The organism is Pararhizobium sp. O133 (genome assembly GCF_051669845.1).
Taxonomy (GTDB): Bacteria; Pseudomonadota; Alphaproteobacteria; order Rhizobiales; family Rhizobiaceae; genus Pararhizobium.
Window position 1 is genome coordinate 1 of record NZ_CP196426.1, and the last position, 55935, is coordinate 55935.

Sequence of the window (55935 nt, forward strand, 5' to 3'; positions counted from 1 at the left end):
ATGAAGCAGAACGCGCTTTTCGAACGGGTCAGTGCGCGTCTGAAAGCCCAAGTCGGTCCCGATGTCTTCGCCAGCTGGTTCGGCCGGCTGAAGCTTCATTCGGTTTCCAAGAGCGTCGTGCGGCTCTCCGTGCCGACGACTTTTCTGAAGTCCTGGATCAACAACCGTTATCTCGACCTGATCACCAGCATCGTCCAGCAGGAAGATCCAGAGGTTTTGAAGGTCGAGATCCTGGTTCGCACCGCCACGCGCAATGCCCGTCCCGGCCTTCAGGACGACGCGCCGCAGATCAGTCATGCCGGCGACACGGCATCGCCCGCCTCGGCGCGCAAGTCGGCGCCGCAGACGCTCGCCCATCATGCCGCCGCGACTGTTGGTCACCTCCAGAAGACACAGCCGGTGGCTGGTCCTCTGTTCGGCTCGCCGCTCGACCAGCGCTACACATTCGAAAGCTTCGTCGAAGGATCATCGAACCGGGTGGCACTTGCTGCTGCCAAGACGATCGCCGAAGCCGGCGCCGGCGCCGTGCGCTTCAATCCGCTGTTCATTCATTCGACCGTCGGTCTCGGCAAGACGCATCTGCTGCAGGCGATCGCCACGGCGGCAATCCAGAGCCCGCGCGCGCCGCGCGTTGTTTATCTGACGGCCGAATATTTCATGTGGCGCTTTGCCACCGCCATTCGCGACAATGACGCGCTGTCGCTGAAGGAAACGCTGCGCAATATCGACCTGCTGGTGATCGACGACATGCAGTTCCTGCAGGGCAAGTCGATCCAGCATGAATTCTGTCATCTTCTCAACATGCTGCTCGATAGCGCCAAGCAGGTCGTCGTAGCCGCCGACCGGGCGCCGTGGGAACTGGAATCGCTCGATCCGCGGGTGCGTTCGCGCCTGCAGGGCGGCGTCGCCATCGAGATGGAAGGCCCAGATTACGAGATGCGCCTCGAAATCCTCAAGCGCCGGCTCGACGTCGCCCGCCAGGACGATCCCTCGCTCGATATTCCCGCCAATATCCTCAGCCATGTCGCCCGCAACATCACCGCCAGCGGCCGCGAACTCGAAGGCGCCTTCAACCAGCTCTTGTTCCGGCTTTCCTTCGAACCGCAACTGTCGATCGAACGCGTCGATGAACTGCTCGGCCATCTGGTCAATGCCGGCGAGCCGCGCCGCGTGCGCATCGAGGACATCCAGCGGGTCGTTGCCAAGCATTACAACGTCTCGCGCCAGGAACTGGTGTCCAACCGCCGCACCCGCGTCATCGTCAAACCGCGCCAGATCGCCATGTATCTGGCCAAGACCCTGACGCCGCGCTCCTTCCCGGAAATCGGCCGCCGGTTCGGCGGACGCGACCACACTACGGTGCTGCATGCCGTGCGCAAGATCGAGGACCTGATCACCGGCGACACCAAGCTCAGCCACGAGATCGAACTTCTGAAGCGGCTGATCAACGAATAATCGGGGCGGGTTTAAGACCCCTCCCCGACCCTCCCCACAGGGGGGAGGGAGTTTACCGAGCAAGATCGCCGTTTCGCGGCTCTATCCCGGCAGGTTCGGCGCCCTCCGTTAGCCCCCTCCCCCTTGTGGGGAGGGTTGGGGAGGGGCTCTTTTTTAGATTCGGGGCGACGCCCCACCCCTACTTCCTGCCCTTTGCGATCAGGTGATAGAGCGCGCGGATCGCCTGCGCCTCTCCCCCCAGCGGCGAGTGCGGGCGCTCGGAGGGCGTCCAGCCGAAAATGTCGAAATGGGCCCAGCTTTTCGCCTTGGTGACGAAGCGCTTCAGGAAAAGTGCTGCCGTGATCGAGCCGGCCATGCCGCCTGACGGCGCGTTGGTGAGGTCGGCGATGCGGGCGATGACGTCCTTTTCATAACCCTTGTAGAGCGGCATGCGCCACATCGGGTCGTCGACCGTCAGGCTCGCTTCGCCGAGATCATGCGCCAGCTCCTCGTCGTCGGTATAGAACGGTGGCAGGTCGGGACCGAGCGCGACGCGGGCAGCACCCGTCAGCGTCGCCATGTCGATCAGGAGATCGGTCTCCTCCTCGTCGGCATAGGCAAGCGCATCGGCGAGGATCAGCCGGCCTTCCGCATCGGTATTGTCGATCTGCACCGTCAGGCCCTTGCGGCTGCGGTAGATGTCGCCCGGGCGGAAGGCATTGGCCGAAATCGAATTCTCGACGACCGGCACCAGCACGCGCAGGTCCACCTTCAGCTTGGCATCCATGATCATCAGCGCGAGGCCCATGACATTGGCCGCGCCACCCATGTCCTTCTTCATCAGCAGCATGGAAGCCGACGGCTTGATGTCGAGGCCGCCGGTATCGAAGCAGACGCCCTTGCCGACCAGCGTCACCTTGCGGTGACCCTTCTTGCCCCAGCGCATTTCGAGCAGGCGCGGCGCCTCGGCGCTGGCGCGCCCGACCGTATGGACAAGCGGAAAATTCTGCTTCAGCAGATCGTCGCCAGTGACGACGGAGACGGTTGCCTTGTAGTGCTCCCCGAGTGCGCGAAAAGCCTGTTCCAGCGCGTTCGGTCCCATGTCGTTGGTCGGCGTATTGATGAGATCGCGGGCGAGGAAGACGCCGGCGATCTGCCGTTTGATATCAGCGGCATCCGCGTCGGCCGGGATCATCAGCGTCGGCGCCTCCTTACCCGCCGCCTTGTAGCGCTCGAAACTGTAGGAGCCGAGGCCATATCCAAGGGCAAGACGATTAGCCGTCAGTGGCGCGGTTTCGACATGCCACTTTCCGGCCGGCAGCGTGCGTGCCAGCTTACCGGTCAGGAACGGCGCGTCCGACGGATTGGCCCCAAGCCCGAACAGCGCCCCACCGAGCTGACCATCCTCGGACGGCACCAGCAGGACGGCGCCGGATTCCGCCTTGAAACCGGCCTTGCGCGCCCAATCCAGCGCGATCGGATCGATGGTGCCGAGCTCGATATGGGCTGGCGTCACCGCAAAGATCGGTAGCGTCTTGCCGCCGCTGGTGTTGAACGGAGACGGACGATCGATGAATTGATACGGGGCCATGGAAATCCTTGGAAAGAAGCGGTGTAGAATCACCCGATTAACGCTCTGTTAGGGTTAACAGATTATTGCTGGAGTGAAGGTTGCGCCGAATCCGCCGGGGAATGCGGGTGGCGCTCGGAACGAATGCTTAGGGGCATTGGCCATGACTGCACGCAGACACTTGTCCGTCTCGACACGGCGGCTCCTCAAGGGCGCTTCACTCGCGATCATCATCCTGGCGATGGCCGGCTGCGCCTCGCAGAAGAAGGAACTGACGACCGGATCGATCCCGCAGCCGCAGTTCTCCAAGCCCGTGCAGTCGATGAACTCCAGCGAACTTGCAGCCGCAGCCGAAAGCATCGGCAAGGCTTACGAACGCAATCCCAAGGATCGCGCCGCGGGCCTGAACTACGCCAACATGCTGCGCATGACCGGCCGCAACGAACAGGCGCTCGCCGTCATGCAGCAGGTTGCGATCAACTTCCCCAATGACCGCGAAGTTCTGGCCGCCTATGGTAAGTCGCAGGCCGCCGCCGGCCAGCTTGAGCAGGCGCTGAACACGATCACGCGGGCGCAGACGCCCGACCGTCCCGACTGGCGCCTGAAATCGGCCGAGGGCGCGATCCTCGACCAGCTCGGCCGTGCCGGCGAAGCCCGTCAACGTTACCGCGACGCTCTCGACATCCAGCCGAACGAGCCGACCGTGCTCTCCAATCTCGGCATGTCCTACCTGCTCAACAAGGACCTGAAGACGGCGGAGACCTATCTGCGCTCGGCCGTGGAACAGCCTGCCGCCAACAGCAGCGTGCGCCAGAACCTGGCGCTTGCCGTCGGCCTGCAGGGACGCTTCCAGGAAGCGGAAAAGATCGCCAGCGCCGAACTCTCGCCCGATCAGGCGGAGGCCAATGTCAAATATCTCCGCTCGATCATGGCGCAGCAGAATGCTTGGCAGAAGCTCTCCAAGGAAGACAAGGACAAGGGAACGAACTGAGTCCTTTGTGGTCAGTGCTTCGCCCCGACGAAATCGAGGCTCGCAGTCGACCGGGCAGCTACCGTCGATTTGGATAACACAGGAAGAAACCCGGATAGTACGGGCATCAACCTGAAGCAGGCCAGCGAGCCTGCCGTCCGCATGCGTCCCCTGGCTTTGAAGACATAAGACCAGCCCCGCCCCCGTCGAGCGGCGCCTGCAGTAGCATGTCTTGCCCCCTGTGTCAGCGGCTCTGCACATCAACCCAATTCGAGGCCGCCGCGCTCGCTCCCAAAGATAGAGCGAACCGGAAATGGAGGAAGGGATGATCCTTCAGTTCATAAGGCCCGAGACGGGCGCCTTATGCCGCTCAACAACGATGGACAAGCCCAGCCGGTGACCCGTCGGGCGCCGCGGGCAATCACATCAAAATTTGTCCGATACCTGGATGCCGGCCGGGCCGAGAATGACGGCGATCAGCACCGGCAGGAAGAACAGGATCATCGGCACGGTCAATTTCGGCGGCAGGGCGGCCGCTTTCTTTTCCGCCTCGTTCATGCGCTGGTCGCGGCTTTCCTGGGCGAGAACGCGCAGCGCCTGCGCGATCGGCGTCCCGTAACGGTCCGCCTGGATCAGCGCCTGCATCACCGACTTCACCTCATCCAGTCCAGTTCTCGTGCCGAGATTTTCAAGCGCGACGCGGCGGTCGGGCAGGAAGGAGAGTTCCGCCACCGTCAATACCAGTTCCTCGGCGAGTGCGGGCGATTGCGCGGCGATTTCATCGGCCACGCGCCGCAATGCGAGTTCCATCGAGATGCCCGATTCCACGCAGATCAGCAGCAGGTCGAGCGAATCCGGCCAGGCCCGGCGGATCGAAAATTGACGCTTGGAGACGGCGTTGGATATGAAGATGTTCGGCGCGTAGAAACCGGCATAGCCGATCCCGATCACTGCCAGGATCCGCATCGGCAGCGGCTTTTCGCCGAGATAGCCGAGGAAGAAGATATAGAAGGCGCCAACGGCAAGGAACAGGAACGGCAGGCAGAAACGTGCGATGAGGAACATGTTGAGCGCGTTCTGCGAGCGGTAACCCGCCGATTTCAGCCGGTTGACGGTGTTGTCGTCGACCAGGGCCTTGCGCAGGTTGAGGCGTTCGACGATCTGGCGGACCGACGTATTGTTCTGCGCGCGCAGCGACGCCTTGCTGGCGGAAGCCTCGGCATTGAGACGCGCCCTTTCGCGCGCGCGGATCTGCTCGCGCTCGGTGGCGACCGACTTCATGCGCTTGTCGAGGTTGCCGCGTTCGAAGAAGGGGACGGCGAGCGAATAGAATGTCGCCAGAACCGCCACGGCGACCAGAAAGGCCACGATGACGTTCGGATCGGTCAGGGTATTGATCATGCCCTCGCTCATGCAGGACCCTCTCCTAGATATCGAAATTGATCATGTTGCGCATCACCCAGATGCCGATGCTCATCCACACGGCAGAGCAGCCCATGATGAGATGGCCGCGCGGGTCGGTGAACAGGATCATCATGTATTCCGGCGAGGTCATATAGACCATGAAAGCGACGATGAAGGGCAAGGCGCCGATGATGCAGGCCGATGCCTTGGCTTCCATCGACAACGCCTGCACCTTGGCTTTCATCTTCTTGCGTTCGCGCAGAACCTTGCCGAGATTGCCGAGCGCTTCCGACAGGTTGCCGCCGGCCTGCGCCTGAATGGCGATGACGATGGCGAAGAAATTCACTTCCGGCAACGGAATGCTGTTGATCATGCGGGCACAGGCTTCGGGAATGCCGAGACCGACCTGCTGCGCCTCGATGATCCGCTTGAATTCCGTCTTGACCGGCTCCTGACCGTCATTGGCGATCAGCCGGATGGCATCGTTGAGCGGCAGACCGGACTTGATGGAGCGCACCATGACGTCGAGCGCGTTCGGAAATTCAGTGAGGAAAGCCTTGCAGCGCCGCTTGACCATGAAACCGACGAACCAGCGCGGGAAACCGGCGATGCCGATCAGAACGATGCCCGCGACGATGGGCAGCATGGCGCCGGCGATCAGCGCCATCAGGCCGGCGACAAGACCAAAGATCACGCTGAAGATATAGAATTGCGCGATGGAGATTTTCAACCCGGCCTGCATCAGCCGGATTTTCATCGTCGGCTTTGCCTTGGCGGTCTTTTCCTGCTGCTTCTTCTCAAGATCCTTCAGCGAGTCGGCCACGGATTTGCGCCGCTTCGACATTTCGTTCATGCGGTCGCGCGCCGCCTTGACCTGGACGCGGTCGGTTTCCGCCGACTTGACCTTTCGAACCCGGCTCTCTGCCTTCTTTTCGGTCTCGATGCGGGTAAACAGAATGCCATAGGCAAGGCCGGCCGTGGCGAGAGCGACAAGGCCGGCAATGGCCAGAATGGTGATATCGATCCCGAACAACAAGGTGATCAGTCCTTTTCCATCGCGTCGAGGGTCGCGGCCAGCCGCTTGTCTTCGTTGAAATAACGGGCGCGGTCCCAGAAATGCGGACGGCCGATACCGGTCGACTTGTGGCGGCCGATGATCCGGCCGTTCGCGTCTTCGCCCTCGATCTCGTAACGCATAAGATCCTGGGTGATGATCACATCGCCTTCCATGCCGATCACCTCGGTGATGTGGGTGATGCGGCGTGAACCGTCGCGAAGGCGCGAAGCCTGGACGATGATGTCGATCGAGCCCGCAATGATTTCGCGCACGGTCTTGGCCGGCAACGTGAAACCGCCCATGGCGATCATCGATTCCATACGCGACAGGCATTCGCGCGGGGTATTGGCGTGGATCGTGCCCATCGAGCCGTCGTGACCGGTGTTCATCGCCTGCAACAGGTCGAAGACTTCCGGACCGCGCACTTCGCCGACGATGATGCGTTCGGGCCGCATACGCAGGCAGTTCTTGATGAGATCGCGCATGGTGATCTCTCCTTCGCCCTCGATGTTCGGCGGACGGGTTTCGAGACGTACCACATGCGGCTGCTGAAGCTGCAGTTCGGCCGTATCCTCGCAGGTGATGACACGTTCCTGTTCATCGATATAGCCGGTGAGGCAGTTCAAAAGCGTCGTCTTGCCGGAGCCTGTACCGCCGGAGATGACAAGATTGCAGCGGACGCGGCCGATGATCTGCAAAAGCACCGCACCTTCCGGCGTGATCGAGCCGAACTTGACCAACTGGTCGAGCTTCAGCTTGTCCTTCTTGAACTTACGAATGGTGAGCGCGGTGCCGTCGATGGCGAGCGGCGGCGCGATGACGTTGACACGCGAACCGTCTGGAAGACGGGCGTCGCAGATCGGTGAACTTTCATCGACGCGACGGCCGACTTGGCTGACGATGCGCTGGCAGATCGACAGGAGTTGGGCATTGTCGCGGAAACGAACCTCCGACTCGATGGTCTTGCCGCCCACTTCGATGAAGGTCTGTCCGGCACCGTTGACCATGATATCGGCGATGTCGTCGCGCGCCAGAAGCGGTTCGAGCGGACCATAGCCGAGAACATCGTTGCAGATGTCCTCGAGCAGCTCTTCCTGCTCGGAGATCGACATCGCGAAATTCTTGATGGTGATGATATCGTTGACGATATCGCGGATTTCCTCGCGCGCGCTCTCCGTATCCAGCTTGGCGAGCTGCGACAGGTCGATCGTATCGATCAGCGCCGAGAAGACCTGGCTTTTCGTATCGTAATAATCCTCGGTACGGGCCGCCTTCTTGCGGACCGGCGGTGGCGACGGCTGGGCGCGGGTGACCGGCGTCGCTTCACGCACGGGTTCGGCAAGCACGGGCGTGGCCGGCCGCTCGGCAACGGCCACGCTGGCAGGCACGGGCTGCTGCACGGGAGGGCTGATGGAGCCGCTCTTTCCGAAGCCTTCGTTTCCTTTTTTACCAAACATGCGCTCAATCCGGTCTTTGCTTCGATATCAGTTACTTGCGTCCGAGCATTCCGAGAACTTTGCCAAGGCCGCCCTTCTTGGCCTTCTTGGCCGTCGCGCGGCCCGTGACCAGGTGGGCGAGCTGCGACAGGATTTCGGCCGTCGGCGCCTTCTTGTCGATTTCGGCAATCATCCGGCCGCTATTGGCCGCGTTTCCGAAAAGGACGGTGTCGAACGGAATGATCGCGACAGGCTCGATTTCCAGGGAATCGCAGAAGTCACCCGGAGAAATTTCAGGACGCTTGGGCATGCCGACCTGGTTCAGGACGAGATGCGGGGTCTTGTCGTTCGGACGAATTTTCCTTAGCGAATCCAGCAGGTTTTTGGCGTTGCGGAGATTGGCGAGATCCGGCACGGCGGTGATCACCACCTCGTCCGCATCAGCAAGGACCGAGCGCGTCCAGTCGTTCCAGAGATGCGGCACGTCGAGCACGGAAACCGGTGCGTTGCGCTGCAGGATTTCCATCAGCGGCTGGAAGGCCGTGGCGTCGAAATCGTAGGGACGGTCGAGCATGGACGGTGCGGCAAGCAGCGACAGACGCTCCGAGCACTTGGTCAGAAGACGATCGAGAAAGACCTCATCAAGCCGCTCCGGCGAGAACACGGCTTCGGAAATGCCCTGCGGCGGATCCTGGTCGAAATTGATGTTGGCCGTTCCGTAAGGCAAATCGAGGTCGGCGAGCACGACTTCGGTCGAGAACAGGTTGGAAATGCCCCAGGCGCAGTTGTGGGCGAGCGTCGAGGAGCCGACGCCGCCCTTGGCACCGATGAAGGCGATGCTGCGACCAAGCGGCTCGGCTTCCGGATCGACGAAGATCGAGGCGATGGCGGAAAGAATGTCCGGCATTGCGACCGGCGCGACGATATATTCGGAGATGCCGTTGCGGATGAGATCACGGTAAAGCGGGATATCGTTGTAGCGGCCGATGATCACAACCTTGGTCGAGGGATCGCAGACGGCAGCCAGCGGCGCCAGCTCTTCCATGAGAAGATGCGGCTCGGTCGACGTTTCCAGGATGATCAGGTTGGGCGTCGGCGCGGTCGCGAACATGTTGGCGGCAGCGGCGATCGTGCCGCTGTTGACGCGCAGGCTGACCTTGCTCATCCGCCGGTCCTGGCCGCAGCGCTCCATCACCCGCTGCAAGCCTTCCGTTTCGCAGAACGCGTGCACCGATATCCGCGGCAGCGGCCGCAGATGATCGATGTCGCTCGGCCGAACGGTATCATGGATGCCGTCGGCGTCCCTTGCTCCGGTCTCGATCTTGTAGTCAATCGCGCTCATGGTGCTATCCCGTCAAACCGTCCGGATTCGTCAATTGTTGATGTTGATGGTGGTTTCCGTCCCAGTCGGGATCCCGCGATAATCGCTGATGACCTGACCGCGCTGGACAGCATCGATCGGCGACATTTCGCGCGGGCCGATGAGATCCATCGGGCTGGCGATCTGGGCCGCGAGATTGGCCTGGCTGGCGCAGCCGAAGTTCTCGTAGTTTTTGTTCTGGACCGTATTCACGACGAGATCCGATGGCCAATTGCCGCAGGGTGCCGTCTGGGCGGTAATGGCGCTGTAGGTCAGCCGGATCGGGGCTGCATCACCGTTCGGATCGGCCTGGTAGCTGACCTCGATCAGACGTGTCGCGGGAATGCCGGCACCGACCAGGGCACCTCGAATATCCTTGCGGACGGCCTGGGCCGCCTGGGCGTTGACCGAGCCCTGCGGCAGCATGATCTGCACCGCGCCGGACGCATCGTTCTTGTAGCTCGATGCGAAGCCGCGAATGACGTCGCGGGCCCCCTTGGTCAGATGCCGATCGCCGGACGCGACCGGCACGTCGATCGACCGCTCCGCCTCGGCGATGACGATCGGATGACGGGTGCGGTAATCGTCCGGAAGAGCACCGGTGGTGTTGGGGTCACGGGCGCAGCTGGCAAGCGTCGTGCCGGCGACGAGGACGGCACCGATGGCCAGCATGCGTGCGAGACGAACCGGACCGTTGAAGGTGTTTGGCCGCATGATCGAGTGCCTTTCCGGATTGCGGTTCAGGATGAGCTGATGTGTCATGTCCGTTCCGCCTATTTGTAGATGAAGCCGACACTGCCATGGTACTGCCCGACGGGGGCGGCCTGGCGGTTGCCGTAGATGCGATTGACTTCGCCGAGAAATGCGCTGGACAGATCGTCGGTCGGATTGAAATTGTCATCCGGGCGGGAGAGCTCGCTGCGTGCCACCGGCTTGACGAGGTACGGCGTCGCGATGATGACGAGTTCCGTTTCGTTGCGGATGAAATCCTTGGAGCGGAAGAGCGTGCCGAGAACCGGAATCTTCGATGCGCCGGGAAGGCCCGACAGCGCCTGGCGAATATTGTCCTGCACAAGACCGCCGATCACGATGGAACCGCCCGAGGGAAGTTCGACGCTGGTGGACGCCTTGCGCCGACGGATCGACATATAGGTCTGGCCGGGTGCATCGATCGCATTGGCGTTGACAACCGAGCCTTCGAATGTCGGCTCGGAAACCTCGGTTGAAATTTCGAGCGCGATGCGGCCCGGACCGAGCACAACCGGGGTGAAATCCAGTCCGATCCCATATTCGACCGTCTCGACCGTGCGCTGCAAGCCCTCGTCGTTGACCTCCTGCTCCGTCGGCAGCCGATACTCGCCGCCGACGGAGAAGCTTGCCTTCTTGCCGGAGATTGCCGTCAGGCTGGGCTCGGCGAGCGTGCGCATGACGCCCGCCTGCTCCATGGCGTTGAAATAGCTGGCGAACATGCCCGAGCCGCTGCCGAGGGATGCCGTTATCTTCGAGGAGAAGGCATTGACGGCATTGCCGAGGTTGCTCGGATTTCTGAAGGAGATGCCCTCGCCGCTGGTGCTGCCGATGAAGCCGCTGAAGCCGAGTTGCTTGAGGACCTGACGTGACACTTCCGCGACGGTCACCTTGAGCATGACCTGGTCTTCGCCGTCGATCTTCAGCAGGTTGACGATCTGCGACTGCTGGCGGTCTTCCGCGAAGATATCCGCGTCGCCATTGTTGCCCTGCGCCGTGATGTTACGGGTCGTCGCTTCACCGCCCTGGAGGAAGGCCCTGGCGAGATCCACAACACGAGTCGAGTCGAGCGGTGTGCGTACCGTGCCGGTGAGCACGATGTTGTCAGAAACGATTTCAACATTGATGTCCGAATCGGGCAGGAAGCGCCGCAGGTTGGCTTCGAGGCCGGAAATATCGCGCTCGATTTCCAGATCCAGGCTGACGATTTCCTCGCCGTTCGGACCGAAGACGAAGATATTGGTCTGGCCGACCGACTTGCCGAACAAATAGATGCGCCGCGAGGTGCGGGTCACCGCGTCGGCGAGGGTCGGGTCGGCGACAAGGATGTCGTGGGCATCGGTCGGCAAATCGACCACGATAGCCTTGTTCAGCCCCAGCTTGACCGTCTTCTTGACGCCGGGCCCGCTATCGACGATGCGCACCACCGATGTGGAGGCCGCATCCGCGGTGGATGTCAGCGCGGGCATGCCGGAGAAGGCGAGGCAAAAGGCCAGGCTGCCTGCGACAGAGCTACGAAATTTCTTGCCGATCCGGTTCACGTTCCGCTCCCGCTCAAACTTTATTGCGCTTCCATCGTGGAAGAGCCTTCTTCGCTCTTCACGATGGAACCCGACTTGATGATCTGGATTGCCGGACGGCCATCGCCGCTCAGCAGGTAATCCGCCGAAGCGGTATCCGGCTCCTGTGCATCCGCGACGCTGCGCAGGGCGAGAGACAGGCGTTCGGCCATCTGCTGGGCGACCGTCATGACCTTCGTCTGGTCCGGGGTCAGCTCCAGCGTCGCGGTCGTTCCGACCACCGACTTGCTGCCGTCTTCCTTCTCCTCGATCTGCTGGTCGATCGCGAGAACGCGGACGTTGCTGAGAACCGTTTCGGTGAGGAAAGACCCTTCGGGCGTCTTGCGCACCATGATCACATCGACGCGGTCGTTCGGCAGGATGAAGCCGCCTGCTCCGGTCGCAACGGTGATTTCGGTGGCGACGGCGCGTTTGCCGGCCGGCAGCAGCGCGGACATGATCCGGCTCGACGAATCGGCGATCTTTTCAGCCCGGACCGGTTCGCCGTTGAAGATCGGCAGGCGGACGACAACGCCCTGGAGATCGGTAACCGCGTTGGGGCGAAGCTCCTCGGTGATGAGCCCCTCGACCACGCCATCTTTCGGCCAGGACATCCAGCGGATCGCATCGGGGTCGAGGCGGGATCCGACCGGCAGGCTCTTGCTGGCGACCAGGACATTCACGGTCGGCTCGCGCTCGATAACCGGTTCGGCCGAACTGATCGGCGTGCTGCCACCGGTCAGCTTGAGTGCCAGAAATCCGGCCAATCCTGCCGAGACGACGGCGACTGCCAAAATAATAACGCGCACCGGTTTCATGATCTTTCCCTGCAGTCCGAGACTATGCCTGGAGCAGAATGATCAGCAATTGGTGTAATTATAGTTAACGGACCGCTTACATTCGTGGTTAACAAATGATTTGCGCCGCAAAGGCACATAAAAAATGCGGCATGTGTGCCGCATCCGGGATGTCTGGTTCAGCTTGGGACGCGAAAATTAATGCAGCTGGGCCAATGCCGCCTGCATCAGCGGCGAAGAGGGATAGGCAATGAAGCCGCCCAGGCCGATGGCGATTCCGTAGGGAATCTTCTTGGCGGTGAACAGAAGCGGCGGCACCGGGATGCCGGAAGCGAGGATCGCGTTCTCCTGCTTGCGCATGAGGAGGATCACCAGCGTCAGCAGGCCGCCGAAGATCGAGACATAGAGCAGGAACTCGAACAGCGAATTGTTGAAGCCGAACCAGACGGCGCCGGCCGTCAACAGCTTGGCGTCACCGCCCCCCATGACATTGAGCGCAAAGAGCGTGAAGCATCCGGTAAAGACGATCAGGCCGGCGACCACATGCATACCGATCATCGGCAGGGCGAGGCCCGCGAGCGGCGCGACGAGGAAGAAGGAACCGAGCAGGATGGCGGAGACCCGATTCGGAATGGTCATGGTGAAGAGGTCGGAGAAAGCCGCAACCGCAAGGCAAAGCGGAAAAATCACAAAAATCGCGGCTTGGGTCACGTTTCGACACTCTCCAACAGGTGGCAGCACAACTCTAGGTCATGTCATACAGCAAAGCGTTTAAAGATTTGAAAATCCGGCGGTCAAACCTACGTCGAAACGTGAAAAAGCCGCCCAAGAAGGCGGCTTTGACGTCGTGTATATGTCGGCCTCAGGGAGCCTTACCGGTGTCCATCGTCGTCGAAAGATCGGTGAACTTCTGATCCAGGCTGCTACCCAGCGCCGTTGCGCCGGTGATCAGGGCGACGGAGATGAGCGCGGCGATGAGGCCATATTCGATCGCGGTTGCACCAGATTCGTCCTTCATGAAACGTGCGAAAATCTTGGTCATGTCAATTCTCCTACTTCACTTGTTGTTCAGCACTTCCGCCAACTGTTTCCGTTGATCGGATGAGGCAAACCTACACAGGGTGAATTGCAATTGGCTTAAGGAAAACAGTTACCGAGATGTTAACGACCAACGCCGTATTTCTTGGTAAAAAGAGGGGTAACCGAAAGTATAAAAATCTAACAATTGGCCGCGAACGACAATAAAGGGACGCCGACCGCCCTCCATACACACAGGAAACCCCGACATAGCGCCGGATTTAACGCTTCATTCACCAAAACCGCGCATGGTGGATCATCTGCATCATCAGGACACGGCCATGAATTTGCTCAATACAGCCATCGGCGCACGGTTGCTGGCGCCCGCCTTCGCAAGCCTGGCGCTGGCCGCCGCAGTGCTTGCCTCCCCGGCCAGTGCTGCCGAGGACATGTTGCGCGTCTACATGGACCACGCGCGCGTCTTGAAACTCGATCGCCCGGTGAGCAAGGTCATCATCGGCAATTCGGATGTGGCCGATGCGACGGTCGCCGACGCCAGGACAATCGTCCTGACAGGCCGGGCCTTCGGCACGACCAATCTCGTCGTTCTCGACAGCGCCGGCAATGCGATCGTCGATGAACGCATCCTGGTCTCGATCGATGAAGGCAACACCTTGCGCGTCTATCGCCAGACATCGCGCTCCGTCCTGTCCTGCACGCCAAACTGTGAAATTCACGCCGAGCAGAAGGCAGCGGCTGCGAACTAGGAACACCTCATTCCTGGAGGCGCGCCCCGCATGACGGGGTCAAGGACGCTTGCAAGCCGGAACATCGTTAACATCCGGTAAGTCATTCGTCTCAAAATGCCCCGGTTCTTGCATACGAAATATCAACGGTCATTTCCTAATGTACGTCATCGTGTTGCGGCTTGGCGGAATGACAAATGTTGAACGACCAGAACAAATATCCGATGCCCGGCCTGGCCGGCGATGATCGACCCAAGCGTGGTCGTGGCCTGTTGCGACGGTTCTTCAAGGAGAAGTCCGGCACGTCGTCGATCGAATTCGCCCTTCTGGCGCTGCCGTTCCTGATCGTCGTCTTCGCATCGCTCGAAACGTTCACGGCCTTCACCGCCGAACAGCTGCTCGCCAACGCGACGGAAACGATGGCGCGCAAGATCCGCACCGGCGAGATCACCGTCACCGACAAGACTTCACCGGCCTACATGTCTGAAGAGGATTTTCGCAAAGCCTTCTGCGGCGAAATTTCGATCATCATGACCTGCTCGGCCACCGAGGCCAAGACGCCCTCCAGACTGTTCATCGACGTCCGCAGCTTTGCCGATTTCTCGAAAATTCCCGCCGCGATCCCGCGAAAGGGCGGCAGCAATGGCGATCTGGACACCAGCAGCTTCAAGTTCGCACCGGGCGGCCCAACGACGATCAACATCGTGCGCGCCTACTATCGGTGGGAAGTGATCACCGATCTTGTCCGCCCCTATGTGACCAACCTGCGCCCCGCCGGAAGCAGCATGCCGAAAGACTATCTGATGGTATCGACGTCTGCCTTCCGCAACGAGAACTTCTAAGGAGCACGCGATGAAAAACGCCATCCGCTATCACATGGCCGTGCTGTCCGACAAAGCCGAGACCTTCCGCGCATTCTGGCGCGACAGGAAAGGCACCGGAGCCATCGAGTTCGCAATCATCGCGCCGCTGCTCATCATGGCCTATATCGGCTCCTTCGAAATTTCGATCGGCTTCAGCATCTCGCGCAAGGTCGCCCGTGCCGCCAGCACCGTCGCCGACGTGCTGACGCAGCAGACGGACGTGTCCAAGGCGACGCTCGACAGCATGAAGGACGTCGCCAAGAGCGTCATGTCGCCTTACGGGATGGGCAATTACACGCTGAAGATGACCGGCATCACGGTCACGGCCACCGGCACCGGCACCGTCGCCTGGTCGCGCGATCAGGACGGAGGCACGCCCTATAAGGCAGGTGCGACCGTGACGCTGCCGAAGGACATCTCGGCCGTGAACGCCTTCATCGTCCGCTCGGAACTCGTCGTCCCGCACGAACTCCTGCTGTTCGCACCGGGCCTGGCCGACAATACGCTGAAGACCATCAACCTTTCCAAGACCTATTATTTCCGCCAGCGCGTCGGCGACAAGATCACCTGCAGCGACTGCTGATCCGCAGTCCCGTCAGGCAGGCGCCCGGGGCGATTTGCAATCCGCCCGGCCCCGGAGTATTTCTTCGCCCTTTCAATCCCGCTGCCTGACAGACATTCGGGGGCGAACACAACTGTTCTGCCGCAAGCCGACGTCCCAGAGGGGGAGGCCGGCCTTGAAGCAGCCTTCGGGTGATCCATGGCGCGTGCCTTTCTTTTCGTTCTTGATTCCTTCGGCATCGGCGGAGCTCCGGATGCGGACGATTTCGGCGATCTCGGCGCCGACACACTCGGCCATATCGCCGAATTCTGCGCGGCGGGCGCCGGCGATCGCAAGGGCCTGCGCGAAGGACCGCTGATGCTGCCGAACATGTCGGCGCTCGGCCTGTTGCACGCGGCCAAACTCGCCAACGGGCGCACGCCGGCCGGCATGCCGCTGCCCGAACGCGTCTTCGGCCTCTATGGCGCGGCAAGCGAAGTCTCGCGCGGCAAGGATACACCGTCTGGCCATTGGGAGATCGCCGGAACGCCGGTCCAATTCGACTGGGGCTATTTCTCCGCCGAGGACGATGCGTTTCCCCCCGAACTCGTCGAGGCCATCTGCCGTGAAGGCGACGTTCCGGGCATTCTCGGCAATTGCCATGCGTCCGGTACCGACATCATCGCCCGCCACGGCGAGGAGCACATGCGGACCGGCAAGCCGATCTGCTACACCTCGTCCGATTCCGTCTTCCAAATTGCCGCGCACGAGCATTCCTTCGGCCTCGAACGGCTGCTCGCCTTCTGCCAGACGGTGCGCCGGCTGCTTGACGACTACAATATCGGCCGTGTCATCGCCCGACCCTTCGTCGGTACAACGGCAAAGGATTTCGCCCGTACCGGCAACCGCCGCGACTATTCGGTGCTGCCGCCCGAACCGACTCTGCTCGACCGGCTGACCGAGGCCGGGCGCACCGTTCATGCCGTCGGCAAGATCGCCGATATCTTCGCCCATCAGGGCATCGGCCGCGTGATCAAGGCGAACGGCAACATGGACCTGTTCGACGCGACGCTGAAGGCTGTGGACGAAGCCGAGGACGGTGATCTCGTCTTCACCAATTTCGTCGATTTCGACATGCTGTACGGCCACCGCCGCGATGTTGCGGGTTATGCCGCCGCTCTCGAGGCGTTCGACCAGCGCCTGCCTGACCTCGACCGCAAGCTTAAGCCCGGCGACATCGTCATCCTCACCGCCGACCATGGCTGCGACCCGACATGGCGCGGCACCGACCATACGCGCGAACGCGTGCCGATCCTCGCTTTCGGACCGGGTGTGCGCACCCGCTCGATCGGTGTCCTGCCGGGCTTTGCCGGGATCGGCGAAAGCGTTGCCAAACATCTGGGCCTTCCGCCGGGCCTGCATGGGAGAAGTTTTCTGTGACCGCACATCTGAAGAAGGCCGAGTTGCACTGCCATATCGAAGGCGCGGCCCCGCCGGCCCTCGCGCTTGAAATGGCCCGCAAATACAATGTCGATGTCAGCGGCATCATCCAGGACGGCGCCTATGTCTGGGCCGATTTCAGCCAATTCCTGAAATGCTATGATGCCGTCGCCGAACTTTTCCGCACCGAGGAAGACTATGCGCTGCTGGCTGAGACCTATCTGACGGAACTTGCGGAAGCCGGCACCATATACAGCGAGATCATCGTTTCGCCCGACCACGGCAACACGATCGGCATCGGCAGCGACGCCTATATTCGCGGGCTGGCGGCCGGGATCGAGGCGGCGAAGGCGAAGACCGGCATCGAAGGCCGGATGATCATTACCATCATCCGCCATATGGGACCGGAAGCGGCCGTTCGCACCGCGCTCTATGCCGCCAAGCGCGGGCATCCGCTGGTGACCGGCTTCAACCTGGCCGGCGAGGAACGCATGCACCGGGTCGCCGACTTCACCCGCGCTTTCGACATTGCCCGCGATTGCGGGCTCGGCACCACCATCCATGCTGGCGAGATGGCCGGCGCCTTCAGCGTGCGCGATGCGCTCGATCATGTCCGCCCCTCGCGCGTCAGCCACGGCGTCCGCGCCATCGAGGATGCCGATCTCGTCAGCCGCATCGCAGCCGAGGGCGTGGTTTTGGAAACCTGCCCGGGCTCCAACGTCTCTTTGCAGGTCTTTCCGGATTTCGCCTCGCATCCGCTGCGCGCCCTTTATGAGGCAGGTTGCCGCGTGACGCTCAATTCCGACGATCCACCGTTCTTCCACACATCTTTGAAACAGGAATACGAGATCGCCTCGCAGGTAACGGGCTTCTCGGATGCGGAGATCAACGGCATGACGCGCACGGCGATCGAGGCTGCCTTCGTCGACGAACCGACACGCCAGCGGCTGCTTTCAGCGCTTTGACAGCCGGTGGGCTGTTGATGACGGGGCAAAGCGGCCTTCAGGCCTTGCGGCGCCTCGTCTTTCCGTGAAAAAAGAGTGTGAATTCGGGTTTCCGCAGGAGGGCTTGGCCATGGACGGCGTTACAGTCATCAATCATCCGCTTGTTCAGCACAAGCTCACCATCATGCGCAAGAAGGAGACCTCGACGGCAGGTTTCCGCCGGCTGCTGCGCGAGATTTCCACCCTGCTCTGCTACGAGGTCACCCGCGATCTCGAACTGACGGAAGAAACCATCGAGACGCCGATGCAGACCATCCAGGCGCCGGTGCTCGAGGGCAAGAAGCTGGTTTTCGCCTCGATCCTGCGCGCTGGCAACGGCCTGCTCGAAGGCATGCTGGAACTGGTGCCCTCGGCCCGCGTCTCGCATGTCGGCGTCTACCGCGATCATGAAACGCTGGAAGCCGTCGAATATTACTTCAAGGCACCGGAAAGCATGTCCGAGCGGCTGGTCATCGTCGTCGATCCGATGCTGGCCACCGGCAATTCCTCGATCGCCGCCATCGACAAGCTCAAGGAACGCGGTGCGGCAAATCTGCGTTTCGTCTGCCTTTTGGCAGCACCGGAAGGCATCAAGAATTTTCAGGCCGCTCATCCCGACGTGCCGATCTTCACCGCCTCGATCGACAGTCATCTCAATGAGCAAGGCTATATCGTTCCCGGTCTCGGCGATGCCGGCGACCGGATGTACGGCACGAAGTAACCTTTCGAATCTTCCAGATTTCTTAACCAGATTTTCACTTGGAAAGCCGCCGCGGATAAAACCAGGCGGCTTTTTGCACCCTGTTAGACAGGATCGTGCTTAGCTCGCCTCTGTTTCTGACATCGCGGAGTGTGGCTCGAATGCTGGTACGGATGGCTGTTTTTGCCGGGGGCATGGTCGTGGCGGCGATGGTGCTGCCGGGGCTTGCGACGTCCTATCTCGACCACCCGGCACCCAAGGAGACCCAGGCCAAGCCACAGCCAGTGAGCACCGCGAAATATGCGGGCGGACGCGGCGTCCTGCTGCAGCCGGGCGCTGGGGGACATTTCTTCGGGATGTTTTCGATCAACGGACGCAAGGAAAACGGGCTTGTCGATACCGGCGCAAGCACGGTGGCGATCAATGTCTCCACCGCCAGGCGCCTCGGGATTTCAACCGGGTCCCTCTCCTTCAACGTACCGGTCGGCACGGCGAACGGCACGGTCAAGGCGGCCCGCGTCTCGCTCGACCGGATGGAGATCGGCACGATATCGGTCAAGCACGTGGACGCGCTAGTGTTGCCCGACAAATCCCTGTCCGGCATGCTGGTCGGCATGAGCTTCCTCGGCAAGCTTTCGTCTTACAGTGTCGAGGCCGGGGCCTTGCGCCTTATTCGCTGATCCGGGATACGACGACCGGACGCTCTGCGGGCGCTTCGTCTGCGATCTCATAAATCTCCAGCAATCGCGCCCGAGACGCCAAAGCCTTGTCCTCGCTGGATGCGTGAACGAAAGCAAAAGGCTCTCCCTTTTCGACCTTCGTGCCCAGCGGCTTCAATCCGCTGAACCCGACACTGTGGTCGATCGGCTCGTTCGGGCGGGTGCGGCCGCCGCCAAGCGCGATGACTTCCATGCCGATGTCACGGGCGTTGCAAGAGTGGAGATAACCGCCGCGCGGCGCCTCGACCGGCAGGATCACAGCTGCCTTCGGCAGATAATCCTGCGGGCGCTCGGCAAAATCGGCTGGTCCGCCCAGGTGATGGACCATGCGGCCGAAGCGTTCTAGGGCGGCACCGCTCTTCAGGGTACGGATGGCAAGGTCGGTCGCCTCCGCCGGGTTCGTCGCGGTGCCGGATGTCATCAGCATTTCCGCGGCGAAGGACATGACCACGGTTTCCAGCCGCGTTCCTGACTTTTCGCCCCGCAGGAAGGCCATGCAGTTGACGATCTCCAGCGCATTGCCGGCGGCATCTGCCAAGGGTTCGTTCATGTCGGTGATGAGAGCGGTGGTTTTGACCCCTGCCCCATTGGCGACGCCGACCAGGGAGCGGGCGAGCGTCTCGGCCTCGTCCAGTCCGATCATGAAGGCGCCATTGCCGATCTTGACGTCGAGCACCAGCGATTGAAGCCCGGCAGCGAGCTTCTTAGACAGGATCGACGCGGTGATCAGGGGCACGGAATCAACCGTCGCCGTCACGTCACGGATAGCATAGAGCCGCCGGTCGGCGGGGGCGAGTTCGGCGGTCTGGCCGATGATGGCGCAGCCGGCCTCCGCCACCGTTTGCCGGAACAGCGCCTCCGAGGGCATGATGTCATAGCCGGGAATCGATTCCAGCTTATCGAGCGTGCCGCCGGTATGGCCCAGTCCGCGCCCGGAAATCATCGGCACGGCGAGACCGCAGGCTGCGACGATCGGGGCAAGCATCAGGGAAACATTGTCGCCGACGCCGCCGGTCGAATGCTTGTCCGCCACCGGCCGTCCGATATCCGCCCAGGAGAGCACTTCGCCGCTGTCGCGCATGGCCAGCGTCAGTGCCACGGTTTCTTCCAGGCTCATGCCGGAGAACCAGACGGCCATGGCAAAGGCCGCCACCTGTCCCTCGGAAATCGATCCGTCGGAGAGGCCGCGGATGAAGGCGGCGATATCCGCCTTGTCCAGCGCCTCGCCATCCCGCTTGCGGCGGATGATTTCCTGCGGGATCATCGTCAATAGGCCGTCGCGCCGGCCACCGGCTCACGGCCTTCGAGGACCGACAGGATATCGCCGAGCAGACCGGAGGCGCCGAAGCGGAAGGTCGAGGACATCGGCCAGTCGGGGCTGTGGATGGTCGCCGCGAGATTGAGATAAAGCCGGGCGTCGCCGACCGTGCGAACACCGCCGGCGGGCTTGAAACCGACCTTGCGGCCGCTTTCGCGGATGCAGGTGAGCATGATGTCGGCGGCTTCGAGCGTTGCGTTGACCGTGACCTTGCCGGTGGATGTCTTGATGAAGTCGGCGCCTTCCTGAATGGCGATATGCGAAGCGCTGCGGATCAGGTCGCGATCCTTCAACTCCCCAGTTTCGAGGATGGTCTTCAGCAGGATCGGCGCCGGGCATGCCTCCCGAACGGCCGAGATCATCGTGCGGACCGCCTGTTCGTCGCCGGCCATGAAGGCACGGTAGGGAATGACCAGGTCGATCTCGTCGGCGCCATCGGCGATTGCCTGGCGGGTTTCTTCGACGACCGTCTCCACCGGAAGTTCACCGGACGGGAAATTGACGACAGTCGCGATCTTCACCGCGCTGTTGGGACCGAGGATGCCCCGTGCCTGGGCGACGAAACGCGGCCAGATGCAGATGGCGGCGGTGTGGCCGAACGGGGTACGCGCCTGGGCGCAGAGCTTCTCGATGGCTTCCGGCGTGCAATTGTCCGTGAGGTCCGTCAGGTCCAGCAGCGACAGGGCAAGCGACGCGATCTGGCGGTTGTTGGCTTCGAGCATCATGGGTTCCGTCCGTTTCCTGGGATGACGATGATTCACGACCGAAGCAACGGTCACGAGCGGATGTTCTATACGCTTGCGCGCCGCGCGCAAACCGTCCTGCATGGCGCGGCCGGCATGAAATGCCGTTCCGGCTTCACCCGGCAATCATTTGCGTCAGGATGGACGCCAGCCGACGGCCGCCGATCGGAGCCATGTCCTTGGTCTCGTGATGGCTGAGTTCGCCGCCCGTCATGCCGGCCCCGAAATTGGTGATGGCGGAGGCAGCGGCGACCTTCAGGCCGAAGAAGCGGGCGAGGATGACTTCGGGTACGGTCGACATGCCCACCGCATCGGCACCGAGAACACGGGCCATGCGGATTTCGGCAGGGGTTTCGAAATTGGGGCCGGAGAACCACATATAGACGCCGGCGCCCAAGGGAATATCGAGCTTGATCGCGGCGGCGCGCATGCGCTCTGCCAATTCCGCGTCATAAGCCGACGTCAGGCCGACGAAACGATCGTCGCTATCGACGCCGATCAGCGGGCTGATGCCGGAATAATTGATATGGTCGGTGATCTGCATCACCGAACCCGGCGGCAGGTCTTCGCGCAGCGAGCCCGCCGAATTGGTCAGGATCAGCGTTTCGACGCCGAGCGCTTTCAGGGTCTCGATGGGTCCGCGCATTGCATTGGCATCACCGCGCTCGTAGAAATGCACGCGGCCGGAGAGCACGATCACCGGCACGCCACCGATCGTTCCCCCCACCAGTTCGCCGGCATGGCCGGAGACGGCGCTGACCGGAAAGCCGGGAATATCCGCATAGGAAATCCGCACGGGATCCGCGACCGCCTCGACCAGCGAGCCGAGGCCCGAACCGAGCACGATGCCATAGCGGGGCGACAGACCGGCGAGCTTCGCCTTCAGCATGTCCGCAGCGGCGGTCATCCGAGGATCTCGGTTTCGAAGGAATGCGGCAGGAGATCGGACATCGACAGTGTCTTCTTCACGCCGGCCTCGTCGCAGAGATAGATTTGCGTCGAGGCGCCGGAGAATTCGGCGAGGCGCTGGCGGCAGCCGCCGCAGGGTGGGCAGAGCGCCAGCTTTTCGGCGATGACGGCGACTTCGAGGATCTTGCGTTGCCCGGCCATGACCATGTGGCTGATCGCGGTCGTCTCGGCGCACCAGCCTTCCGGGAAGGACAGGTTCTCGATATTGGCGCCGGTGTAGATCTTGCCGTCCTCGGCGCGGATGGCGGCCCCGACCGGGAACTTGGAATAGGGCGCATGCGCCTTGGCCATCGCCTCGCGGGCCGCCTCGAACAGATCATTTGCCATGATCAACGCTCCTTCACATAGGGTATGCCGCCGGCCTTGGGCGGGATCGCCTTGCCGATGAAGCCGGCGAGCAGGACGACGGTCAGGATATAGGGCAAGGCCTGCATCAGTTGGACCGGCACCTGTCCGATCAAAGGCAGCGGATTGCCCTGCATGCGGATCGCGAAGGCGTCGAGGAAGCCGAACAGCAGACAGGCCAGCATGATGTTGAACGGGCGCCATTTGGCGAAGATCAGCGCAGCAAGCGCGATATAGCCCTTGCCCGCCGTCATGCCCTTGACGAAGCCGGCATTCATGGCGAGCGACAGATAGGCGCCGGCAAAACCGCAGAGAATGCCGGCACAGATCACCGCGCGATAGCGCAGCCAGATAACCGAGATGCCGGCCGTATCGACGGCACCAGGATTTTCACCGACGGCCCGCAGCCGCAGGCCGAAGCGTGTACGGTAGAGGATCCACCAGCTGATCGGCACCATGGCGAAGGCGAGATAGGTCAGAACGAAATGGCCCGACAGCAGATTGGAATAGATCGGCCCTAGGATCGGTACGTCCTTGACCGCATCGGCAAACGGGAACGTGACAGTCTGGAAGCGCGCGTCACCGGCCAGTGCCGGCGTGCGGCCGCCCTGGCGGAACCAGGCTTCGCCGAGGATGACGGTCGAGCCGGCCACGACGAAGTTGATGGCGACGCCAGAGACGATCTGGCTGCCGCGCTGGGTGATCGACGCATAGCCATGCACCAGCGCCAGAAGCACCGAGATCAGGATAGCGGCGAGCAACCCGACGACGACGGAGCCGGAGACCGCGGCCACGGCGCCGGCGGCAAAGGCGGCGCCGAGCATCTTGCCCTCAAGGCCGATGTCGAACACCCCTGCCCGCTCCGTGAAGAGACCGGCGAGCGCCGCGAAAATCAGCGGGACGGACACGCGGATGGTCGATTCCAGGAGCGCGATGATGATGTGGAAAAAGTCCATGGATCAGGCTCCCCGTGTCTGCGCGGCTGCGGAGGAGCGGCTGCCGATCGCCGCGAACGCACGGCCGATCGCCGGGCGAAACATGTTTTCCAAAGCACCGGCAAACAGGATGACGAGACCCTGGATGATGACGATCATGTCGCGCGAAATGGACGGCATTTCGAAGGCGATTTCAGCGCCGCCCTGATAGAGCATGCCGAACAGGATCGCCGCCGGAATGATGCCGGCCGGATGCGAGCGGCCCATCAGCGCCACCGCGATGCCGACGAAACCCGCGCCCTGCACGAAATCCAGCTGCATGCGAAACTGCTCGCCCATGATCGGATTGAGCGCCATCAGGCCTGCCAGACCACCCGAAATCATCATCACGATGATGGTGATGCGGGTTTCGCTGATGCCGGCGTAACGCGCCGCCGAGGGGCTATGGCCCATGGTGCGCATCTCGAAGCCGAACTTTGTGCGCCAGATCAGCACCCAGACGGCGAAGGCGGCGAAGAGAGCCAGCAGGAAAGAGACGTTGAACGGAGCATTGCCGACATCGTGCCCGAAGATGGCCAGAAGCCAGTCGAGCTTCGGAAGCTGACCACCGGCTTCGAAAGTCCGGGTCTGCGTCGCCATCGAGCCGAGCGGCTTCATCACCTTGGTCAGGAGATAGACCATGATGCTGGAGGCGATGAAATTGAACATGATGGTGGTGATGACGATATGGCTGCCGCGCTTGGCCTGCAGCCAGCCGGGCAGGAAGGCCCAGAGCGCACCGAAGGCAGCCGAGCCGATGATGGCCACCGGAAAGACCACGAACCAGGGCATGGTCTTGTCGAGCCAAAGGCAGGCAAGCGCCACGCCGATGCCGCCGATATAGGCCTGGCCCTCGCTACCGATATTGAACAGGCCGGCATGGAAGGCGACGGCGACCGACAGGCCGGTGAAGATGAAGGTCGTCGCGTAATAGAGCGTGAAGCCGATATACTCGCCGCGACCGAAGGCGCCGTTGATCATATGATAGGCCGCGTTCAGCGGATTTTCACCGACCAGCAGCACGACAAGACCGGCAACGAGAAAGGCGACGACGAGGTTGACCAGCGGGATCAGGCCATATTCGGCCCAGACCGGCAGTTTTGCATAGGGATTGCTCATTCGGCGGCCTCTTTGACCCCATTCTTCAGCAATGCCGCTTTCTTCTCCGACGCAGAGTTAAAAGAATAGGTATCCCAAGACGGCTCGTAAGCATCATTTGCTTGATTACCCCAATAGTTCCACCCCTCCCTCGTACCGCGTGCAAACATCTCAAGAAAGGGACCTGGCGAGCAGGACTCAATAAGATCATATTGCTCATCCGGCTTTCTGGAATGCTCACGTTTTCGCGACGCCAGAAAATTGACCTGCCTTCGACCTGCATCCAATGTACGCGCGCCCGGCCCCCGAACACCGAAAAGGACAAGCTCGGTGACGTTTCTGAAATAAAATCCGACTCCTCTTCCGTCGGATCCTCCGTCTTTTCGAATCTTATGCCAAACAAGATTGGTTTTATATTCGAACCCCCAGGCCGACATTACTTTCAAAGCGTCGGGCAAAAGAGCATTCGGCGTCCAAAGATAAAGATGTGCAGTCTTAGCTACGACTTCGGATACTGGTAACTCGCAGATTTCCTCGGTCGTCATCGTGCTATATCGATTTAGCCGCTTGTGCTCAGGTGCCATCTTTCCCGTTCTGTTGGCAAAACGCCAAGGAGGATCTGCCAGCACGGTCTTGAACCGCTGACCCCGCAACTGCCGGGCAAAATCCACAATTGTATCGAGTGTTTCATCGGTCATCTTCATAAGCCTCTGGCTTTATTCCAAACACTAAGACCGGGCAGCCACCAGCTCCACCGCCTGCGATTTTCGGATATAATTTATCGGTATGCGTAGTCGCCATGCCAAACGTTGTTTTGGCTCGACCTACACCTTCAAGCACTCTTTGCAGAGCAGTCGTGCGCGTTACGATCACTCCGACGTCAATAACGTGCAGATCGAACAATAACCTGAAGTTATTCAGATCCCTATCGAAAAACGGATCTTTGTTATTCCATTCCATCTCAAGGGCAATCTTTCCCTTAAAGCAATCTACCTTATGGGTCGGTGAAAGCCTCTCATGGCCATCAACAACGATGCGCGTATCAAAAGACTTCTCCACCCAGCCTCTGCTTGTAAGCTCAACATCGATAAAACGAGCCATAAGAGACTTGTTTCCGCCGCCGACAGCCAATTGCCCATGAAGCAAGCGGAAGCCTCCTAACACATCCAGGATTTCCAGAAAATGCTCCTCATGGACGGTAGAGAGAACCGCCAGAGCATTTCTCCAATTCAGCACCTCATATTTGCGTTGAATTGCTTCGGGCAAATCGCCCACATCCTTCATTCGGCGGCCTCCTTGCGGCCTTCGACCCCGGCCATCAGCAGGCCGAGTTCCCCTTCGGTCGCGTCCGGCTCCCGCTCGCCGACGACGCGGCCGGCGAACATGACGATGATGCGATCGGAAAGGGCACGGATTTCATCGAGTTCGACCGAGACGAGCAGAACCGCCTTGCCCTGGTCACGCATCTCGATGATCCGCTTGTGGATGAATTCGATGGCGCCGACATCGACGCCGCGTGTCGGCTGGCCGATGATCAGCACGTCCGGCCCACGCTCCATCTCGCGCGCCAGCACGATCTTCTGCTGGTTGCCGCCGGAGAAATTGGCCGTTTTCAGCCGCGGATTGGGCGGCCTGATATCGTATTTCTTGATCTTTTCCTCGGCGTCGGCCTGGATCGCCTTGGTGTTCAAGAAGACGCCGTTCAGGTAGCGCTTGTCGTGGTGGTAACCCAAGATGCCGTTTTCGGCCTCCTCGAATTTCAGCACCAGACCGACATGATGGCGGTCTTCCGGCACATGCGCGAGGCCGCGATCGCGCAGTTCGCGCGGATCGACGTGGCCGGTCACGTCGATCGGCTTGCCGTTGAGCAGGACCGAGCCGCCGACCGCCTTGCGAATGCCCGAGATCGCTTCCAGCAATTCGGACTGGCCATTGCCGGCAACGCCGGCGATGCCGAGTATTTCGCCGGCGCGCAGGTTGAAGGAGACATTGTCGACCATGGTGACGCCGCGGCTGTCTCGCACCGTCAGGTTTTCGACCGACAGCTTGACGTCGCCGGGATTGGCCTCGCCCTTGTCGACGCGCAGGAGAACGCGGCGACCCACCATCAGTTCGGCCAGTTCCTCGACCGAGGTTTCGCTCGTCTTGCGCGTTGCAACCATTTCGCCACGGCGCATGACCGAGACCTTGTCGGTGATCGCCATGATCTCGCGCAGCTTGTGCGTGATGAAGATGATCGTCTTGCCCTGGTCCTTCAGCTGACCAAGGATGCGGAACAGATGATCCGCCTCCGGTGGTGTCAGAACGCCGGTCGGTTCGTCGAGAATGAGGATATCGGCCTTGCGATAGAGCGCTTTGAGGATTTCGACGCGCTGTTGCAGGCCGACAGGCAATTCCTCGATCAGCGCGTCCGGATTGACCTCCAGCGCATATTCCTTTTCGAGCTGCTTGAGCTCGACGCGCGCCTTGGAAATGCTGGTGTTGAGAATCTGGCTATCTTCGGCGCCGAGCATGACATTTTCGAGCACGGTGAAATTCTCGACCAGCATGAAATGCTGGTGAACCATGCCGATGCCATGCGAAATCGCCGTGTTCGGATCCTTGATCGTGACCACATTGCCATCGACGACGATGTCGCCGCTGTCGGCCTGGTAAAAGCCATAGAGGATCGACATCAGGGTTGACTTGCCGGCGCCATTTTCACCGATGATGCCGTGGATGGTGCCCTTGCGGACAGTCAGGTTGATGTTCCTGTTGGCATGGACAAGGCCGAAACTCTTGTCGATGCCACGCAATTCGATGGCAATATCGCTCATATTGACCCACGTTCCCCAAGTCGGCCCGGTTTCATCCGCATTGACGGCGGTGGCCCAGGCATCGATTTTTTTACCAATTGGTATAAGTTTAGCATCGAATTCCGCGCAGGGTAGCCCAAAAATCGACAACTGGCTTACTCTTCCCAGTTCATTGAGGAGAGTCCAGCGCGATTTGCATCGCCTGCACAAGCATGAGACGGAAATGCCGCTGCGTCCCTGCACAACCGCAATCTATGTGATACTGGAGGACAGCGCGAGCGCCGAACGCAGGCTTGGCCACGGGAGACAGACATGAGCGAAGCACGCATCACAAAGCTCGAAGAGACGATCGCCCACCAGGCCAAGACGATCGAGGAACTGTCGGATCAACTGGCGGAACAGTGGACCGTGGTCGAGCAGGTCCGCGCCAAGCTCGACCGGCTGACCGAACGGTTCCTCAATCTGGAAGAACAGAGCCTCGAAGCGCCGGCGATCACGCGTCCGCCGCATTATTGACCCTGGCTTCCTCTTCTCCCCAGCGGGGAGAAGATGTCCGAAGGACAGATGAGGGGGACGTTCCGCAAATTCAGAGCCAGCCGCCCCCTCATCCGGCGCTACGCGCCACCTTCTCCCCGCAGGGGAGAAGAGGAGCCGCCGCCTTTCAGGCACCCCAACAAAAAGCCGCCGATCTGCGGAGACCGGCGGCTTTTTTCATTCAAAAATCAGACGATCAATAAGGGCAGGCTTCGTCCGACATGTAGTCGTGAACCTGAACCGTGCCGGCAATGATGTCGGCCTTCGCCTTGTCGACGGCGGCCTGCATTTCCGGGGTGATCAGGGCCTTGTTGTTGTCGTCGACTGCATAGCCGACGCCGTCTTCCTTGAGGCCGAGGTTGGAAATGCCGAACGCGAACTTGTCGTCCTTGGCCGAGGTGAAGGCGTCATAGACGGCGACGTCGACGCGCTTGAGCATCGAGGTCAGAACCTTGCCCGGCTGCATGCCGTTCTGGTTCGAATCGACGCCGATGCCGAGCTTGCCGGCATCGGCGGCAGCCTGCAGAACGCCGACGCCGGTGCCGCCGGCCGCGTGATAAACGACGTCCGACCCCTGGTCGAACTGCGACTTGGCGATTTCGCCGCCCTTGACCGGGTCGTTCCAGGCGTCCGGCGTGGTGCCGGTGTAAGCTTCCAGAACCTTGACGTCAGCGCCGGTGGACTTGGCGCCGCCGACATAACCACAGGCGAACTTGTGGATCAGCGGGATGTCCATGCCGCCGATGAAGCTGACGGTCTTGGACTTCGAAGCGAGACCAGCGAGAACGCCGACGAGATACGAGCCTTCCTGCTCCTTGAAGACGACCGATTTCACGTTCGGCTTGTCGACGACCATGTCGATGATGGCAAACTTGATGTCCGGATATTCGGCGGAAACCTTTTCGAGGGCGGCGGCCCAGGAAAAACCGGCCATGACGATCGGGTTGTTGCCGTCGCCGGCAAAGCGGCGGAGCGCCTGCTCGCGCTGCGCATCGTTGGCAATTTCGAATTCGCGATATTCGATGCCGGTTTCGGCCTTGAACTTCTCGGCGCCGTTGAAGGCCGCTTCGTTGAAGGATTTGTCGAACTTGCCGCCGAGATCATAGATGATCGCCGGCTTGATGTCGGCGGCGAGCGCCGTTGCGGACATCATCGAGAAAGCAAGGAGACCGAGGAGGGTTTTTTTCATTGTGCAGCCCTGTTGTTGCTATTGATCTTGTTGGGTCCTCCCGCAAGCTCCTCTTCGGGAGCATGTCTGCGGAACCACCACTCCCGTTCAAGGGTATGTCTGGCTGGGGCGCATCCTTGCATGCCTCAAATCAAAATTCACCCGAAATTTTTCAATTGGTAAAAAAAGGTAAATTGCCCAAAAGGGTGCGAAATCAGTGATTTTGGGGAGGTCATGCCCACGAAAACCGCCGGTGACGGTTCCTGTTATCGTTGACAAGCCGATCCTCAAACGAACAAAAGGCCGCCGCGCTTTCGCGCGGCGGCCGTTCGAAATCCGGTCGAAGAGCTTACCACTTCTTGCTGAGCTTCAGCGTGATCGTCCGCTGCTCGCCGTAGCCGCAGACAGTCAAGCCCTGGCAACCCTTGACATACTCCTTGTCGAACAGGTTGGAGACGTTGAGCGAAGCTGCCCAGTCGTTCTTCTGGTAACGGATCGCCGCGTCGGCTACCAGCGCGTCGGGAACGAAGGCGGTGTTTTCCTTGTCGGCGGCGGATTTGCCCTGATAACGCAGACCACCCCCGATGCTGACACCTTCAAGCGCGCCCTCGGTGACGACGTAGTCCAGCCAGAGCGCGGCCTGCTGTTCCGGCACGACATAGGGACGCTTGCCGACAAGCGCCGGATTGGTGTCCTCGGTGATTTCCAGGTCGGTATAACTGTACGCGGCCAAAATCTTCCAGTTCTCGTTGAGGTTGACCTTGCCCTCCAGTTCGACACCGGTGGAGGTCACCTCACCCAGTTGGGTGGAGATACCCAGCGTGTCCGTCACGACCACGTTGCGCTTGGTCAACTGGAACACGGACGCCGTCAGCAAGCCGTCGATGAAAGTGGGTTCATACTTGATGCCCGCTTCGTACTGCTCACCCTCTTCCGGCTTGTTGTTCGGCGTCACCGAGGCGACAATGACCGGGCTGAAGAAGGTGGCAACGCTGATGTAAGGCGTCAGGCCATTGTCAAACTCATAGGCGAGACCGGCGCGACCGCTGAACGCCGCGTCGCTGTATTGATAGGTGGACGACTGCGTGGGAGCCCAGTAGGTCGGACCGCTGTGGGTCTCGGTATCGACATAGTCATAGCGCCCGTTGAGGGTCGCGATCCAGCCATCGCCGAAGCGGAGCTGATCCTGCACGTATAGACCGATCTGCTGCTGCGTGGTTTTCTGGTTGATGTAGACGCCGTCGATGGGCGGCTGCGGCAGACCGTAGACCGGATTGACAGGATCAATCGGGGTCGCAGTCGCCGGCCAGGCCGGCACCGCTTGCACCTGATCGATCTTGAAGTGCTTGTAGTCGAGGCCGGCGAGAACCTGATGGTTCACTGGACCGGTGTCGAACTCCATTTCCGCGCGATTGTCGACGGCAAACGTATCGACCGTCGTGTCGTGCTCGAAGCCGATGCGGGCCAGTTGGAAATAGCCGGGGTCGGCCGGATCGGTCGTGTTGACGTAGCCGTTCGGATAGAACAGCAGTTCGTGCTTGTCGAGGTGTCCGTAGCGCAGGTTTTGCGACAGCTTCAACCCATTGTCGAACTCATGCTTGACTTCGTAGCCAATGGCCTGCTGATCGTAGCGACCGGTGTCCTTGTCCGGCTCGCCGAAGAAAGCGTCGCGATCGATCCTTCCGAAAGGCGCATCGACCACTGTCCCCACATAGGGCAGGAAGCCGTTGCCGATATGCGTCTGATCGAACGAAGAGACGTTGGCGTAGACCGTCAGCGTCGTTGCGTCGTCTGGCGAATAGGTGACCTGAGGCAGGATGAAGCCGCGCAGATCCTCGGAAAAATCGCTGTAATTGTTTCCGCCCGAGACCTTTCCGGTGACACGGTAGTCTGCAGCGCCGTCCTGCGTCAGCTTGTCGTTGACGTCGAAGCCAAAGAAAGCGTTGCCGAAATTATTGATGCCGATTTCCGTGTAGTAGTAGGGATCGTCCAGCGGCCGCTTGCTGACGAGATTGATGATGCCGCCGGGGTTGGAGCCTCCATAGAGCACCGAAGCCGGCCCCTTCAGAACCTCGACCCGTTCGAGCATGAAGGCGTCCGTCTGGAACCCGCCGAAACCTGTGGTGAACAGGTTCAGGCCATCGAGGAAGACGCCGGTCTGCGAGGCGTCGAAGCCGCGGATGTAGAACCAGTCCGTATCGGGGTCGGTGCCGAAGGGTTCGGCGGCGACGCCCGCCGTGTAGCGCAGCGCCTCGTCGATTTTCGTCACGACGCCGCGGTCGGCCAGTTCCTCGCGACCGACAACCGAGACGGACTGCGGGATTTCGGAAATCGGCGTCGCTGTCTTGGAGCCCGTGCCGGTGGCCTTGGCGACGTAGCCGTCGACCGGGCCGGTTGCTTCCTGGTCGGTGGCACCCTGCCCGCCCTCGACCGTCAGGCGCTCGAGTTGCGTCGCGCCACCCGCCGCATCCTGCGCCACGGCGGCCTGCGGCAGGGCTACGACGGCGATTGCCGCGCTTGCCATCAGCACGCGATAAAGACCAGTCCCCTTGATCTGCATATGTCAATTACCCCAGTTGGAAACCGGCCCCGCCCTTGGCCCCCATCGGCGCAGCGAAATCCGGCAATGTCATGAATATAAGATGAGTTTTTAGCTCAACTATGAAAGGTCGGATTGTCTCTGGCTGCGGTAATTGAACGATTCTGGTCCATATTCCGCTTTGCACCCGGTGGAATGCAGTCAGGCCCTCTGGCTTTTCGCCCAACTCGCCGGCGTGACGCCAACGACCTTGCGGAAGACACGGGTGAAGTGCGCCTGATCGGCAAAGCCGGTTTCAGCGGCGATCACACTCATGGGCAGACCATCGTTGAGCATCAACTGCTTGGCGCGCCCGACGCGGGCCTTCATCTGCCATTGGTGTGGTGGCAGGCCGGTGGAGGCCTTGAAAGCGTGGCTGAAATAGGATTGCGACAGGCCCGTGAGCGCCGCCAGTTCCTCCAGCCGGATGCCGCGCAGGCAATTGTCCTCGATATAATCGATCGAGCGGCGCAACTGCCAGGAGGCCAGTTCGCTGCGCTTGCGGGTTTTCACCGGGGCGAGCTTCATCACATCGATGAACAGCGCCACCGAGAGGCCGTCGCCATAAAGATCGTGCAGCGGCTGTGGATTGATGCATTCGGCCGCGATCAGCTCGGCAAGCGCGAGGAAGCGTGGTTCCGAAAACATCAGTCGCGGAATATCCAGCTGGCCACGATCAAGATCCTCGCCCAAACGGCGGCTCAGGATATCGACGTTGAAATGAAGGTCGAGATGGCGGACATAGTCGACATCGACCATTTCCGCCCAGAGCTCCATGCCGGCCGGAATATAGGAAATCATCTGCCGGCGGCTATCCTCGGCGACCGCCTGATGCGTCTGGCGCAAGCGGATATTACGCCGCCCACCGCCCTTGGCATCGAGCACGATGAACAGCCGGAGGTCATCCGCGACATAGAAGCCGCCGGCCGCCGGCGCGCATTCGACATCCCACAGATCAGCGACCACGCCGTTCCACTCGCGCCGGTTCAGGCCGCCGATGACGGAAAAGCCGGAAATCCTGTTGTTCATGCGCGGTTGAAAGGTCATCGAGGTCTCAAGGGTGCAGGCGCTGGCAAAACCTGCTTTATTAGTCATGTTTTCGCCTAATCCAGAAACCAACTCTTTGCAATTGCTCAAACATGGCGCAAAAGCCCGTTTCCGGTCATTGTGACCTTTTCGCCATGCCATTTTCAGCTAGGCCGCGCAGCCAGAGGCCATCTGCAGTTTCCGCGCGCAAGAATTCCGCCTCCCGTCGCAGCGCGATATTGGCGGGCCAGATGAGATCGCAATACGTTCTTAAGTTATGCCTGCCTTAGGTTTCAGACCGAAAACCGGCCCGCGACCGGCGGCCGCTTGTAGCCGATCATCCACAGCATCAGCGCAATCAGGAAAAGGAAGACGAAGGCAGGCTGCTGCAACGACCATCGGATCAGCGGATCGAGCATGGCAATGCCGGCATGCGGCCGCTCCAGCGATTGCACCAGCGCCGTCGTCGATGGACCGCCGGCAGCCAGCGCCGTTGCGAGCGGCGTCAGCACCGGCTGCGACGCCGAGACGGACTGGATAGCATCCACCGACGCCACCAGGACCCCGGCGACCAAGGCCAGAAAGCTCGCAAACCGCAGCATGAACCGCATAGGACCTCTCCCGATTGCCGCCGGCAGGCGCGCCTTTCGGCCGGCTCCAACAAGAAATAGCCATGTCATTGCGCAAGCGCAATGCACGCGTTGGCGGCGGCGGCGCACAAGAAGTCAAAAAACTATCAGAAAGCAGTTGATCCGGGGGAGCGCATCGGTATATACGGCGGCGGTTCGCTGGTTTGCGCCCGCGAATATCCGATCGGCCTAGCCGACCGGACCTGAGGAGAAAGCAAACGCTTGTCTCTGATCCACCGGACCCAACCGCCGGTGCGATTGAAAACGGACAGGTGGCCGAGTGGTTGAAGGCGCACGCCTGGAAAGTGTGTATACGTGAGAGCGTATCGCGGGTTCGAATCCCGCTCTGTCCGCCATTTCCCCAGAACTCATCAGCTGCGTTGGCAGAAATGAACGTTTAGGCTGCATTTATCTTAGAGCAATGACGTCAGGTTGACTTGCGATATCGCCAAAATGCCGTTATTGCTGCCCTCCGACACAATCCGTAGTAGAGCAGTCAAGGATTTCCGACCAACGCGTAGTTTAATCATCGACGATATTGCCGCATCAAATGATATTCCGAGCTGCCAGCCAGCTTTTTCGAAGACAATTGGAGTATAGGGAATTGTATGAACGCGATGAAACGGGGTTCATCAAATCGTCTTATCGATGTGCCAAAGGCACTCCTGCAGGCAGATAGCCGGCTAATTGGAGTGCGCATATCGCGCTTTTGAAAGCTCGGCCATCTTTCTGCCAAACCATTACCGCGTAAACCGCCAATCGACCGGACCGGCAATGCCGTCAGGAATCGAGAATGTTTGTGAGTGAGTATGAAAAAAGTCATTGGTTACGTCGAACGGTCCATTAAAGCCGGCAAGCATGCCAAGTCGATCGATCTTGCTCTTGGCGCGGGAGCGGCGGCGACATCAATTCTACGGGCGAGGAAACTCAATCGATTGATCCTGCAGGGCAGAATCATGGCCGCCGAGCGCGCCGGGAAGGTCGAGCGGGCAGAGGAACTGCTTGTCGCCTATGCCCGTCGCTACCCGCCGACCTATGCGATGATCCGGAACATGCATCGCCGCGCGTTGCGGATGTCGCCAAGTTCCAGCACACGAAAACTACTGGAATGCCACCTGCTGCACCCAGATCTGAAAAGCCTTCTTCAATCCGCCATTCTGCGTTCGGAAGGAAACCTGGAGGAGGCCTTGAACGTGCTCGAGGGCACATTCAAGACGTTCCAGACACGGCGCCAGTGCGCGATTGAGCGTCGCGGCATCTATTATCAGCTTCAGAATCATGCAGCCCTGGCATCTTCATCATTGGATTTCCTGGATAGCGAGCCGAAACGCATCATCATTGACATGGCGATCAATGCCGCCCGATCCGCTGAGACAGCCTTGCGCGAAGATCTTTTCATTCGCGCAATCAATCGGGCCATATCCGACATCGATGCGGTGAGATTGAACAAGAAGTTGTTGCGCAATCACTGGCGCGAGGCCGCGGTCGGCAGCCTCGCGGTGTTTGACGTCGCAGGCGCGATCAGCATTGCTCGGCTGGCGATTGCCCATGGCATAAAAGCCAGGAGCTTTCTTGCGCAAGCGCTCGAGCTCAAGGCTTCCCTTGACCACATAGCTCACGTCGTCGACGAAGCGCGCCGCAATATCCTGGAACGGGCAGGTCGCCAGAAGCCGATCAGCCGGCACGGCGAGGTTACTCTCATCGTTCCTTCGGCCATGATGAGAAGCAATGTCATCGATTATCCAGGCTTCCGTTCAGACATTCGCATTGCGCTCGAAAATGTAGTGCAGACGCTGGAGGACGAAGGTGTCCCCTACATGGTGCGGAGCCAAATTCACACACACAGTGAAATTGACCTCAATCAACCGTATTTCTCGTATCACACCGTGTCTGACAATACGCGAGGGCTTCATTTCAAGGAAACCGATCGGAGATCCGTGTTCAGTTTCGATGACCGGGGATATGCGGGCTGGTCCTCATTTTCCGAATTGAACGAAGAACGCCTCGGCAAGGTGTCACAGACGGAAGCCGATGGCTTTTTCGCCGACGACAAAATCGCGATGACGACGCAGCGTCTTTCAAAATACGTCCAGCCGGAAACGACGGAAGCGCTTCCGGAAAAATTCGTTTTTGTCGGCCTGCAGGTTATCGGCGATTCTGTTCAAAGCCTGGCTTACGCCACGCCCTTCGAAATGGTGGAGGAAGTCATCAAGACTTGCGAAGACAAGGGGATAGCAGTCGTCGTCAAGCGGCACCCGGCATGCAAGTCCAGTGAGATTAAGGCCTATCTCAATGAACAGGTCGAGGCAGGAAGAATCACCGTCACGAACGGCAATATTCACGACATCATCGCCTCTTCGCTCGCGGTCTGCGTCGTAAATTCCGGCGTTGGTGCGGAGGCTCTCACTTATGAGAAGCCGGTATATGTTTTCGGCCGCGCCGACTATATGAGCGCGTGTTTCGTCTGCGAGCACCGTGGCGACTTCGAACGGCAGTTTGAAGTCGGCAAATCAAAGCTGAGCAATGCCGACCTGCATAAATTCTGGTATCTGTACCGCAAGGATTACGCGATCGACTTGACGAATCCCGACAACACCAAGTCCTGGATCGCAAACAGGGTCAAACGCCACCTGATCGAACACTCAATCCCGGTTGATCGATAGACGGTTTATACCAAGGACCGATGATAGGAACCCATAGGATAGCCTAACATCGGTCCTTGGTATTGGATATCCGACAAAGGCCGTCACTTTTCTGAAACTCGAAAATGACGGAAGATGCGCCTGCTCGTCTTTGCGATAAACCCGGCCATTGCAAGATCCAGATCGGCATGGCTTACATTGGCCGAGTGAACGAAAAGGCTATCCTTGTTGCTTTTCATCACCCCGCCCGACGCTTCCGCCAGATCCTGCATCAATTTGATATAATTATTATTTTTCAATATCTTTTTATCCGAAACATAAAAAGACACGACGCATTTTTCCTTGGTGAAGTCTATATAGGCTTGGTAATAACAGGTCATGGGAAGACCCTTGACCGGCAGTCGGCAGCTTTTCTTGTCGCAGGAAGCCGGAACCGTTATGAAATCCGGGAAATCGCTGGTCAGGAATTCCGACCAGAGCGTCATATAGCTCAGCCGCGTCGCGGTGCCGAAGGCGGACTTCAACATTTCCGCATAGGGAACAAGAGCGTCATTTCCTCCCCCGTCATTCAGGAGAGAAAGCAGAACCTTGGTTTCCATTGGGCCTGGAAAAGCACCATGGTCGAACGGATGCAGCATGTCCGCAAGAATGATATATGCATTGTTGATGACATTGAGCCCGTAATGCGGCTCGATCCCGCGCGCGGCAAAGACCGGGAGAATCTGCGCAGCGTAATCTCTTTGCGATCGCACATTCGAGACGATCACAAAACGGGATAACGCATTGTCGAATGATTCCGCGATGTTGTTTCGGCCGAAGCTGTCATCACCCTCCAGGTCGATGCCCGTGGCATTGAAAAAGCGTCTGTTCTTGTCCCAGGCGGCCGGAACAATCTGCGGATTGAACGATATCGACGTTGATCCGACGATCTTATCCGCCGCATAGATTGCCGCGTATCCCGCGCAGGAAGAGCCGATCAGATAGATATCCTTGCTATCGATCGCATTGACCCTGGCAAACTCGGACACGAGTTCGACGATATGGTCGAGGTAACAAACAGTCCTTGTCCCATAGTACCACCCTACGTCGATTGTCGGGAAATTCTTGTACATCGGGTCTTCGATATAAAGACAGATACCGTCAAAAATCCGGGACCATGTCAGCCTGTCGAATTTCGTCGCGGTCTTTCCCTTCCGTCCGGCCCCGGAGAAAAAGACATACAGCTTCTTGCTGGATGATCTCGTCTGGTAGCATTCGATTGCGCAATGGTCGAAGACCACATCGAACCGGCTCTTGCTTACATGCGCCAGTTTTCCCAATCTGGTTTTCACCGGGCGAGACATTACGTCCGTCTTGTCTACGACCATCATATCCTTGATGGCTTTATCGGAAACCAGACAATCAATCCCGTCAAACGCGCTTGATCTTTCAACGGGACGCTGCTCGCCGGATTCACGAACGCGCGGACGCTCGATTTTCCTCGTTCGGTATCGTTCAAGGATCGAATCCGCACCGCCCTTATTGCTGTTCCGAGACAGAAATAAGCGGAACCGATGGTTCAGGATAGCAACAAATCTTCGCACGGTCGCCTCAGGCTCTTTGCTGGCGAGCGTCCTGTCAGACCCGCCTTGCCGGACGTTTAGCGCGCGGGCGGTGGCATAATCAATATGAATTCGCCGCATGGTTGGGAGATAGGCTTTCCGCGGCAACTCCCCGGCATCCCTGGCATTGCGGCCACCGCGCGGACGAATCGACGAAGGCGCCGGTCATTTGCTCTGATGACCTGCCGAACGACATCTCCGACACTGGCCAAATGAATCGGGAATTGTCGCTGCGTTGCAATAAACACGGGGCGCGGGGCATATGTTTGTCGTCGCGCTTCTGTGTCAAAAATACAATATGAAGCTGTGCAATGAATGGTCCGGCTCCAGCCAGTTGCGTGCAGCGGACTTGACGTGTACCGCTGACTGTGGGCGGACTCTTTCCGCAAATTGGGCAGTTTGCAGTTCTCGTGTTTTCGCGTTTTCGTCGGAAGTGCCGTCATGACCTCAATGTCGAATATCGTCCGCAGTCCGTCACCCATGGCGCGATTCTTTGGGCACGTGGCTCTGGTGCTTCCGCTCGTCATCGCGCTCAGCGGCTGTGGCGGCCACGCGAAGGGCGTCATGCAGCCGGTTGCCCTGATGGCCGAGCCGCAAGGCGGCGCCGTGGTGGACATGCTGGTGGCGACCAGCCGCCGTCCCTCCGACGATCCGGCGACCCTGTTTTCCGGAGAGCGCAGCGTCCAGCCCTCGATTACCGATGTCGCGGTGTCCATTCCGTCCGGCAAGGTTCGCGCGTCCGGCACCGTTCAATGGCCGAAGAAGCTGCCGCCTGATCCGGCGACGGATTTTACCGTCGTCCGTGTCCAGCCGCTCTCGACCGTCCAGCAAGGTCATGACTGGGTGCGTCGCCATTCGAAGGGCGGTCATGCCATGGTCTTCATTCATGGCTTCAACAATACCTATGAGGATTCGGTTTTCCGCTTCGCCCAGATCGTCCATGATTCCGGCGCCGACGTGACCCCCGTCCTTTTCACATGGCCCTCCCGCGCCAAGGTGTTTGACTATAACTACGACAAGGAAAGCACCAACTATTCGCGCACGACGCTGGAGCGGACGCTGAAGGCGCTGGTCGAGGACAAGAATATCAAGGACATCACCATCCTCGCCCATTCGATGGGAACCTGGCTGGCGATGGAATCGATCCGGCAAATGGCAATTCGCGAAGGGGGCCTGCCAAAGAAGATCGAGAACGTCATCCTCGCTTCGCCCGATATCGATGTCGATGTGTTTGCCCGCCAGTGGACCGAGCTTGGCCCGGACAAGCCGAACTTCACCATATTCGTTTCGCAGGACGACCGGGCTCTGGCGCTGTCGCGTTATATTTCCGGCGACGTCCAGCGGCTTGGACAGATCAATCCGGCGGAGGAGCCGTATAAAACCAAGCTGGAAGCAGCCGGGATCACCGTTGTCGATCTGACCAAGGTGAAATCCACGGACCGCCTGAACCACGGCAAGTTTGCCGAGAGCCCGGCGATCGTCCAGTTGATCGGCCAGCGGCTCGTCACCGGCCAGACCCTGACCGATTCCACGATCGGCGTCGGCGATGGTATCACCGCACTGGTGGCGGGAACCGTGAATACCGTCGGCAAGGTCGCGGCAACCACGGTCTCGACCCCGGTCGATCTTGTTTCGGGCAACCTGAAGCAGTTGCCGAAGAAAAAGCCGACGGATTTCGACGATTCGCTGCAGGACGAACGGGCGCTGTTCAACTAGGCCGAGGTGGAGAAGGTCCTTACCCTCTCAAGCGCCCGCTGCCCGGGGGATTTCAGCCGATCTCGCTGAACATCCGTAAAAACTCCGCGGAACCATCCGGCCATGCGCGTCGTTTTGCTCCAAACGAAGGAGCAAGATCATGCCGACCACCATTCCAGTCCCAGACGACGAAAGCCCGCGCGGCCCGCAGTCGACACCCGGCCTGCCGGACCGGTCGCAGGACAAGCCTGCAAAGCCTCCGGTCATCGACAAGGGCGATAACAAGAACCCGAACGACCCCGTTCTCGACCCGGCGTTGCTGCCGATCGGCGATCCCGCCGGGATGGCGTAAGGAGCGAGAGATGGTGACCGACGATACCAACGCCACGCCTGAACAAAAAAAGCCGAAGGATGTCCACAGAGCGCCCGGCCAGCCGTCGCATGCCGATGAAAAGTCGAAAGCGCCGCCGATGGTTCAGCCAATTGGCCAGAAGGACGAAAGCGAACGGCCGGTGGTGAACCCTGTCACCGGCGGTGCGCTTTAAAGGAGACCAGAGATGATCGTCTCCGAAACTCAAAGAATGGCGGCACATCGGGAATATCGTCAGCTAATGTTTCGCCAGTTGCTGATGTGGCTGATTGGCGTACCCCTGCCGATCCTTCTGGTAATCGCGCTGTTTATATTTTGACTTCATGAGGGTACCTTAACGGGTGCCCAATACTTTCAAACAAGCAATCATCGGAAAATCCCTGCGCGATTTAACCAAGCGCATAAAGGTTTGCAGCCTGTAGTATTTCAATGTCGTATGACCTCAACATTGTTTTCGACAAGATGCACGCCGATGACCGCTGCGGCCGCCTGCTCGACGCAGCCGATCTCTGCCTCGCAGGACACATATCCGCCCAGCACCACAGTGCGGCCATAGGCCGTAACCGAGAGTTGGGACGTGTCGATGAGCGAAACATACTGGATATAGCGGAGGACCTTGCCGGCTAGATCATCGTCCGTGAGATCCGGATGGTCGTCGTGACGAATGTAGATCTGTTTGTGCATCGCAGTGGTGTCCTTCATGGAGACAACGCGAGCTATTCTTGAATGTTCCGCAATTCCGTCAATGTCTTCGGGCCTACCGACATCGCTGTACCGGTGCACAAACCGGAGCACGAAGGCTTGTTCGAGATCAGGCGTTGAGCGACGTGCCGGGCTGGATATGGATATAGGCTTCGACGGCGGCGGCGATGAAATCCTGTCGCGCATAATCGACCGGCTGCTCGCCGCGCAACACATGTCCGCACATGCGGATCGCCGCCTTGTAAGCCGTGCCGTCATGAACCGGCCACTTGTCGAGCAGACATTCCGCCGCCTCGCGCGTATTGCGGATGATCCGGTATCGTCCGATCCCGTCGAGTTCCAGGACAACGGGTTCCTGCCACCATTTTTCGATCATAGGGCAACCTCCTATTATCATCTTGTCATATGAGCCTTGCGTGAAATGTATGCACCGGGGCGTTCGGCGCGTCTTCGGGTTGCGGCATGGCGCGCAATGGGTCTATGGCGGAAGCCCAATCGCCACGAGGCCGCGCCTGATGTCTGATGTCTTCCTGAATGTCGTCCCGATTTTCGTCCTCATCCTTCTGGGCTGGCTGATCGTGAAGATGGACTATCTGAAGGCGGCGGTCGGCGATGCGCTGGGGGATTTCGTCTTCCGCGTCGCGGTTCCGGTCCTGCTGTTTCGCACCATTGCCGAGGCGGATTTCAAGGATGGCTCGCCCTGGCCGCTCTGGGTCGCTTATTTCTCCGGTGTCGCCGTTACCTGGACGATCGGGCATTTCGCAGCCACGCTGCTGTTTCGCAAGGATGCGCGGATCGGCGTTCTCGCTGGCGTCTCGTCAGCTTTTGCCAATACGGTCTTCATCGGCCTGCCACTCGTTTCGCGCAGCGTCGGCGAGGAAGGCGTAGTGGCCCTCTCCATCCTCCTTTCCGTCCATCTGCCGGTGATGATGATTGCCGGTACGATCCTGATGGAGCGCGCCGAGCGCAGGACCAGCGGCAAGCCGGGACAGAGCCCGCTGCGGCTGCTTAAGGGAATCCTGCGCAATCTTGTACGTAATCCGCTCGTCATCGGCCTCGTGCTCGGTGCGCTGGTCCATCTTGTCGGCATGCCGCTCGGTGGCCCGGTCAAGATCATTGTCGATCAGCTTGCCGGGGTGGCGGCCCCCGCTGCACTCATTTCCATCGGCATGGCGCTCGACAAATATGGCCTTACCGGCAATACCGGCCTCGCCTCCGTCACCAGCGCGCTAAAGCTGATCGTCCTGCCTGCGACCGTCTACGGGGCCTGCCAGATGCTTGGCCTCAACAGCGATTGGACGGCGGCGCTGGTTCTGACCTCATCCGTGCCGACCGGCGTCAATGCCTGGCTGATCGCCAATCATTTCAATGTCGGCCATGGGCTGGCCTCCTCGACCATTACCATCACCACCGCGCTCGGCGTCATCTCTGTTTCCGCCTGGGCCTATATCCTGCTGTAACGATCGGATCCCGGAATCCAGGCATGAAAAAGCCCGGTACGATTGACCGGGCTTGTCCGTCTTCTACACGCCGGTTGAAACGGCGTCGAATTATTGTGCCGGAGCCGTTTCGGTTGCCGGCTTTGCAGCGTCACCTTCGGTGGCCGGCGTTGCGGCGGCCGATGCGTCGGGCAGGGCCACCGGCGAATCGGCCTGTTCACGCATCCAGGCGATCAGGTTGGCGCGCTCATCCGGCTTCTTGACGCCGGCAAAGCCCATCGCGGTGCCCGGAACGTGCTTCTTCGGCGCTTCGATGAAGAAGCTCAGGTGATCGTAAGTCCAGGTCTTGTTGGCTTCGGCAAAGGTCTTCATGCCGGCCGAATAGGAAAATCCTTCATGCGAAGCGATCGGGCGATCGACGACGCCCCACAGATTCGGGCCGACCTTGTTCGGGCCGCCCTTCTCGGAGGTGTGACAGCTTGCGCATTTCTTGAAGACGGTCGCACCGGCCGCTGCGTCGGCACCTGCCAGGAGCGGCTTGATATCGACTTCCGCTTCTTCAGCGGCGCCGCCGGCGGCTTCCGAGGAGCCTTCTTCGGCGATGATGGCGAAGCCTTCCTTCTCGGGCGTTTCCGAATGGAAAATGCCTTCCGATGCGATCGATACGGACATCAAAACAAAGACCGTACCCAGGAAGGCACCTACGCCCATGTTCACATACGAGTTCATCCGCCAATGCTCCCCTTGCAACCGGCGCAAACAAAACGCCAGCCTATCTTGAAATCGCGCGGAACCTATGTCTTTTGGCTTTGTGTTGCAACAGACATTATACGCGCTGGGCTGAGACCTTTTGACACTTTTCCCGCGTCTTTTGAAGGCCTAGGCATGAATAGCGACGATTTCGACAAAACCCTCATCCTCATTCCCGCGCGCATGGCGTCAACGCGCCTGCCCGGCAAGCCGCTCGCCGACATCTGCGGCCTGCCGATGATCGTTCAGGTGGCGCTCCGGGCCCGCGACGCACAGGCCGGCCGGATCGTCGTCGCCGTCGATCACCAGGACACGTTCGATGCGATCGTCAATGCCGGCTTCGAAGCCGTCATGACTCGCATCGACCACCAGTCCGGCTCCGACCGCATCTATGAAGCGCTGCAGAAGAGCGACCCCGAGGGCAAGGCCCAAATCATCATCAACGTGCAGGGGGACCTGCCGACCATCGAGCCGGAGACCATCCGCGCGGCTCTCAGGCCGCTGGAAAACCCGCAGGTCGATATCGCCACGCTGACCGTGGAGATCGAGGACGAAGAGGAAAAGACCAATCCGAACATCGTCAAGGTCGTCGGTTCGCCGCTTTCCGACACGCGCCTGAAGGCGCTCTATTTCACCCGCGCCACCGCGCCGCACGGCAAGGGACCGCTCTATCATCACATCGGGCTCTACGCCTACCGGCGCGCCGCCCTCGAGAAATTCGTCTCATTGTCCCCGTCCGTGCTGGAAAAGCGCGAATCGCTGGAACAACTGCGCGCGCTTGAAGCCGGCATGCGCATCGACGTGGAAATCGTCAAATCCATTCCGCTGGGCGTCGACACCCCGGCCGACCTTGAAAAGGCGCGCCGTGTGCTCGCCGCGAAAGCCTGATCGGAAGCCAAAATGATCACCAAGACCAACAGGATCTCCTTCCAGGGAGACTATGGCGCCAATTCCGACATGGCCTGCCGCGACATGTTCCCGGAGATGGAACCGCTGCCATGCCAGACCTTCGAGGATGCGTTCCTCGCCGTCGAAAACGGTGAGGCCGACCTGGCGATGATCCCGATCGAAAACACGATCGCCGGTCGCGTCGCCGATATCCATCATCTCCTGCCCGAATCGCGGCTGCATATCATCGGCGAATATTTCATGCCGATCCGGTTCCAACTGATGGTTCTGCCGGGCGTGACGCGCGACGAGATCCGCACCGTCCACAGCCATATCCATGCGCTCGGCCAGTGCCGCAAGATCGTCCGCGCCAGTGGATGGAAGCCGATCGTGGCCGGCGACACCGCAGGTGCTGCCAAGCTCGTTTCGGAAATGGGCGACCGGTCGATGGCAGCGCTCGCCCCGCGCCTTGCCGCCGATCTCTACAATCTCGAGATCGTCGCCGAGAATGTCGAGGATACCGAAAACAATGTCACGCGCTTCGTCGTGCTCTCGCGCGATCCGAAGATCATCCGGCGCGCGGCGGAGACCGATGTCATCGTTACCACCTTCGTGTTCAACGTCCGCAACATCCCGGCGGCTCTCTACAAGGCGCTCGGCGGCTTCGCCACCAACGGCATCAACATGACCAAGCTGGAGAGTTACCAGCTCGGCGGCAAGTTCATCGCCACCCAGTTCTATGCCGATATCGAGGGCCATCCGGACGACGCCCATGTGCGCCAGGCCCTCGACGAATTGCGATACTTTTCCGAGAAGGTCCGCATCCTTGGCTCCTATGCCGCGCACCCGATGCGGCTCGTGTTGTAAAGAAGCCAGCCACGCCAACTCTCACTAGAATTGGGGAGGGAAGACTCTCGAAAAAGGGTGGAAATCGACGGAAAAAAGTGATTGCTTGACGCTTGGGCAGTTTGATTGCCCAGCGCATTGCGTCTTGCCGCGGGGGCAAGACCCAATGCTTTCGGCAACGACAGGCGCGAGCGGGCCTCATGGAAGCCGGCGCAAGCGAGGGTGATCATGGCCATCAGAATTTTTCTTTTCAGCTCGACCGCGGCGCTCATGGCCGCGAGCGCAACCCACGCGGCGGACGCGATCGTGGCTGCCGAGCCGGAACCGATGGAATATGTGCGCGTCTGCGACGCCTATGGCGAAGGCTTCTTCTATATTCCGGGGACCGAGACCTGCCTGAAGATCGGCGGTTACGTCCGCTTCGATTCGAATTACGGTGAGAGCCCCTATGACGGCACCAGCAACGGCTGGGACGCCTTCACGCGCGGCGCGCTGACTTTCGACGCGAGAAACGACACGGAATTCGGCACGCTCGGCAGCTTCATCGAACTGCGCAGCGACGCCAACAACATCAACGATACCAACACCTATCTGAACGCCGCCTTCATCACCTTGTCCGGATTTCGCGCCGGCTACGGCGATTCCCGTTTCGATATCTGGCTGAATTCGGCCGGCAACATCATCAATGACGATGTGATCGACTATACCGGCGACCGGACCAACCAGATCAGCTACACCTTTGGCGACGAGGAAAAGGGCTTTTCGGCCCTGATCGGCCTTGAGGAGGGGTCGGGCAGCTATGACACCGGCTTTGCCCCCGTCCCGACGGTCCGGTACGACGGCGCCGACGTTCCACATATCATCGGCGGCGTGAAATATGCCGGCGACTGGGGCAGCATCGGCGCCGTCGGCGCCTACGACACGGAAGCCGAAGCCTTCGGCGGCAAGGCACGCCTCGACGTGATCTTCAACAGCGTGTTTTCCGCCTGGATCATGGGCGGCTACCAGTCGGACTGGGATAACAGCAAGGGCCCCGGCGGCACGCGCCGGCTGAGCTACTACGGCCCGTGGTTCGGCGACTGGGCCGCCTGGGGCGGCATCGCCATCCAGGTCAATGAAAAGGCCTCGATCAACGCTCAGGCGGCTTACGAGGAAGACGGCACGTTCGCTGCCGCGCTCAACCTCGACTATGCTGTCGTCGACGGCTTGAAGTTCCAGCCGGAACTCAACTACACCGAATTCGACGGTTTGCGTGGAACGGGCGACGCGATCGGCGGCACGATCCGCTTCCAGCGGAATTTCTGATCCGGCGCGAACCGTCTGAATTTCAGTGCTTGAATCATCGGCGTCCGCCTAATGGCGGGCGCCGATCTCATTTTCAGCGCGGCCAGTCCAGCCAGTCGCGCATCAGTTGATGCGCGATGGCGCCCTTCGGGGGAGAGCCCAACTCGCCGGCAGCGAGAGACACGCCGGTATTGCGCGCCAGCATGGCCGCTGTTTCCTCACGGTTGAACCAGCGGCAATCTTCCAGCTCCAGATCGTCGCGGTGAATGTCCCGAGATTTCGCCTCGGCATAGCAGCCGATCATCAGCGTATGCGGCATCGGCCAGGGCTGGGACGCGTGATAACGCACGCGGCCGATACGAATACCGGATTCCTCCGCCGTCTCACGCCGCACGGCGTTTTCGATCGTCTCGCCCGGCTCCACGAAGCCTGCGAGGCAGGAATACATGCCTTCGGGAAAATGCGGGCTGCGGCCGAGCAGGCAGAGATCGTGTTCCAGATCGATCGTCAACATGATCACCACCGGATCAGTGCGCGGAAAGATCATGTGGCCGCAGGCGGAGCAGACGCGGCGATAGCCGCCGGCCTTGCCTTCCATCGCCGATCCGCACTTGCCGCAGAAGCGGTTCGTCGCGTTCCAGGTCATCAGGCTGGAAGCCTGGGCGAACTGGCCAAGCAGTTCGTCCGTCAACATCTGCTGGCGATAGAGCGTGCGGCCATCGGCGAGCTTGAAGGGCTCAGGCAGCGTCTCCTCCGTCAGCCCGATCGGCACCGCCAGGCGCGGCTCGCCATTGGGCCGGAAGCCGAGCAGGATGGCTTCGTCGAGGTCGGGCTCCAAGCCCGCCAACTCGTAGGGCGCAAACAGCGGATCGATGATCTTCTCGTCATGCTTGACGACCAGCTTGCCGGCCGAAAAGGCGAAGACATGCGCGCCCTCCTTGCGAAACGCCGCCTCCAGACAATCGTCGGCCCGATGCTCGGACTGCCTGTCCAGATGATTTTCCGCAAAAGCGACGAGGGTGCTGGGTTCGGGATGCGGACTGTGCAGGTCGAAGATCGATTTCGTCATGTCAGAGATGTTCCAGTATCCGTGCTGCGAATGCCTTACGCTCGTCATCCTCCCAGGGTTCAGCCGTGCCGAAACCCCAGACCGGCCCCGGCCAGTTGGCATCACCCTCGTTGCGGGCGATCACATGGACATGGAGCTGGCGGACGATGTTGCCAAGCGCGCCGACATTGATCTTCGTCGCCCCCGTCACCTTTTTCAATGCCAGGCCGACCATATTCGTCTCGAATGTCAGCATCGCCTGGTCGAGCGGCGTGAGGTCGAACACTTCCGACATGCCGTTGCGCTGCGGAATGAGCACCAGCCAAGGCCAGCGACGATCGTTGTTAACACGCAACTGGCAAAGACCGAGTGTGGCGATAAGCAACCCATCGCGCTGAAGGCGTTCGTCGATAGTAAAGGCAGGCAAGCGGCTCTCCCTGAGCGGTGATTTGTCTTTTGTTTCAACATCGATAGCAGTTTTTTGAAGGCTTGGCTTGCATTTGGTTTGGATATTGCCGATATGAGAGCCGGGAGGTTGGTGGTGGACGAGCCACTCGCCAACCGGGTCAGGTCCGGAAGGAAGCAGCCCCAACGAGCCAGGCACGGGTCATCGTGCCAGCCTCCCACCCTTTTTCTTCTGTCCACCCGGACATGATTTGCAGCCGAGCGGCCCCGTTTGGGGAAAAAGGGCGATGAGCGAAGACACGTTGATCCCGACATCCGAAAAGCCCGCCGCCTACCGCGTCCTTGCGCGCAAATACCGGCCGAAGGATTTCTCCGACCTGATGGTCGGCCAAGAACCGATGGTGCGCACGCTCACCAACGCGTTCGAGACCGGCCGCATCGCGCAGGCTTACATGCTGACCGGCGTTCGCGGAGTCGGCAAGACCACCACCGCCCGCATTCTGGCCCGCGCGCTGAACTACAAGACGCCCGAAATCGACAAGCCGACGATCGACCTTCGCGTGCCCGGCGAACATTGCCAGGCGATCATGGAAGGCCGTCATGTCGATGTCATCGAGATGGACGCCGCTTCCCATACCGGCATCGACGATATCCGCGAGATCATCGAGCAGGTGCGTTACCGCCCGGTTTCGGCGCGCTACAAGGTCTATATCATCGACGAAGTGCACATGCTTTCGACGCAGGCCTTCAACGGCCTGTTGAAGACGCTAGAAGAGCCGCCGGAACATGTGAAGTTCATTTTCGCGACGACCGAAATCCGCAAGGTGCCGATTACCGTCCTGTCGCGCTGCCAGCGCTTCGACCTGCGCCGCATCGGCGCGTCCGATCTCGTCGGCCTGTTCACCACTATTCTCGGCAAGGAAGGCATTTCGGCCGATCCGGATGCCATGGCGATGATTGCCCGCGCCGCCGAAGGCTCGGCGCGCGACGGCCTGTCGCTGCTCGACCAGGCGATTGCCCATGGCGGCGGCGTGGTCGAGGTGGAAGCCGTGCGCTCGATGCTCGGCCTTGCCGATCGCGCCCGCATCGTTGATCTCTTCCAGCATATCGTCAAAGGCGACGTGGCAGCCGCGCTCGAGGAATTCGCCGGACAATACGAGGCCGGCGCCAGCCCCTCGGTCGTACTGACGGATCTGGCCGATTTTACCCACTTGGTCACCCGACTGAAATATGTTCCCGACGCAGCCAACGATCAGTCGCTGAGCGAGATCGAACGTTCACGCGGCGCGGAATTCGCCTCGTCGGTCGCAGTGACGACCCTGTCGCGCATCTGGCAGATGCTGCTGAAGGGCATTCCGGAAACCGAAAGCTCGTCGCGCCCGGCCGGTGCTGCCGAGATGGTGCTGATCCGGCTGGCGCATGCGGCCCATCTTCCCTCGCCGGAAGACGCGGCGCGCCGGCTGCTCGAACTTTCCAACGGCGACGGCCAGCGATCCTCCCCCGCTCCGAACGGCGGCAATGGCGGAGGCGCGCAGGCCTGGATGGGCGGCGCGTCCATCCAGGCGCGCGGCAGCGACATGCAGCCGGCCCAGCGCACAACCGGAAACGGCGCGACCATGCTGCGCGCGGTGCCGGACATTGTCCCACCGCAATCGGTTGCTGTCGGAATGGCGGAAGCGCGGCCGGTCGAAAAGCCCGCCGTCAAGCCGGAACCCAAGGCGCCGGTGCGCTCGGTCAGCGATATCGCCGAACTCTGCGCCACCAATCGCGACATCAAGCTGAAGACACTAGTGCGCGGTTTCGTCCGGCTGGTCAGCCTCGAACCAGGACGGCTGGAACTCAACCTGCCGGACGACGCGCCGAAGACGCTGGTGGCGGAACTGCAGAAGAAGTTGGAGGATTGGACCGGCATTCGCTGGATGGTCATTCTCAGCCGCGAACCCGGTCAGCCGACCCTGATCGAGGCGGAAACGCGGGCGCAGGAAAAGCGCGTCAGCGATGCACGTCAAGATCCGGATGTCGCCGCCATCCTCGCCCGCTTTCCCGGCGCCAAGATCACCGACGTCCGGATCAAGGGACCGGAGCCGGAAGAGGAAAACGAAACCCTTGTGGTTGCCGCTGCCGAATCCGAAGACGGCGACATCCTTCCCGGCGATGATATCGAGCACTAGTTTAAGATTTATCGAGACATTCAGAAGAGGACAGGGCGATGCGTGACATCATGGGCATGATGGGCAAGGTCAAGGAAATGCAGGCCAAGATGGAGAAGATGCAGGAAGAGATTTCCGCGCTCGAAGTCGACGGCTCCTCCGGCGGCGGTCTCGTTACCGTCCGCATGGACGGCAAGGGCAACCTCAAGGGCATCAAGATCGACCCGTCCCTGTTCAAGGAAGACGATGTCGAAATCCTCGAGGACCTGATCGTCGCCGCCCACAAGGACGGCAAGGACAAGGCCGAAGCCATCACCGCCGAGAAGACCAAGGCGCTGACCGCCGGCCTGCCGATCCCGCCCGGCATGAAATTCCCGTTCTGATCAGCGTCAGTTGACCGGCAGGTAAGCTGCGCCGACGATACGGATCCTGCGGGCCGGTGGCGGAACGAAGCTAGTGGTTCCACGCAAATTGACGTCGCCGAGCAATGCCACGTTTATGGCCGTTACCGCTGCCGGCTCTTCGGCGATCGCACCCGTAATGGCCGTGTTCACATTGAGCGTGGTTGCAACCGGCGTCCTTGCCAGCACTGTCTTGTAGAACTTCGTCATGTCGCAGGTCTTGAGCGGCGATACGGCGCGATAGGCACCGGCATTGGGCAGATCGGCATAGCGCAGGCCGGTCGTGACGGACACCATCTCATCGGTGTTGCGATCCGAACCGGTCATCCGGAAGACGTCCATCGACGGGTCGTCGCAGATGAACTTGCACTGCCCGGCGATCGCTTGCATGTCGTCGGCCGTGTTGTAGCCCGAGTTCGGGGTCGGGAAATAATAACCGTCGGAAAGACGGACGCAGCGCGTCTCGATCTTCGCCTTGCTGCGCGGCAGGGAATAGGCGGCGGCCATGGCGCGGGCGCTGATGTGGTCGCTGTTCCGGCGCTTGACCGGCGCGCGCTCGGCGACGATCGGTTGCTGCCGATCGTTTTGGCGCGGGGCGGCTGAAAGGCTTGCGAGACGGGCGCTGGTCTGGGCGATGCGTTTTGCGATTTCCCGGCAGGCGAAGGTGGAGCGGGCTGCGCAGCTGTATTTCGTTTCAAAGGCCCGGTTGGCGGCGATCTGGCGCTGCAGGCGCATGATTTCCGGGCTGCTTGTCGCTTTTCCGCCAGCCAGGGCGGCATTGTCGTGGATCGAGACGCCAAGGAGCGTGGCGAGCGCCAGCATGCCAAGCCGGCGGCTCCAGTCTGCAAATTGCTTCAATCCGAACATGATCAGACCCTGCCGCCGTTGTGCGGACAGATGCGCAACCGGCGGCATTCTTGCGCTCGCAAGTTCGCTTCGGTTTTCGCTGTATCCGCATGATGATCGATGTATCGCCGAAGGCCGAAATGAAATGAAGGCCTAGCGACATCCGTCAGATAGCTTGTGGGGAGCGCGAAATAAAGCGGAAGTTAAACAGATGGTTAAAACCGCACCCGGAAAATTTCGGCAATTCCGGCCAAGCTCATGCGCTGGTGAGTTTGGCGCGAAGCTTGTAATGGATAGGGGCGGCGAGATAGCGGGACCTGTCTTCGTCGGAGAGGTTCTTGCCGTAGGTTTCGAGCAGTTCAGGCATGGTGACCGGCGGACCGGAATAGGCATGATATTTCACCGCATCGCCCGCCTGCACGACGCCTTCCTTTAGCACGCGGCAATAGAAGCCCGGTCGTCCCGCCCGGTTGAATCGCCTTGCGAAACCCGAATCTTCCATGCGAGCCGACAGCGTTGCGCAAGGGATGCGCGTGGAGGTTACCTCCAGTTCGACCGTTTCCGTCTCGAACCGGTCGCCGACGGAAACCCTGCGGCTGTCGGCGCCTTCGATCACCAGGTTTTCCCCGAATGTGCCGGGCTCCAGATAGCACCCCAGTTCCTTGGACCACCAGTCGAGATCGACCGAGCCCAAAGCATAGACCGCTTGATCGACACCGCCATGATGCTTGCGGTTGCAAATCCTGTCGCCAATCAGGCCTTCGCGATCGACCATCACGCCGGCTTCGACCGGATGCTTGAAAATGCCGGTCTTGTAGGATTTTCCCGCCAGGACTTCGGCATTGCCGGTGCAGACGGCCAGGATTTTCATGGGCAACACCCTCTTTTCAGCGATTCCGTTCCCGGTGGATATGGGGTAGAACCGCCGCATGGCAAAGCGAGTCACCGGCCCCGAAATCGAAAAACTCATCCAGCTCCTGGCAAAAGTGCCCGGGCTTGGGCCACGCTCGGCACGGCGCGCCGCACTGCACCTGGTCAAGAAGAAGGACCAACTGCTTGGCCCGCTGGCCGATGCGATGGGCCAGGCGCATGCGAAGGTGCGCATCTGCTCCTGCTGCGGCAATGTCGATACGATCGATCCCTGCAGCGTCTGCTCCGACGACCGGCGCGACAATTCCGTCATCATCGTCGTGGAAGATGTGTCCGACCTCTGGGCCCTGGAACGGGCAAGCGCGATGAATACGGCCTACCATGTCCTCGGCGGCACGCTGTCACCGCTCGATGGCGTCGGGCCGGACGATCTCAACATCAAGGGCCTGGTGGAGCGCGTGACCAAGGGTGGCGTGCGCGAACTGATTATCGCCGTCAACGCCACTGTCGAGGGCCAGACGACGGCGCATTACATTACAGACCAACTCGACGGCCTTGGCGTCAAGATCACTCGCCTTGCGCATGGCGTGCCTGTTGGTGGTGAACTGGATTATCTGGATGAGGGTACGCTGACGGCGGCGCTGAGGGCGAGGACGGCGATTTGAGGAAGACAACGCATCTCGCTACCGCCGCCTCTCTCGCGGCAAATACGGAATTGGCTGGCGAAGCCACTACACTATCTTCCGTCATTCCTGTGCTTGTCACAGGAATCCAGTCACGCGACGTCCGTCGCGTGAAAGAGTCTTTGGCACCATGGACATGGCGCCGCTGGATCCCCGCCACAAGGGCGAGGATGACGGAGTGTATAGATACACCGTCGGGTAAAGGGCGGCGCATTCTACCCCTCCTCGTAGGCACCCTCCTCGCCCTCACCTCCCTGCCCGCCCTCGCCGCCTCCAAGGCCGACACCGAGGCGCAGTTTCGCCAATGGCTGCAGACCGACCTCTGGCCTGAAGCGCAGAAGTCGGGGATCTCGGAAAAATCCTTCAAGGCTGCCTTTGCCGATGTGAAGCTCGACTGGGACCTGCCGGATCTTGTGCCCCCCGGCACCAAGCCGCCGAGCACGCAGAAGCAGAACCAGGCGGAATTTGCCTCGCCGGGCGCCTATTTTTCCGAAAAGCGGCTGCAGGGACTGGCCGCCACCGGTCGCAGCCTGGCTAAGGAGAATGCCGCGACGCTCAAGCGGATCGAGAAGACCTATGGTGTTCCCGGGCCTGTCGTCGTTGCCATCTGGGGCCGCGAATCCGGGTTTGGCAGGGCCAAGATCCCCCATCCGATCATGGATGTTCTGGCGACCAAGGCCTTCATGTCGACGCGTGGCGACCTGTTCCGGCGCGAGTTGATCGCGGCACTGCATATTCTCGACAGCGGCGATGTGCGCGAGGCGGACATGAAGGGCTCCTGGGCCGGGGCCATGGGCCAGCCGCAGTTTCTGCCGACGAGTTTTCTCAAATATGCCGTCGATTTCGATGGGGACGGGCGCCGTGACATCTGGAAATCGACGCCGGACACGCTGGCTTCCATTGCCAACTACCTGGCGAAGAAAGGCTGGCAACGCGGCCGCGACTGGGGCTTCGAGGTCAAAATCCCGAAAAACGTGTCCTGCGCGCAGGAAGGACCGGACCTTGCCAAGCCGATCGCGCAATGGGCGGCGAGCGGCATCACGCGGATTTCCGGCAAGGCTTTTCCGTCGGGCGAATCAAAGGCCGATGGTATGATGCTGGTGCCGGCCGGCCGGCATGGACCGGAATTCATCGTTACGCCGAATTTCTACGTCATCAAGGAATACAACAACTCCGACCTCTACGCGCTCTTCATCGGCAACCTCGCCGACCGGATTTCAGCGGGCGGCGGCGCATTCAAGGGCGAATTCGGCAATGTCGGCAGGATGCTGCGGTCCGATGTCCTGCGCATGCAGAAATCACTGGAAGCGCAGGGGCACGATGTCGGCAAGGCTGATGGCCTGCCCGGCTTCAAGACCCGCCGCTCGATCGGCCGCTGGCAGGCCGACAATGGCATGACGCCGACCTGCTACCCCGAAGAAAACATGCTGGGCAAACTGTAGCCGCCGGACGAAGCCGTTTGCCCGTCCGGCGCGATGCCCGGCTCAGGCGAGATTTTCTTCCAGCAGCGTCAGGATAGCGTTCCAGCCCTTTTCATGGCCTTCGCGTGCTTCCTCGCTCTTGAATTTCACCTGCTTCAGCGTGATCTGGGTCGTCTTTGGATCGACCTCAGCAAGGTCGATCGTCACGACACTGTCGTCGAGCGAGTAGGGCGATTCCCAGGTGAAGGCAAGGCGCGAGAAGGGATCGATCTCCAGATAGGTGCCGGCATGCGGAATGTCCTTGTCCGGCGTAATCATGACGATCGAGAAACGACCGCCCTTGACCGGATCGTTCGTAACCCGGGTCGGCTCTGAGCTTCCGAACGGCGGCGCCATGAATTTGGACAGCATCACGGGCGAGAGCCAGGCGTTGAACACCTTTTCGCGCGGCGCGGCGATCGTGCGGTTCAGTGTCAGTTCAAGCTCATTCATCGTTCTCTTCCTTTGAAACGAGTAGGCTTTCCAGCGCTGTCAGACGCAATTCCCAGATGGACTTCAGCTGCGCGAACCAATCCTCTGTCAGCTTCAACGGTTCAAGCTCGGCCGCGATGAAATGTTCGCGGCCCGTTGTCCGGCGGGTGACGAGTCCTGCCTCCTCCAGCACCTTGATGTGCTTGGAAACGGAATTCAGCGACATGTCGAAATGAGCGGCCAGCGCGGTTACCCGGAGCGCCCCTTCCTGCACCAGCAGCGTCAGGATACGGCGACGCGTGGTGTCGCCCGCGGCCTTCAGCACCCTTGACAGAGCATCATCGTCCATTTATTCACCTTAATGGTTGAATATAGAAATATTGGAAATTAGTCAACCATGCGGGTGAGTATTTTCAAACGCGGAAAAACCGTCCTCCCCTGAAACTTGGTCATTCAGAGATGGAGATCCCTTTCGGGATCGACACGGCGGGCACTCAGTGCATGTCCACCTGCTGCTTGTAGCGTTCGTAATCATAGGGAAGGATGGTCTGGCGTTCGATCATCCGGTGCACGCGGGGCGCGACGCTCCCTCGATGCAGCGCCAGCAGCCGGTCGCCGATCGCGGCGTCGGCCTGCGTGCGGCGCTGGTTGTGGCGGACATATTCCACCCAGGTCGGCACGTGATAGGTCTCGGTCCAGACCGTCGGGTTTTCCAGATCGCGCATCAGGCCCCATTGGCCCGCGCCGTCACGGATACGGATGCGCCGGCGCTCGGCCATGGCGGTGAGAAACTCCTGCACATCCTCGTCGGCGATCTCGTAATCGATCATGACGACGATCGGACCGCTGCGCGGCTTCAGGTCCAGTTTCAGCAGCGGCTCGGAGAAGCGGTTCAGCGGATCGAGGTTGAGCGACTGGAATTCCGGCAGTGGCAGGCGAAGCCCGATGGCGGCGCCAACGACCATCAAAAGCGCTGATATAATCAACGCAGCGGCGGGACCATGCAAATCCGCCAATTGGCCCCATATCCAGCTGCCGGCGGCGATCCCACCGAAGGTCGTCGTCTGGTAGAGCGACAGCGCCCGGCCGACGACCCAGCGCGGGGTCGAAAGCTGCACGGTGGTATTGAACAGCGACAGGGCGAGGACCCAGCCGGCGCCGGACAGGAGCAGCGCAAGGCTGGTCAGCCAACCGTACGGGCTGAAGGCGGTCACCAGCGCGCTGATGGCAAAGCCGGCAAAGGCGATCCGCACGACCCATTCGCTCGACATATGCTCGCGCAACCGGGCGCTGAGCAGCGCGCCGCCGATTGCCCCGAGCCCGAACGCGCCGAGCATGATGCCATAAGTCAGCGGCCCGCCGGCAACGAGATCGCGGGCGACCAATGGCAGCAGGGCAAGAATTGCGCTGGCAGACAGGCCGAAGACGAAGCCGCGAACCAGCACCTTGCCGATGTTCGGCGACATCGCGACGTAGCGAAGGCCGGCGGAAATCGCCCGTCCCATCGATTCGCGCGGCAGCGCCGACAGCGTCTCCTCCCGGCGCCAGCGCACCAGTGCGAAAAGAATGGCAAAATAGCTGAGCGTATTGGCGGCAAAGGCGGCCGCCGCTCCGGCCGCGGCAACGATGACGCCACCGATGGCAGGACCGACCGAACGGGTGATGTTGAAGCCCATGCTGTTCAGCGCCACGGCGGCCGGCAGCACATCACGCGGCACCATGTCTCCGACGGAAGCCTGCCAGGACGGATTGTTGAGCGCCGTGCCGCAGCCAATCAGGAAGGTGAACAACAGGAGAAGCCAAGGCGTGATCAGCCCGTAATAGGCAAAGACGGTCAAAAGACCCGACACCAGCAGCATGAAACACTGCGCCACCAGCATGATCCGCCGCCGGTCGAAATTGT

The 55935-nt window shown here is 60.5% G+C and carries 57 protein-coding genes, 1 tRNA gene and 1 other RNA gene (1 of these 59 only partly in view); 25 read left to right on the forward strand and 34 right to left on the reverse strand.

Annotation, left to right across the window (positions count from 1 at the left end):
• Positions 1 to 1455 (forward strand): chromosomal replication initiator protein DnaA, encoded by a 1455-nt coding sequence (gene dnaA / locus ACST81_RS00005; RefSeq protein ID WP_438750721.1) that lies wholly within the window; start codon positions 1 to 3, stop codon positions 1453 to 1455.
• A 178-nt stretch (positions 1456 to 1633) separates the two neighbouring features.
• Here the strand turns inward: dnaA and ACST81_RS00010 are convergent, their stop codons facing one another.
• Positions 1634 to 3025 (reverse strand): leucyl aminopeptidase family protein, encoded by a 1392-nt coding sequence (locus ACST81_RS00010; RefSeq protein WP_438750722.1) that lies wholly within the window; start codon positions 3023 to 3025, stop codon positions 1634 to 1636.
• 142 nt (positions 3026 to 3167) lie between these two features.
• On the opposite strand from ACST81_RS00010, the gene ACST81_RS00015 reads away from it, so the two are divergent.
• Positions 3168 to 3995: a tetratricopeptide repeat protein gene (locus ACST81_RS00015; protein WP_438750724.1), complete on the forward strand. Its 828-nt coding sequence runs from the start codon at positions 3168 to 3170 to the stop codon at positions 3993 to 3995.
• Between the two features lie 405 nt (positions 3996 to 4400).
• On the opposite strand, the gene ACST81_RS00020 is transcribed toward ACST81_RS00015, so the two are convergent.
• The 9 genes from ACST81_RS00020 to ACST81_RS00060 form a co-directional block, all read right to left on the reverse strand.
• Positions 4401 to 5387: a type II secretion system F family protein gene (locus ACST81_RS00020; RefSeq protein WP_438750725.1), complete on the reverse strand. Its 987-nt coding sequence runs from the start codon at positions 5385 to 5387 to the stop codon at positions 4401 to 4403.
• 13 nt (positions 5388 to 5400) lie between these two features.
• Entirely contained in the window at positions 5401 to 6411 is a 1011-nt protein-coding gene (locus tag ACST81_RS00025; RefSeq protein ID WP_438753775.1) for a type II secretion system F family protein, read from the reverse strand.
• Positions 6412 to 6419: 8 nt separating this feature from the next.
• A complete protein-coding gene (locus tag ACST81_RS00030) occupies positions 6420 to 7892 on the reverse strand; it encodes a CpaF family protein (protein WP_438750728.1) in 1473 nt (490 codons plus the stop codon).
• Positions 7893 to 7923: 31 nt separating this feature from the next.
• Complete coding sequence (locus tag ACST81_RS00035) at positions 7924 to 9213, reverse strand: CtpF protein (RefSeq protein WP_438750729.1); 1290 nt, start codon at positions 9211 to 9213, stop codon at positions 7924 to 7926.
• 30 nt (positions 9214 to 9243) lie between these two features.
• Complete coding sequence (locus ACST81_RS00040) at positions 9244 to 9945, reverse strand: CpaD family pilus assembly protein (protein WP_438753777.1); 702 nt, start codon at positions 9943 to 9945, stop codon at positions 9244 to 9246.
• 59 nt (positions 9946 to 10004) lie between these two features.
• On the reverse strand, positions 10005 to 11519 hold the full coding sequence (locus ACST81_RS00045; protein ID WP_438750731.1) for a type II and III secretion system protein family protein: 1515 nt from the start codon (positions 11517 to 11519) through the stop codon (positions 10005 to 10007).
• A gap of 20 nt (positions 11520 to 11539) precedes the next feature.
• Positions 11540 to 12355 carry a Flp pilus assembly protein CpaB gene (gene cpaB / locus ACST81_RS00050; protein ID WP_438750733.1) on the reverse strand — a complete coding sequence of 272 codons (816 nt, stop codon included), beginning with the start codon at positions 12353 to 12355 and terminating at the stop codon, positions 11540 to 11542.
• A gap of 177 nt (positions 12356 to 12532) precedes the next feature.
• Positions 12533 to 13045 carry an A24 family peptidase gene (locus ACST81_RS00055; protein WP_438750735.1) on the reverse strand — a complete coding sequence of 171 codons (513 nt, stop codon included), beginning with the start codon at positions 13043 to 13045 and terminating at the stop codon, positions 12533 to 12535.
• Between the two features lie 151 nt (positions 13046 to 13196).
• The gene (locus ACST81_RS00060; protein ID WP_438750737.1) at positions 13197 to 13376 is read right to left on the reverse strand and encodes a Flp family type IVb pilin; all 180 of its coding nucleotides are present in this window, start codon (positions 13374 to 13376) and stop codon (positions 13197 to 13199) included.
• Positions 13377 to 13692: 316 nt separating this feature from the next.
• Between ACST81_RS00060 and ACST81_RS00065 the strand changes: the two genes are divergently transcribed.
• The 7 genes from ACST81_RS00065 to ACST81_RS00095 all read left to right on the forward strand — a co-directional run bounded on the left by ACST81_RS00065 (position 13693) and on the right by ACST81_RS00095 (position 19304).
• Positions 13693 to 14118: a pilus assembly protein N-terminal domain-containing protein gene (locus tag ACST81_RS00065; RefSeq protein ID WP_438750739.1), complete on the forward strand. Its 426-nt coding sequence runs from the start codon at positions 13693 to 13695 to the stop codon at positions 14116 to 14118.
• A 203-nt stretch (positions 14119 to 14321) separates the two neighbouring features.
• The gene (locus ACST81_RS00070; RefSeq protein ID WP_438753780.1) at positions 14322 to 14939 is read left to right on the forward strand and encodes a TadE/TadG family type IV pilus assembly protein; all 618 of its coding nucleotides are present in this window, start codon (positions 14322 to 14324) and stop codon (positions 14937 to 14939) included.
• Between the two features lie 10 nt (positions 14940 to 14949).
• Complete coding sequence (locus ACST81_RS00075; protein WP_438750741.1) at positions 14950 to 15543, forward strand: TadE/TadG family type IV pilus assembly protein; 594 nt, start codon at positions 14950 to 14952, stop codon at positions 15541 to 15543.
• A gap of 177 nt (positions 15544 to 15720) precedes the next feature.
• Positions 15721 to 16941, forward strand: coding sequence for a phosphopentomutase (locus ACST81_RS00080; protein WP_438750743.1), 1221 nt, complete (start codon positions 15721 to 15723; stop codon positions 16939 to 16941).
• Positions 16938 to 17906 (forward strand): adenosine deaminase, encoded by a 969-nt coding sequence (locus tag ACST81_RS00085; protein ID WP_438750746.1) that lies wholly within the window; start codon positions 16938 to 16940, stop codon positions 17904 to 17906. Before ACST81_RS00080 ends, ACST81_RS00085 begins: the two co-directional genes overlap by 4 nt.
• A gap of 109 nt (positions 17907 to 18015) precedes the next feature.
• Positions 18016 to 18645: a uracil phosphoribosyltransferase gene (upp, locus tag ACST81_RS00090; RefSeq protein ID WP_438750748.1), complete on the forward strand. Its 630-nt coding sequence runs from the start codon at positions 18016 to 18018 to the stop codon at positions 18643 to 18645.
• Positions 18646 to 18785: 140 nt separating this feature from the next.
• Positions 18786 to 19304 (forward strand): TIGR02281 family clan AA aspartic protease, encoded by a 519-nt coding sequence (locus ACST81_RS00095; RefSeq protein WP_438750750.1) that lies wholly within the window; start codon positions 18786 to 18788, stop codon positions 19302 to 19304.
• On the opposite strand, the gene deoA is transcribed toward ACST81_RS00095, so the two are convergent.
• The 9 genes from deoA to ACST81_RS00140 all read right to left on the reverse strand — a co-directional run bounded on the left by deoA (position 19294) and on the right by ACST81_RS00140 (position 27606).
• Positions 19294 to 20613 (reverse strand): thymidine phosphorylase, encoded by a 1320-nt coding sequence (gene deoA, locus ACST81_RS00100; protein WP_438750752.1) that lies wholly within the window; start codon positions 20611 to 20613, stop codon positions 19294 to 19296. The two genes, ACST81_RS00095 and deoA, sit on opposite strands and share 11 nt — an antisense overlap.
• Positions 20610 to 21383, reverse strand: a complete 774-nt coding sequence (gene deoC / locus ACST81_RS00105; RefSeq protein WP_438753782.1) for a deoxyribose-phosphate aldolase — start codon at positions 21381 to 21383, stop codon at positions 20610 to 20612. Before deoC ends, deoA begins: the two co-directional genes overlap by 4 nt.
• Before the next feature lie 136 nt (positions 21384 to 21519).
• Entirely contained in the window at positions 21520 to 22311 is a 792-nt protein-coding gene (locus tag ACST81_RS00110; protein ID WP_438750755.1) for a purine-nucleoside phosphorylase, read from the reverse strand.
• Positions 22308 to 22700, reverse strand: coding sequence for a cytidine deaminase (locus ACST81_RS00115; protein ID WP_438750757.1), 393 nt, complete (start codon positions 22698 to 22700; stop codon positions 22308 to 22310). Before ACST81_RS00115 ends, ACST81_RS00110 begins: the two co-directional genes overlap by 4 nt.
• A gap of 2 nt (positions 22701 to 22702) precedes the next feature.
• Entirely contained in the window at positions 22703 to 23674 is a 972-nt protein-coding gene (locus ACST81_RS00120; protein ID WP_438750759.1) for an ABC transporter permease, read from the reverse strand.
• A 3-nt stretch (positions 23675 to 23677) separates the two neighbouring features.
• On the reverse strand, positions 23678 to 24811 hold the full coding sequence (locus ACST81_RS00125) for an ABC transporter permease (protein ID WP_438750762.1): 1134 nt from the start codon (positions 24809 to 24811) through the stop codon (positions 23678 to 23680).
• Positions 24808 to 25488, reverse strand: coding sequence for an MT-A70 family methyltransferase (locus ACST81_RS00130; RefSeq protein WP_438750764.1), 681 nt, complete (start codon positions 25486 to 25488; stop codon positions 24808 to 24810). The genes ACST81_RS00125 and ACST81_RS00130 overlap by 4 nt, the downstream gene beginning before the upstream one ends.
• On the reverse strand, positions 25478 to 26074 hold the full coding sequence (locus ACST81_RS00135; RefSeq protein WP_438750766.1) for a BglII/BstYI family type II restriction endonuclease: 597 nt from the start codon (positions 26072 to 26074) through the stop codon (positions 25478 to 25480). Before ACST81_RS00135 ends, ACST81_RS00130 begins: the two co-directional genes overlap by 11 nt.
• Positions 26071 to 27606 (reverse strand): ABC transporter ATP-binding protein, encoded by a 1536-nt coding sequence (locus ACST81_RS00140; protein ID WP_438750768.1) that lies wholly within the window; start codon positions 27604 to 27606, stop codon positions 26071 to 26073. Before ACST81_RS00140 ends, ACST81_RS00135 begins: the two co-directional genes overlap by 4 nt.
• 291 nt (positions 27607 to 27897) lie before the next feature.
• Between ACST81_RS00140 and ACST81_RS00145 the strand changes: the two genes are divergently transcribed.
• Positions 27898 to 28101, forward strand: coding sequence for a SlyX family protein (locus ACST81_RS00145; protein ID WP_438750770.1), 204 nt, complete (start codon positions 27898 to 27900; stop codon positions 28099 to 28101).
• Between the two features lie 214 nt (positions 28102 to 28315).
• On the opposite strand, the gene ACST81_RS00150 is transcribed toward ACST81_RS00145, so the two are convergent.
• From ACST81_RS00150 to ACST81_RS00165, 4 genes are all read right to left on the reverse strand, one after another.
• Positions 28316 to 29308: a BMP family lipoprotein gene (locus ACST81_RS00150; RefSeq protein ID WP_438750772.1), complete on the reverse strand. Its 993-nt coding sequence runs from the start codon at positions 29306 to 29308 to the stop codon at positions 28316 to 28318.
• 328 nt (positions 29309 to 29636) lie between these two features.
• Positions 29637 to 31847, reverse strand: coding sequence for a TonB-dependent siderophore receptor (locus tag ACST81_RS00155; RefSeq protein ID WP_438750774.1), 2211 nt, complete (start codon positions 31845 to 31847; stop codon positions 29637 to 29639).
• A gap of 180 nt (positions 31848 to 32027) precedes the next feature.
• A complete protein-coding gene (locus ACST81_RS00160) occupies positions 32028 to 32912 on the reverse strand; it encodes a helix-turn-helix domain-containing protein (protein WP_438753784.1) in 885 nt (294 codons plus the stop codon).
• Positions 32913 to 33184: 272 nt separating this feature from the next.
• Entirely contained in the window at positions 33185 to 33502 is a 318-nt protein-coding gene (locus ACST81_RS00165; protein WP_438750776.1) for a hypothetical protein, read from the reverse strand.
• A 284-nt stretch (positions 33503 to 33786) separates the two neighbouring features.
• Between ACST81_RS00165 and ACST81_RS00170 the strand changes: the two genes are divergently transcribed.
• Both ACST81_RS00170 and ACST81_RS00175 read left to right on the forward strand, forming a co-directional pair.
• Positions 33787 to 33876: transfer RNA gene (locus ACST81_RS00170), tRNA-Ser, on the forward strand.
• 453 nt (positions 33877 to 34329) lie between these two features.
• Positions 34330 to 36183 (forward strand): capsular polysaccharide export protein, LipB/KpsS family, encoded by a 1854-nt coding sequence (locus ACST81_RS00175; protein WP_438750778.1) that lies wholly within the window; start codon positions 34330 to 34332, stop codon positions 36181 to 36183.
• Positions 36184 to 36266: 83 nt separating this feature from the next.
• Here ACST81_RS00175 and ACST81_RS00180 read toward each other — a convergent pair whose 3' ends face one another.
• Positions 36267 to 37871, reverse strand: coding sequence for a hypothetical protein (locus ACST81_RS00180; RefSeq protein ID WP_438750780.1), 1605 nt, complete (start codon positions 37869 to 37871; stop codon positions 36267 to 36269).
• A 342-nt stretch (positions 37872 to 38213) separates the two neighbouring features.
• Here ACST81_RS00180 and ACST81_RS00185 point away from each other — a divergent pair, with 342 nt between their 5' ends.
• The 4 genes from ACST81_RS00185 (at position 38214) to ACST81_RS00200 (ending at position 40147) form a co-directional block, all read left to right on the forward strand.
• Positions 38214 to 39479 (forward strand): alpha/beta hydrolase, encoded by a 1266-nt coding sequence (locus ACST81_RS00185; protein ID WP_438753787.1) that lies wholly within the window; start codon positions 38214 to 38216, stop codon positions 39477 to 39479.
• Between the two features lie 139 nt (positions 39480 to 39618).
• Positions 39619 to 39810 (forward strand): hypothetical protein, encoded by a 192-nt coding sequence (locus tag ACST81_RS00190; protein ID WP_438750782.1) that lies wholly within the window; start codon positions 39619 to 39621, stop codon positions 39808 to 39810.
• A 10-nt stretch (positions 39811 to 39820) separates the two neighbouring features.
• Entirely contained in the window at positions 39821 to 40003 is a 183-nt protein-coding gene (locus ACST81_RS00195) for a hypothetical protein (protein ID WP_438750784.1), read from the forward strand.
• 12 nt (positions 40004 to 40015) lie between these two features.
• Positions 40016 to 40147, forward strand: coding sequence for a hypothetical protein (locus tag ACST81_RS00200; protein WP_438750786.1), 132 nt, complete (start codon positions 40016 to 40018; stop codon positions 40145 to 40147).
• A gap of 107 nt (positions 40148 to 40254) precedes the next feature.
• Here the strand turns inward: ACST81_RS00200 and ACST81_RS00205 are convergent, their stop codons facing one another.
• Positions 40255 to 40512, reverse strand: coding sequence for a BON domain-containing protein (locus tag ACST81_RS00205; protein ID WP_438750787.1), 258 nt, complete (start codon positions 40510 to 40512; stop codon positions 40255 to 40257).
• 127 nt (positions 40513 to 40639) lie between these two features.
• Entirely contained in the window at positions 40640 to 40906 is a 267-nt protein-coding gene (locus ACST81_RS00210) for a DUF982 domain-containing protein (protein WP_438750790.1), read from the reverse strand.
• 139 nt (positions 40907 to 41045) lie between these two features.
• Here ACST81_RS00210 and ACST81_RS00215 point away from each other — a divergent pair, with 139 nt between their 5' ends.
• The gene (locus ACST81_RS00215) at positions 41046 to 41990 is read left to right on the forward strand and encodes an AEC family transporter (RefSeq protein WP_438750792.1); all 945 of its coding nucleotides are present in this window, start codon (positions 41046 to 41048) and stop codon (positions 41988 to 41990) included.
• Between the two features lie 90 nt (positions 41991 to 42080).
• Here ACST81_RS00215 and ACST81_RS00220 read toward each other — a convergent pair whose 3' ends face one another.
• Positions 42081 to 42698: a c-type cytochrome gene (locus tag ACST81_RS00220; protein WP_438750793.1), complete on the reverse strand. Its 618-nt coding sequence runs from the start codon at positions 42696 to 42698 to the stop codon at positions 42081 to 42083.
• Positions 42699 to 42854: 156 nt separating this feature from the next.
• Between ACST81_RS00220 and ACST81_RS00225 the strand changes: the two genes are divergently transcribed.
• The 3 genes from ACST81_RS00225 to ACST81_RS00235 all read left to right on the forward strand — a co-directional run bounded on the left by ACST81_RS00225 (position 42855) and on the right by ACST81_RS00235 (position 45758).
• On the forward strand, positions 42855 to 43607 hold the full coding sequence (locus ACST81_RS00225; RefSeq protein WP_438750794.1) for a 3-deoxy-manno-octulosonate cytidylyltransferase: 753 nt from the start codon (positions 42855 to 42857) through the stop codon (positions 43605 to 43607).
• 12 nt (positions 43608 to 43619) lie between these two features.
• On the forward strand, positions 43620 to 44474 hold the full coding sequence (locus tag ACST81_RS00230) for a prephenate dehydratase (protein ID WP_438750796.1): 855 nt from the start codon (positions 43620 to 43622) through the stop codon (positions 44472 to 44474).
• A gap of 207 nt (positions 44475 to 44681) precedes the next feature.
• Positions 44682 to 45758, forward strand: a complete 1077-nt coding sequence (locus tag ACST81_RS00235; protein ID WP_438750798.1) for a porin — start codon at positions 44682 to 44684, stop codon at positions 45756 to 45758.
• A 73-nt stretch (positions 45759 to 45831) separates the two neighbouring features.
• On the opposite strand, the gene nudC is transcribed toward ACST81_RS00235, so the two are convergent.
• The gene (nudC, locus tag ACST81_RS00240; protein ID WP_438750801.1) at positions 45832 to 46806 is read right to left on the reverse strand and encodes an NAD(+) diphosphatase; all 975 of its coding nucleotides are present in this window, start codon (positions 46804 to 46806) and stop codon (positions 45832 to 45834) included.
• 1 nt (position 46807) lies between these two features.
• Complete coding sequence (locus ACST81_RS00245) at positions 46808 to 47212, reverse strand: HIT domain-containing protein (protein WP_438750802.1); 405 nt, start codon at positions 47210 to 47212, stop codon at positions 46808 to 46810.
• Between the two features lie 103 nt (positions 47213 to 47315).
• Between ACST81_RS00245 and ffs the strand changes: the two genes are divergently transcribed.
• From ffs to ACST81_RS00260, 3 genes are all read left to right on the forward strand, one after another.
• Positions 47316 to 47412: signal recognition particle sRNA small type (ffs, locus tag ACST81_RS00250), an RNA gene on the forward strand.
• A gap of 65 nt (positions 47413 to 47477) precedes the next feature.
• Entirely contained in the window at positions 47478 to 49361 is a 1884-nt protein-coding gene (locus tag ACST81_RS00255) for a DNA polymerase III subunit gamma/tau (RefSeq protein WP_438750804.1), read from the forward strand.
• A 38-nt stretch (positions 49362 to 49399) separates the two neighbouring features.
• Complete coding sequence (locus tag ACST81_RS00260) at positions 49400 to 49723, forward strand: YbaB/EbfC family nucleoid-associated protein (protein WP_062582432.1); 324 nt, start codon at positions 49400 to 49402, stop codon at positions 49721 to 49723.
• A gap of 6 nt (positions 49724 to 49729) precedes the next feature.
• Here the strand turns inward: ACST81_RS00260 and ACST81_RS00265 are convergent, their stop codons facing one another.
• Together ACST81_RS00265 and ACST81_RS00270 are read right to left on the reverse strand one after the other, a co-directional pair.
• Positions 49730 to 50608, reverse strand: a complete 879-nt coding sequence (locus ACST81_RS00265) for a DUF2865 domain-containing protein (RefSeq protein WP_438750806.1) — start codon at positions 50606 to 50608, stop codon at positions 49730 to 49732.
• 235 nt (positions 50609 to 50843) lie between these two features.
• The gene (locus ACST81_RS00270; RefSeq protein ID WP_438750808.1) at positions 50844 to 51458 is read right to left on the reverse strand and encodes an MOSC domain-containing protein; all 615 of its coding nucleotides are present in this window, start codon (positions 51456 to 51458) and stop codon (positions 50844 to 50846) included.
• A gap of 58 nt (positions 51459 to 51516) precedes the next feature.
• On the opposite strand from ACST81_RS00270, the gene recR reads away from it, so the two are divergent.
• Entirely contained in the window at positions 51517 to 52122 is a 606-nt protein-coding gene (gene recR / locus ACST81_RS00275; protein WP_113578305.1) for a recombination mediator RecR, read from the forward strand.
• A gap of 188 nt (positions 52123 to 52310) precedes the next feature.
• A complete protein-coding gene (locus ACST81_RS00280; RefSeq protein ID WP_438750810.1) occupies positions 52311 to 53582 on the forward strand; it encodes a lytic murein transglycosylase in 1272 nt (423 codons plus the stop codon).
• Between the two features lie 42 nt (positions 53583 to 53624).
• Here the strand turns inward: ACST81_RS00280 and ACST81_RS00285 are convergent, their stop codons facing one another.
• The 3 genes from ACST81_RS00285 to ACST81_RS00295 all read right to left on the reverse strand — a co-directional run.
• Positions 53625 to 54053 (reverse strand): SRPBCC family protein, encoded by a 429-nt coding sequence (locus ACST81_RS00285; RefSeq protein WP_438750811.1) that lies wholly within the window; start codon positions 54051 to 54053, stop codon positions 53625 to 53627.
• Positions 54046 to 54381, reverse strand: a complete 336-nt coding sequence (locus tag ACST81_RS00290) for an ArsR/SmtB family transcription factor (protein ID WP_438750813.1) — start codon at positions 54379 to 54381, stop codon at positions 54046 to 54048. Before ACST81_RS00290 ends, ACST81_RS00285 begins: the two co-directional genes overlap by 8 nt.
• Positions 54382 to 54526: 145 nt before the next feature.
• Positions 54527 to 55935, reverse strand: partial view of an MFS transporter gene (locus ACST81_RS00295; RefSeq protein ID WP_438750815.1) — the 3' portion only. Its footprint extends 220 nt past the window's final position; only the last 1409 of its 1629 coding nucleotides appear in the window; its start codon lies off the right edge, out of view; its stop codon occupies positions 54527 to 54529.

What these genes read in the sequence shown, in the direction of transcription:
- ACST81_RS00030 (WP_438750728.1), bottom strand. Translation starts at nt 7,892, where the DNA reads ATGTTTGGTAAAAAAGGAAACGAAGGCTTCGGAAAGAGCGGCTCCATC.
- ACST81_RS00220 (WP_438750793.1), bottom strand. Translation starts at nt 42,698, where the DNA reads ATGAACTCGTATGTGAACATGGGCGTAGGTGCCTTCCTGGGTACGGTC.
- upp (WP_438750748.1), top strand. Translation starts at nt 18,016, where the DNA reads ATGGACGGCGTTACAGTCATCAATCATCCGCTTGTTCAGCACAAGCTC.
- ACST81_RS00195 (WP_438750784.1), top strand. Translation starts at nt 39,821, where the DNA reads ATGGTGACCGACGATACCAACGCCACGCCTGAACAAAAAAAGCCGAAG.
- ACST81_RS00235 (WP_438750798.1), top strand. Translation starts at nt 44,682, where the DNA reads ATGGCCATCAGAATTTTTCTTTTCAGCTCGACCGCGGCGCTCATGGCC.
- ACST81_RS00205 (WP_438750787.1), bottom strand. Translation starts at nt 40,512, where the DNA reads ATGCACAAACAGATCTACATTCGTCACGACGACCATCCGGATCTCACG.
- ACST81_RS00280 (WP_438750810.1), top strand. Translation starts at nt 52,311, where the DNA reads ATGACGGAGTGTATAGATACACCGTCGGGTAAAGGGCGGCGCATTCTA.
- ACST81_RS00115 (WP_438750757.1), bottom strand. Translation starts at nt 22,700, where the DNA reads ATGGCAAATGATCTGTTCGAGGCGGCCCGCGAGGCGATGGCCAAGGCG.
- ACST81_RS00285 (WP_438750811.1), bottom strand. Translation starts at nt 54,053, where the DNA reads ATGAATGAGCTTGAACTGACACTGAACCGCACGATCGCCGCGCCGCGC.
- ACST81_RS00080 (WP_438750743.1), top strand. Translation starts at nt 15,721, where the DNA reads ATGGCGCGTGCCTTTCTTTTCGTTCTTGATTCCTTCGGCATCGGCGGA.
- ACST81_RS00065 (WP_438750739.1), top strand. Translation starts at nt 13,693, where the DNA reads ATGAATTTGCTCAATACAGCCATCGGCGCACGGTTGCTGGCGCCCGCC.
- ACST81_RS00165 (WP_438750776.1), bottom strand. Translation starts at nt 33,502, where the DNA reads ATGCGGTTCATGCTGCGGTTTGCGAGCTTTCTGGCCTTGGTCGCCGGG.
- deoC (WP_438753782.1), bottom strand. Translation starts at nt 21,383, where the DNA reads ATGCTCGAAGCCAACAACCGCCAGATCGCGTCGCTTGCCCTGTCGCTG.
- ACST81_RS00160 (WP_438753784.1), bottom strand. Translation starts at nt 32,912, where the DNA reads ATGACCTTTCAACCGCGCATGAACAACAGGATTTCCGGCTTTTCCGTC.
- ACST81_RS00150 (WP_438750772.1), bottom strand. Translation starts at nt 29,308, where the DNA reads ATGAAAAAAACCCTCCTCGGTCTCCTTGCTTTCTCGATGATGTCCGCA.
- ACST81_RS00010 (WP_438750722.1), bottom strand. Translation starts at nt 3,025, where the DNA reads ATGGCCCCGTATCAATTCATCGATCGTCCGTCTCCGTTCAACACCAGC.
- ACST81_RS00215 (WP_438750792.1), top strand. Translation starts at nt 41,046, where the DNA reads ATGTCTGATGTCTTCCTGAATGTCGTCCCGATTTTCGTCCTCATCCTT.
- ACST81_RS00035 (WP_438750729.1), bottom strand. Translation starts at nt 9,213, where the DNA reads ATGAGCGCGATTGACTACAAGATCGAGACCGGAGCAAGGGACGCCGAC.
- ACST81_RS00290 (WP_438750813.1), bottom strand. Translation starts at nt 54,381, where the DNA reads ATGGACGATGATGCTCTGTCAAGGGTGCTGAAGGCCGCGGGCGACACC.
- ACST81_RS00095 (WP_438750750.1), top strand. Translation starts at nt 18,786, where the DNA reads ATGCTGGTACGGATGGCTGTTTTTGCCGGGGGCATGGTCGTGGCGGCG.
- ACST81_RS00135 (WP_438750766.1), bottom strand. Translation starts at nt 26,074, where the DNA reads ATGAAGGATGTGGGCGATTTGCCCGAAGCAATTCAACGCAAATATGAG.
- ACST81_RS00130 (WP_438750764.1), bottom strand. Translation starts at nt 25,488, where the DNA reads ATGACCGATGAAACACTCGATACAATTGTGGATTTTGCCCGGCAGTTG.
- ACST81_RS00260 (WP_062582432.1), top strand. Translation starts at nt 49,400, where the DNA reads ATGCGTGACATCATGGGCATGATGGGCAAGGTCAAGGAAATGCAGGCC.
- cpaB (WP_438750733.1), bottom strand. Translation starts at nt 12,355, where the DNA reads ATGAAACCGGTGCGCGTTATTATTTTGGCAGTCGCCGTCGTCTCGGCA.
- ACST81_RS00145 (WP_438750770.1), top strand. Translation starts at nt 27,898, where the DNA reads ATGAGCGAAGCACGCATCACAAAGCTCGAAGAGACGATCGCCCACCAG.
- ACST81_RS00070 (WP_438753780.1), top strand. Translation starts at nt 14,322, where the DNA reads ATGCCCGGCCTGGCCGGCGATGATCGACCCAAGCGTGGTCGTGGCCTG.
- ACST81_RS00040 (WP_438753777.1), bottom strand. Translation starts at nt 9,945, where the DNA reads ATGCGGCCAAACACCTTCAACGGTCCGGTTCGTCTCGCACGCATGCTG.
- ACST81_RS00190 (WP_438750782.1), top strand. Translation starts at nt 39,619, where the DNA reads ATGCCGACCACCATTCCAGTCCCAGACGACGAAAGCCCGCGCGGCCCG.
- ACST81_RS00265 (WP_438750806.1), bottom strand. Translation starts at nt 50,608, where the DNA reads ATGTTCGGATTGAAGCAATTTGCAGACTGGAGCCGCCGGCTTGGCATG.
- ACST81_RS00270 (WP_438750808.1), bottom strand. Translation starts at nt 51,458, where the DNA reads ATGAAAATCCTGGCCGTCTGCACCGGCAATGCCGAAGTCCTGGCGGGA.
- ACST81_RS00155 (WP_438750774.1), bottom strand. Translation starts at nt 31,847, where the DNA reads ATGCAGATCAAGGGGACTGGTCTTTATCGCGTGCTGATGGCAAGCGCG.
- ACST81_RS00185 (WP_438753787.1), top strand. Translation starts at nt 38,214, where the DNA reads ATGTCGAATATCGTCCGCAGTCCGTCACCCATGGCGCGATTCTTTGGG.
- ACST81_RS00200 (WP_438750786.1), top strand. Translation starts at nt 40,016, where the DNA reads ATGATCGTCTCCGAAACTCAAAGAATGGCGGCACATCGGGAATATCGT.
- ACST81_RS00020 (WP_438750725.1), bottom strand. Translation starts at nt 5,387, where the DNA reads ATGAGCGAGGGCATGATCAATACCCTGACCGATCCGAACGTCATCGTG.
- ACST81_RS00075 (WP_438750741.1), top strand. Translation starts at nt 14,950, where the DNA reads ATGAAAAACGCCATCCGCTATCACATGGCCGTGCTGTCCGACAAAGCC.
- ACST81_RS00230 (WP_438750796.1), top strand. Translation starts at nt 43,620, where the DNA reads ATGATCACCAAGACCAACAGGATCTCCTTCCAGGGAGACTATGGCGCC.
- ACST81_RS00110 (WP_438750755.1), bottom strand. Translation starts at nt 22,311, where the DNA reads ATGACCGCCGCTGCGGACATGCTGAAGGCGAAGCTCGCCGGTCTGTCG.
- ACST81_RS00210 (WP_438750790.1), bottom strand. Translation starts at nt 40,906, where the DNA reads ATGATCGAAAAATGGTGGCAGGAACCCGTTGTCCTGGAACTCGACGGG.
- ACST81_RS00225 (WP_438750794.1), top strand. Translation starts at nt 42,855, where the DNA reads ATGAATAGCGACGATTTCGACAAAACCCTCATCCTCATTCCCGCGCGC.
- nudC (WP_438750801.1), bottom strand. Translation starts at nt 46,806, where the DNA reads ATGACGAAATCGATCTTCGACCTGCACAGTCCGCATCCCGAACCCAGC.
- ACST81_RS00120 (WP_438750759.1), bottom strand. Translation starts at nt 23,674, where the DNA reads ATGGACTTTTTCCACATCATCATCGCGCTCCTGGAATCGACCATCCGC.
- ACST81_RS00060 (WP_438750737.1), bottom strand. Translation starts at nt 13,376, where the DNA reads ATGACCAAGATTTTCGCACGTTTCATGAAGGACGAATCTGGTGCAACC.
- ACST81_RS00140 (WP_438750768.1), bottom strand. Translation starts at nt 27,606, where the DNA reads ATGAGCGATATTGCCATCGAATTGCGTGGCATCGACAAGAGTTTCGGC.
- ACST81_RS00125 (WP_438750762.1), bottom strand. Translation starts at nt 24,811, where the DNA reads ATGAGCAATCCCTATGCAAAACTGCCGGTCTGGGCCGAATATGGCCTG.
- ACST81_RS00175 (WP_438750778.1), top strand. Translation starts at nt 34,330, where the DNA reads ATGAAAAAAGTCATTGGTTACGTCGAACGGTCCATTAAAGCCGGCAAG.
- recR (WP_113578305.1), top strand. Translation starts at nt 51,517, where the DNA reads ATGGCAAAGCGAGTCACCGGCCCCGAAATCGAAAAACTCATCCAGCTC.
- dnaA (WP_438750721.1), top strand. Translation starts at nt 1, where the DNA reads ATGAAGCAGAACGCGCTTTTCGAACGGGTCAGTGCGCGTCTGAAAGCC.
- ACST81_RS00255 (WP_438750804.1), top strand. Translation starts at nt 47,478, where the DNA reads ATGAGCGAAGACACGTTGATCCCGACATCCGAAAAGCCCGCCGCCTAC.
- ACST81_RS00015 (WP_438750724.1), top strand. Translation starts at nt 3,168, where the DNA reads ATGACTGCACGCAGACACTTGTCCGTCTCGACACGGCGGCTCCTCAAG.